Genomic DNA, 56,959 nt, shown 5'->3' on the forward strand with positions numbered 1-56,959 from the left:
GGCTGCGGGCCGGTGGGGAGCCGCTGACCGAGGCGCTGCGGCCGGTGTACGAGGTGCTGGCCGATCCGGATCCGGGTGCCGGGGAGCCCGGGAACGTGTGAGGGCCCGGCCGCTGTGATCACCACGGCCGGGCCCTCGTCCCGAACTGACGCGCCGCTCCCACCACGAAGCGACGTGACAGAAGTTAGCCGAGGCTTACCTACGGCGTCAAGAGACGAGCCTCATCCGGGCCGGCACCCGGTCCGCGTCGAGCCGGCCGGTCCGCACGACGTGCCGCTCGAACCAGATCGTGGTCAGCGGCGGGACACTCGCCAGCAGGCCGACGGCGGTCGTCCACAGGTCCCACCGGAACAGCCGCGCGGTCCACAGCGTGACCAGCACGTACACGACGAACAGCGCGCCGTGGACCGGGCCGAACACCTCCACCCCGAGCTCGCTGGTGCCCAGCACCCACTTGACGAACATCCCGGCGAGCAGCCCGGTCCAGGACAGCGCCTCGGCGATCGCGACGATCCGGAAGATCCGGGCGACGAGGGTCGGGTCGTTCATGCGGGCGGCCTCCGGGCGGATCGTCGGGACGGGCGGGCTCCACTGTGCCGCATCCGGGACACGATCTTCTACTCGGCGTCGAACCGCGCACGAGGGTGACCGGACAGTGGTCGGAGCGTAACGTGGAGTGAGTGGTCGCCTCCCCGCACGGCAAGGTACGGATCGGCATCGGGCTGCTCGGGGCACGCTCGCTCCCGGACCTCGGCACCGAGTTCGACGAGCTGCTCGACGCCCTCGACAAGTCCGCCGTGGACTCCCTCTGGCTCGCCGACCTGCCCTCCACCGGCGTTGTCGAGTCCACCGTCGGGAGCGCCTGGGCCGCCGCCCGCACCCGGCGGCTGAAGGTCGGCACCGGCGTCACCGTGCTGCCCGGGCGCAACCCGATGCTGCTCGCCGCGGAGCTCGCCTCGCTCGCGGTGCTCGCCCCGAAGCGGATCCTGCCGGTGTTCGGGATCCGCGCCGCGTCCCCGCACGACCGCCAGCTCTATCCGGTGCCGGGCCGGCTCGCCGCGGTGTTCGAGGAGTCGGTCACCGTGCTGCGCCGGCTGCTCACCGAGGACTCGGTCACCCACCACGGCGAGTTCTTCACCCTCGACGACGCCACGATCGTCCCGCGCCCGGCGCGCCCGCTGGACCTGTGGTTCGGCGGCCGGGCCGACGCCGGGCTGCGCCGCGCCGGGCGGCTCGCCGACGGCTGGCTGGCCAGCTTCCTCACCCCCGCGGAGACCGCCCGCGGCCGCGCCGTGATCGAGCAGGCCGCCCGGGACGCCGGCCGCACGATCGACGACGACCACTACGGCACCAACATCTGGCTGGCCGTGCCCGGCACCGACACCGACGCCGCGCTGGCCCGCGCCGCCCTGCAGCGCCCGGACGCCGATCCCCGCGAGCTGGTCGGGATCGGCTGGGACGGCACCGCCGAGCTGATCCGCCGCCACCTCGACGGCGGGATCACCAAGTTCGTGGTGCGGCCGTCCGCCCCGGTCGACGACTGGGCCGCCTACCTCGACGAGTTCACCGCCGAGCTCGGCCCGCTGGAGTCCGGCTGATCACCGGGTCACCGACAGCGCCTCGGTCGAGCCGGGCCGCAGGCTCCCGCAGCCCGAGCGGGGGCCGCGCTCGCGGCCGCCCGGCGCGGCTGGGTGACCCGCTCGGCGTAGGCGGTCGCCGCGACGAGCCGGGCCGGGTCGGTCACCAGGTCCCGGCGGACCAGGTAGCCCGAGTCGGGCGACACCATCAGCACCGGCAGGTAGCGCTGCGCGGTTCGCGGATCGGCGAGCAGCCCGGTACCGCGCGTCCAGTTCCCGTGCACCTCGATGAACTCCGGGCGAACCTCGTCGAGCAGGTGATCGCGCAGGCCCGCCATGTCGCCGTCGGCGTGGAACCGGGCCAGCGGCGCCGACACCAGACCGGCCAGGTCGACGACCTCGTACCGGCTGGTCAGCGCGGTCCCGCCGACGTCCGGGGTGGCGATCCGGCCGGACCGCACGCCGAGGATGTCGCCGAACGCGTTCGGCGCCGCCCCCAGCAGCGCGGCGACCGTGCGGCCCCGCCCGGTCAGCGCCCCGGCCATCCGCTCCGCGGCGAGCACCCCGGCCAGCCCGCCGAGCGCCCAGACCGGCGTCGCGAAGCGCTGCAGCCCCATCCAGTCCGGCTCCAGCACGGCGTAGGCCCCCAGCGCCAGTGCGAGGAGCACCAGGAGCACCGCGAGCAGCGGGCGGTGCCGGCCCGGCCGCAGGAACGCCGCCCCGAGCGCACCCACGGCGAGCGACACCGGCAGCCAGCCGACCACCGGCACCAGCTCCACCGGCCGGTCGAGCACCGACAGTCCGGGCAGCTCCTGCGCCTTCGCGACCGCGGTGTTCGGGACCCACAGCCCGAAGGTGGCCAGCCGCCAGGCCAGGTACGCCCCGTACGGCACCGCGAACGCGACCACCGACAGGGTGGCCGCGGCGGCCACCCCTCGCAGCGTGCCACGGCGCAGCAGGAGCAGCGCGACCAGCGGGTACGCCACGGCGTAGACCAGCCCGTCCGGCCGGGTCAGCGCCGCGGTGGCGGCGAGCAGCCCGGCCGTCACCGCGACCCCGGGCGCGGTGAGCCGGTCCCGCGCCACCGCCCGGACCAGCGTCGCCGCGAGTACCGACGTCACCAGGACCAGCAGCGGGTTCTCCAGTCCGGACGCCATCCACACCGCGTACGACGGGACGGCCGCCACCAGCGACCCGGCGACCGCCGACACCACCGCGGCCCGCCACCGCCCCGGGACGATCTCGCGCGCGATCAGGTGGAACGCGACCGCGACCCCGGCACCGCAGGCCAGCGCCGCCGCCTTCGGGAACAGCACCAGGTCGGACACCCCGGACCAGCTGCCGCTGTCGAACAGCCCGGCCGCCGAGGCGAGCACCAGCAGGGCCAGCCAGGACGGGTTCGACCAGCCCTCCACCGGGACCGCGCCGGGCTGCAGGACCGGACCGGCACCGGCCGCGATCGACCGGGCGTAGGCGAAGGTGATCCCGGCGTCGTCGACCAGCCACCGGCCGTAGAGCGCCATGTGGCAGGCGAGCACCACGGTGGGGATCCCGGCGGCGACCGCCCAGGCGGCCACCCGGGCGGCCAGGGCACGCCGGCCGGCAGGACGACCCGGTTCCGCCGCGTGGCAGGGTCGGGGCCATGACTGCGACCCGCGACCGCGACGAGCGTGGCCGTGCCCGCAACGCCCGCCCCCGGGACGCCGCCGGCCGGCCGCTCCGCCGCGGCGCCGCCGGCGTCGAGCGGGTGCCCGAGGACCTGCTGCTGGCACCGGACGAGGCGGTCGCCGAAGCACAGCGGCTGCTCGACGAGGGCCTGCCGTTCCAGGCGCACGAGGTGCTGGAGGGCACCTGGAAGGACTGCACCGACGACGACCGCGAGCTCTGGCGGGCGCTCGCCCAGCTCGCCGTCGGGCTGACCCACGCCCAGCGCGGCAACGCCCGCGGCGCGGTCGCGCTGCTGCGCCGCGGCGCCGAGGGCATCCGGGTCTGGCGGGTGCTCGGCCGGCCCGCCCCGGCCGGTCTGGACCTGGACGGCGTGACCGCGCACGCCGACACGCTCGCCGACGACATCGAGGCCGGCCGCGACGCGGGCCCGGACCGGCTGCGGCCCCGGCTGCGCGGTGGTGCCGTCCGCCACCCCGGCGACCGACGTCCGTGACGCGGGGGCGGTCGTCCGGGCACGATGTGGGGCATGCAGCTCCCCGGTGACCCCCGCTGACGGTGCCCGCCCGCTCCGCCCGCACGCCCTGGTTCCGCAGCCTGCTGCGCGAGGCCCGGTCGCTCCCGACCCTGCTGCTGCTCGCCCTGATCGCGGTCGTCGGCGTGCCGCTGGTGATCATGGCGACGCCGGAGAAGCAGGTCGAGGTGTTCGGCCAGGAGGTCGGCGTCGGCGCCCGGGTGCCGCCGCTGACGCTGTCCGGCCCGGCCCAGATCGTGCAGATCGGCAACGCCGAGTTCGATCTCAGCAGCGTCCAGGTCTACGGCCCGATCCGGCCACGGCTCTCGATCGGCCCGCTCAAGCGCCCCGAGGACAACGGGCCGGTGCTCGGCCCGCACACCGTCGACGGCGCCGGTGACGCGGTCCGCACGCTCACCGACGGCTTCGTCACCTGGTACCTGTGGGGTGCCGCCGGGATGGTCGTCACCGCGCTGCTCGCCAGCGGCCTGATGGGCTGCGCGCGGCTGCTGGTCGCGCTGCGCCGGGCCCGGCGCCACGACAGCGAACCCGTGCACTGGGACGACCACGCCGGCCCGATCGGCCGGATGACGACGATCGCGGTGGCCGCGTCGGTGCTGCTGTGGGGTGGTGCCGGCGTCGCCGCCCTGCACGGCACCACGTCCGGGCTGGCCTCGGTCACCTCGGTGACCGACCTGGTCGGCGCGTCGACGGTGACCCCGTCACCGGCCGGGCCGCCGGTCACCGGCGTCACCGGCGCGGTGATCGGCGACTCCCGGGCCGCCCGGATCGGCGGCCCGCCGGTCGAGCAGCCGGACGGCACCATCACCCCGGACGACGCCGCCTGCGCCCGCAGCGCCGACTCGACCGCCGCCGAGCTGTCGCTGCTGCGCGGCGAGGAGGTGCTGAACCTGGCCTGCGCCGGGGCCAGCGTCGCCGCCGGGCTGCGCGGGCCGCAGCTGCGCGACGGGGTCACCGTCGATCCGCAGGTCGGGCGGCTCAAGCAGGTGCAGGGACTGCAGTGGGTGGTCGTCGCGATCGGCCCGAACGACCTGGCCTGGTCGGACTTCCTGCTGTACTGCTACGGCTCCGAGACCTGCGACGACCGGCTCTCCGAGGGCGAGTTCGAGTCCCGGCTGGCCGTGTTCGCCCGGGACGTGGGCGCGCTGTTCAACGACCTGGACGCGCTGCCCGGCGATCCGCGGGTCGTCGTCACGCTGTCCTACGACCCGTTCCCGGCCACGTTCGACCCGGCGTGCACCGACATGCAGGGTCCGCCCGGCACCGCGGGCCTGGACCAGGACAAGATCGACCTGCTGGCCGAGCGGAACCGCAGGCTCAACGACGTCCTGGCCGACGGCGCCGCGCGGTTCGGCTTCACCACCGCGGCCCCGAACCTGACCCCGCTGTGCGCGCCGTCCGCCGACCGGATGGGCCCGGACCTGCAGGGCCTGGACCGGCCCGATCCGTTCCACCCGACGGCGGTCGGATCGCTGCGGATGGCCGCGTCGACGGCGGCGGCGCTGGCGATCCCCCGCGAGGAGCCGCGCGACGTGCCCTGACGCCCGACCGGGCGGAGCGGGAGCGCGGCCGGTCAGGCGCGGTCGGCCGCGCGCAGCACCCGCAGCGCATTGCGGCCGGCCAGCTTCGCCAGGTCGGCGCGGCTCCAGCCGCGGTCGGCGAGCGCGTCGAACAGCCGCGGATAGGCGGACACGTCGGCCAGGCCGTCCGGGAGCTCGGTGGTGCCGTCGAAGTCGCCGCCGATCCCGACGTGGTCGATGCCCGCGGCCTCCCGCAGGTGCTCGACGTGCGCGACCACGTCGTGCAGGTCGGCGCGCGGCTCCGGCGGTCCGTCGCCCGCGGCCAGGTCCGGCTCCGGCCCGCCGAGCTCGCGCAGCGCCCAGGGAAGGTCGTTGTGCCCGTCCAGCAGCAGCAGATCGTCCACGGGCCCGAGTATGCGTCGGGCCCCGGTCCAGTGGGACCGGGGCCCGGCGGGCGCTGGGCCGCTGGTGTCAGTAGCGGATGACGCCGCGGATGTTCTTGCCGGCGTGCATGTCCTCGTAGGCCGCGGCGACCTGGTCGAGGGTGTAGGTGGTGGTGACCAGCTCGTCGAGCTTCAGTGCACCGGCGCGGTAGAGCTCCAGCTGGCGCAGGATGTCCCAGTTCGGGTTGGACATGCCGAACATCGCGCCCTGGATCCGCTTCTGGAACAGCGTGACGTCGGCCAGCGAGACCGGCAGCGGCTCGGTCGAGTTGATGTCGCCCAGCGCCGTGACGACGACCGTGCCCGCCTTGCGGATCGAGGCCATCGCCTGCCCGACGTGGTCCGGCTTCAGCACGCCGACGGTGATGATCGCCTGGTCGGCGCCCTGCCCGTTGGTGAACTGCTTGGCCAGCTCGGTGGCCTCCTCCATGGTCTCCACGGCGTGCGTGGCACCGAGCTGCTGGGCGGACTCCCGCTTCAGCGCGACCGGGTCGACCGCGATGATGTTGGACGCCCCGGCGTGCGCGGCGCCCTGCACGGCGTTGATGCCGATGCCGCCGATGCCCATCACGATCGTGGTGTGGCCGGGCTGGACGCCGCCTGCGTTCACCGCGGAGCCCCAGCCGGTGCCGACGCCGCAGCCGACCAGGCAGGCGACCTCGAGCGGGACGTCGTCGGGCACCTTCACGCAGGAGTCCTCGGAGACCAGGGTGGTCTCGCAGAACGTGGAGATGCCGCACATCTGGCCGACCGGGGTGCCGTCCTCGGCCAGCCGCAGCCGGGTGGTGTTCTCCTCCCACCGGGTGCCGGCCAGCAGCCCGGCGCCCAGGTCGCAGAGGTTCTGCATGCCGCTGGCGCACCAGCGGCAGTGCCCGCACGAGGGCAGGAAGGAGAAGACGACGTGGTCGCCCTCCTTGAGGCCCTTCTTGTTCGCGCCGGCCCTGGTCACGATGCCGGAGCCCTCGTGGCCGCCGGCGAACGGGTAGGTCCCGACCGGGATGTCGCCGGTGGCGATGTGATCGTCGGAGTGACAGAGCCCCGACGCCACCATCTTCACCTCGATCTCGCCCGGGCGCGGGTCGTCGATCTCGAGATCCACGACCTCGAACTTGCCCGGTGCGCTCCGGACCACGGCCCCACGGGTGTGTGCCACTGTGCTCTCCTCCGACGTCGTCGTCACTTCGGTCTCTGGTCGATGCGCACGTGACGATATGACCCGGCTCACCCGAGTGGAAGTGCCACACACCGATCGCGGGACATCGATCGTCCGTGGAACATCAACAGGGCGACGCCGTCGGGGAGATCGTCAGCGGGGCATCCGGCGCCACACCGACCGCGGCAGCAGCCGCAGCACCGCGAACAGCAGCCGCAGCGTGCCGGGCACCCACACGTCGGCGTTGCCGCGCCCGCGGCGCAGGGCCGCGACGGTCGCGTCGGCGACCTGGTCGGGGGTCGACGACAGCGGGGCCGGGCTCATCCCCTCGGTCATCCGGCCGATCACGAAGCCGGGCCGGATCAGCACCAGCCGCACGCCGGAGCCGTGCAGCGCGTCGGCCAAGCCGGACGCGAAGCCGTCGAGGCCGGCCTTCGCGCTGCCGTAGACGAAGTTCGCCCGGCGCACCCGCACCCCGGCGACCGAGGAGTAGACGACGAGCGTGCCGCTCCCCTGCGCGCGCAGCACCTGCGCCAGCTCGGTCAACAGGTGCACCTGGGCGAGGTAGTCGGTGTGCACGATCGCGGCCGCGTGCGCCGCGTCGGTCTCGGCGCGGGCCTGGTCGCCGAGGATGCCGAAGGCCACCACCGCGACGTCGATCCGGCCGTGCCGGTCCCGCACCCGGTCGATCAGCGGGCGGTGCGCGGCGAGGTCGTCGGCGTCGAACTCGGCGGTCTCCACCCGGGCGCCGGCCGCCGCCACCCGGGCCGTCTCGGCGGCCAGCTCCCCCGCCCGGCGGGCGGCGAGCACCACCGTGTCCGCCTCCCGGCCGGCGAGCCGCTGCGCGACCGCCACCCCGATCTCGCTCCGACCGCCGAACACCAGCACCGTTCCGCCCACCCGGGCAGCCTCCCACCGCGGCCGGCCGGCCCGGTGCGGCGGGCTGGGTGCGCGCCCCGGCGGGACCCGGTGGCCCCGCCACCGGCCGGCCCGCTCACCCGGAGGCCGGCAGGTAGTCGGCCGGGCGCCGCCCGGTGACCCGACGGAACGCCCCGGCGAACGCGGCGGGCCTGCGGTACCCGACCGCGCGGGCGGTCACCGCGACCGGGGTGCCGCGGGCCAGCAGATCGAGCGCGGCCCGCACCCGCACCGCGGTCCGCCAGCGCGCGAAGGTGCTGCCGGTCTGCTCGGCGAACAGCCGGGACAGCGTGCGGACGCTGCTGTTCACCCGGGACGCCCAGGCCGGCAGGTCCCGCTGGTCGGACGGATCGGCCAGCAGCGCCTCGGCGACCGCCCCGGCCCGCGGGTCGGCCGGCACCGGCACGGCGAACGTCGTCGTCGGCACCGGCTCCAGCAGCCCGGTGAGCAGCGCCTCGGCGTGCCCGCGGACCGGCCCCGGCACGTCCCCCTCCCCCGCCAGGTGCACGATCAGCTCGCGCACCAGCGGGGTGACCAGCAGCGGCGTGACCCGCGCCCAGCCGCCGGCCGTCGCATCGAGCGCGACGCCGTAGCCGTGCCCCGGCCGGACCGTCGCCACCCCGTGCCACACCCCGGCGGGCATCCAGAGCGCGTGCGTGGGCGGCACCAGCCAGTCCCGGTCGTCGGTCCGCACGGTGGCGGTCGCGGTCGCCGACCAGAACACGAGATGCCGGTCGTCGTGCCGGTGCAGCTCCACCGTGGTGCCGGGGCCGATCTCCTGGCGCAGCACCGCGACCACGCCGGGCCGTGGACCGTCCATGTCTCCCCCTCGTGGCCGTTTCGCGGTCGTTGTTGGCCGCACACCGTCGTACAGACATCTTAGGGTGGCCTCATACGGTGGACGGAGGAGCACGGTGGGACTCGCGACACGGTTGGCCGATCTGGCCGGGGACGCGCTGCTGTCGGTGTCGGAGGTGGAGCACGTCGAACGGATCGCGCCCGATCTGGTGCGGGTCGGCCTGCGCTCCGAGGCGTTCCGCGGGGTGCGCTGGACCCCCGGCGCGAAGATCCAGATGCGGCCGCGCCGCGGTGCGCTGCAGCTGCGCACCTACACCCCGATCCGGTGGGACGCCGACGCCGGCGCCACCGAGCTGGTCGCCTTCACCCACGGCGACGGGCCGGCCTCGGCCTGGTTCGACCGGGTGCGCCCCGGCGATCCCTGCGAGCTGCTCGGGCCGCGCCGGTCGATCGACCTGCCCGCGCTGACCGGGCCGGTGGTGGCGGTCGGCGACGAGTCGTCGGTCGGGCTCGCCTGCGCGCTGCGCACGGTGCACCCGGACGCGGTGACCGTGTTCGAGGCCGGCGACCCGGACGCGCTGTCCGCGGCGCTGCCCGGGCTCGGGCTGGACGGCGCCGTCGTGGTGGCGCGCACCGCGGACCGGGCCGCGCTGATCGAGAGCGCCCGCGCCGCCGTCGCCGCCGCCCCCGGCGGGGACCTGCTGGTCACCGGGGACGCCGCGACCCTGCACACGCTGCGCCGCAACGCCCGGCAGTGGGCGGTCCCGCCCCGGCGGGTGACCGGCCGCGCCTACTGGGCAACCGGACGAACCGGGCTGGACTGAACCCGCGCCGGGCGGGCAGGGATACTCCGGGGGTGACCACCTCCGCCCCATCCGGGCGCCGCGCCGCGGTGCTCGGCTCGCCGATCGCGCACACGCTGTCCCCCGCCCTGCACAACGCGGCCTACGCCGCGCTCGGCCTGGCGGGCTGGCACTACGACCGGTTCGAGGTGGACGAGGCCGGCCTGGCCGGGTTCGTCGCGGGGCTGGGCCCGGAGTGGGTCGGGCTGTCGCTGACCATGCCGCTCAAGCGGGTCGTGCTCGACGTCGCCGACACCGTCTCCCCCGGTGCGGCCGCGATCGGGGCGGGCAACACGCTGGTGTTCACCGACGAGGGCAGCACCGTGCACAACACCGACGTCACCGGGATCGCCGAGTCGCTACGCGCCGCCGGGGCGGGCACCGGGCGCGCGGTGATCCTCGGCGCGGGCGGGACCGCGCAGGCCGCCCTCGCCGGGCTGCACGACCTGGAGGTCGACGGGATCGACGTGCTGGTCCGGGACGCGGGCCGCACCGGCGACCTGCAGGCCACCGCGGCCCGGCTCGGCTCCGAGGCCCGGGTGCACGCCGTGCTCGGGGACCCGGTGGCCGCCGCGACCGTGCTGGACGGCGCCGACGTCGTCGTGTCCACGCTGCCCGCGGGGGTCGCCGACGAGCTCGCCGGGGCCCGCTGGCGGCCGGGCACCGTGCTGCTCGACGCGGTGTACGCGCCGTGGCCGACGGTCGTCGCCGCCGGTGCCGCCGCGGCCGGCGCGACGATCGTCTCGGGGCTGGAGATGCTGCTGCAGCAGGCCGTCGCGCAGGTCGAGCTGATGACCGGGCGGCCGGGGCCGGAACCGGCGATGCGGGAGGCCCTGGAGGCCGCGGTGCTGGCCCGGAGCTGACCGTCGCCGGGCGCGCCGGGCGCGTCTGCCCGACGATGGCCGGGTGGAGGAGAAGAGCTGCGCGGTCTGCGGGCGGCGGATCGAGTGGCGCCGCAGGTGGGCGGACGACTGGGCCGAGATCCGGTACTGCTCCGCGGCGTGCCGCCGGCGCGGCGTCCGGCAGGTCGACCGCGACCTGGAGGCCGCGATCACCGAGCTGCTCGCCCGGCGCGCGGGCGGGGCGACGATCTGCCCGTCCGAGGCCGCCCGCCGGGTCGCCCCGGACGGATGGCGGGAGCTGATGGAACCGGCCCGGATGGCGGCCCGCCGGCTGGTCGTCGCCGGCCGGGTGGAGATCGTCGCGCGCGGCGCGGTCGTCGACCCGTCGACGGCGAAGGGGCCGATCCGGATCCGCCGCGCGCGGTGACGTCGGGCAGGGTGGCCGGTATGCCGCCGCACGACACCTACACCCACGGCCATCCCGAGATCGTCGTCCGCTCGCACGCCGCCCGCACCGCCGAGAGCTCCTGCGGGTACCTGCTGGACCACCTGGCACCCGGCACGTCGCTGCTCGACGTCGGCTGCGGCCCGGGCAGCATCACCGTCGACCTGGCGGCGCGGGTCGCGCCCGGCCGGGTCCGCGGCGTCGAGCTGGTCCCGGAGCCGCTGGAGCAGGCCAGGGCGGCCGCCGCCGAGCGCGGCGTCACCGTCGAGTTCGCGGTCGACGACGCCTACGCGCTGTCCGAGCCGGACGACAGCTGGGACGTCGTGCACGCCCACCAGGTGCTGCAGCACGTCTCCGATCCGGTCGCGGTGCTGCGCGAGATGCGCCGGGTCGCCCGCCCGGGCGGGCTGGTCGCGGTGCGGGACGCCGACTACGCCGGCTTCCACTGGTGGCCCGCCGATCCGCTGCTGGACCGCTGGCTGGAGCTCTACCGGGCGGTCGCCCGCGGCAACGACGCCGAACCCGACGCCGGACGACGGCTGCTCGGCTGGGCGCACGCCGCCGGTTTCACCGAGGTGGTCCCGTCGGCCGCGGTCTGGTGCTACGCCACCGCGGACGAGCGCGCCGCCTGGGGCGGGATGTGGGCGGACCGGATCCACACCGGCGTCGGGCGGATGGCCCTCGACCGCGGCCTCGCCGAGCCGGCCGAGCTGGCCGCGATCTCGGACGCCTGGCGGGCCTGGGCCGCGCACCCGGACGGCTGGTTCGTCGTCCCGCACGGCGAACTGCTCTGCCGGGCCTGAGCCTCAGCCGATCCGGGCGCCCAGCCAGAGCAGCAGCATCTCGACGTGGCTCTCGAAACGCTCGTCGGCGGGGCCGGCGGGACGTGCGCGAGCGAGCGCAGGTGCGGCAGCGCGTCGTCCATCGGGGTGGACGCGACGATCCGCAGCAGCACCGGATGCCGCCGGTACCAGGCCCGCAGCTCGCGGCAGAACCGGGCGAACCCGTCCGTCCAGCGGTCCGGGTCGTGCGGTCCGCGGACAGCCACTCCCGTCCGGCGACGGCGACGGCGGCGACGAGCGCGTCGTCCCGGTCCCGGACGGTCCTGTACAGCGCGCGCGGGGTCACCGCGAGACGGTCGGCGAGCGAGCGCATGGTCACCCGGTCGGCGCCCCGGTCGGCGGCCTCGTCGAGCACGGCCCGGCCGATCCGCTCCCGGGTCAGCGTCGGCTCGCCCTTCGGTGGCCTGCCGATCCGCCGGGCGATGCCCGGTGGCGGTCCGGACGTCGGGAGATCGGTCACCGGGTCACGGGTAACGGCGCACCGGGCGGCCCCGGCCAGTGCCACCGCCGGCCCGCCCGCGCCGTCCGGCGACCCGCCACCGGTGCCCGGCCCCGGCGGGCGCGCCGGCCCGGGCGGGCCAAACGTCAACCAGTGTGTACTTGGTTATGTCGACCGCCCCTGCCGACTCAAGAACCTTGTGGAACCGGCCCGGCCGCGCGGCCCGCCTGGTATGAACGCTTCGTCCGAACAGCAGCTGGGGGGCTCATGGATGTCGGCGATCTGCCGGTGGGCGCGGACTTCGGTGACTTCGAGATCCGCGGACGGCTCGGGGCCGGCGGAATGGGGGTCGTCTTCCGGGCCTACGACCGGCGGCACGGCGGCGAGGTCGCGCTGAAGGTGCTGCCCGCGCACCTGGCGACCGACCGGGTCACCGTCGAGCGGTTCCGGCGCGAGGCCCGGGCGGCCTTCGAGCTGCGCGACCCGCACGTCGTCCCGGTGCACGGCTACGGCGAGGTCGACGGCCGGCTGTACCTGTCGATGCGCCTGATCGACGGCGAGGACCTCGCCCGGCTGCTGTCCCGCAAGGCCCCGCTGCCCCCGGCGCGGGCGGCCGGGATCATGCGGCAGGCCGCGCACGCGCTGGACGCGGCGCACACCGCGGGCATGGTGCACCGCGACGTCAAACCGGCGAACCTGCTCGTCGTCGAGGCCCGGGACGACTTCACCTATCTCGTCGACTTCGGGATCGCCCGCGCCGTCGGACCGGACCCGGACACCGCGCTCACCGCCACCGGCGCCACCGTCGGGACGCTCGGCTATCTCGCCCCGGAACGCCTCTCCGACTCCCTCGGCCCGGTCGACGGCCGGGCCGACGTCTACTCACTGGCCTGCGTGCTCGTCGAAATGCTGACCGGGCGGCCGCCGTTCCCCGGGTCGGAGCCGGCGACCGTGCTCTCCGCGCACCTGATGACGCCGCCGCCGCGGGTCACCGCGCTGCGGCCCGAGCTCGATCCCGGGTGGGACGACATCGTCGCCCGCGGGATGGCGAAGGCGCCCGACGAGCGGTACCGGACCGCGGGGGCGCTCGCCGCCGCGGTGACCCGGCTGGCCGGGAGCGCACCGCGGACGACCCGGCCGCAGACCATGGGCGAGGCCCCCGCACCCCCGGCCGCCGGCGCACCCACGCCCGGCCGGCCCGCCGCCGATGCCCCCGCAGCGGGCCTCCCCGCGCCCGCGCACCCCGGCCCCGCCGCGGCCCGGCCCGACCCGACCTGGATCGTCCCCGACCACGACACCCCCGCCCCGGCACCACCGAACCGTCCCCGCGGCCTGGTCCTGGCGATCGGCGCCGCCCTGGTCGCCGCGGCCGTGCTGGTCGGCCTGGTCTGGGCGGTGCTGCCCGATCGCGGGCCCGGCGGCGACGGCGACCCCGCGATCGCGGTGCCGACCCTGGACCCGGATCCGGCGCCGTCCGGCACGCCCGGGCCGCTGCAGCCGGCCGGCTCGGGGACCACCACGGCACCGCCGGCCGCGACGATCGATCCGGCCGCGGGCGACGGCGACCTGGGGCTGGCCCGGCCCGTGACCCGGCTCGGCTGCACCGGCGCCGACGTGGTGATCGTCGGTGCCGGCGTCGATCCGCAGCGCTACCCGCAGGACGTGCAGGAGCACCTCGACCGCCATCCCGGCTCGAACTACCTGCGGGCGCTGGGCAGCTGCACCTCGTTCCGCCCGCGCACCCCGACCGGTGAGCTGATCTACGTCGTGTACCTCGGCCCGTTCACCGACCGCGGCCGGGCGTGCGAGGCGCTGGCCGGGGCCGGCGGGGACTCCTACATCCAGCCGCTCGGCGTCGCCCCGCTGCAGCCGGGCGGCCCCGGCTGCTGATCCGGCTCAGCGCAGCCGGTGCAGCGCGACGACGTAGTCGCCGCCCCGGTAGGGCGCCCGGTCCCAGGTGGCCCAGCGCTGCTCCGGCGCGAGGCCCGCCGCGGCGCACCAGGCGTCGTACTCGTCGACGGTGGGCCAGCCCGGCCGCAGGGTGAACCCGGCGAGCAGCAGACCACCGGAACGCAGGTGCCGGGCGCAGCCGCCGACGACGCCGGCCCGGTCGCCCGCGTAGGGGATCACGTTGCCCGCCAGCACCACCAGCCCGAACCGTTCGGGCAGGTCGAGATCCTCCAGGCCGACCGGCTCCCAGCGCAGGCCGGGCGCCTTGGCGCGGGCGGCGGCGATCATGTCCGGATCGGGATCGACGCCGGTCACCGGGATGCCGCGCCGGTCCAGCTCGATAGCGACCCGGCCGGTGCCGCAGCCGCCGTCGAGCACGGCACCGCCCTCCAGCAGGGCCTGCACCAGGCCCGCCTCGCCGTGCGGGTCCTGGCCGGCCTCGGCCATCGCCGCCCAGCGGGCGTCGTAGGTGTCCAGGTCGACCCGGTCCCGCCAGGACGACCAGTCGTCGGGAAGCTCGGTCGGCACGCCGGTAAGCCTAGTGCCACGCGGTGACCGGTGCCCCGAGCCTGCGGCGCAGCCATCCGGCCAGGCCGTGGCCGCGGAAGAGCGGGTGCACCAGGACGACCGGCTCCGGCGCGGGGCCGTCGGCGTCCAGCAGCGAGCCGGCCGCGACGAGGGTGCCGTCCGCGGTGCGCACCAGCAGGCAGATCCCGCCGGGCGGGGCCAGCACCGAGCGCAGATCGGCGGCGGTCCACTCGTCGACCGCCGGGCCGCCGTCCGGCAGCCCGGCCAGGCAGGTGCGCAGCAGGACGTCCAACTCGATCGTCTCGTCGCCGGCCGCGGGCAGTGCGGTCAGCTCCTCGCCGCCGGGCAGCAGGACGTCGTGCCCGGCCCGGACCGGCTGCGCGGTGGCGGCCCGCAGGAACGCCTCGGCCCGCGCCCGCTCGGTGACGGTGAACGGCGCCCATGCCCGGCGGGCGATCAGCCGGCCGCCGTGCGGGGACGGCAGCACCAGGACGTGCCCGTCGGCGGGCTCCGTCCCGTCGGGCCCGTCCGGCCCGGCCTCCACCTCGTCGGCGTGCAGCAGCTCGCCGAGCGCGCGGGTCACGTCACCGGCCGTGCGGCTGCGGGTGAGCAGGTCCAGCGCCCGGGTCGGCGGGTCGACCAGCTCGTGCGGGTCGGCGATGACGACCTGCACCGCGTCCGGCCCGGCCGAGCGCAGCCTGCGCCGGATCACCCGGGACAGCCGGGCCGCGCTCATCCGGCCGCCGACCAGCATCTCGTCGACGACCGAGCGGGAGTCCCTGCCGTGCACCGACAGCGCCAGGATGTTGCCGTCCACCTCGGCGACGGCGGCGGTCAGCCGGGCCAGCGCGCCGGACTCGTCGGGCAGCCGGACCCGCACCTTGTAGAGCGCCGGGATCCCGTCGTCGCCGGAGCCGCGGACCGGCGGCACCGCGGCCAGGTCGGTGGTCGCCTCGTGCACCACCCGCAGCACGGCCCGGTCCCCCGGCGCCCGGCACTCGACGAGCGCCTGGCCGGGCCCGACGGCCGAGCGGCCGACCGCACCCAGCGCCGCCCACATGGTGACCTGGTTCGCGGTCAGCACCGGCTTGCCGAGCTCGGCCTCCAGCCCGGCGATGACGTCGTAGGTGGGCAGGTTCGTGCAGGACACGAACACCGCCTCGGCGTCCGGGTGGTCGGCCGCGCGGACCGCGCACACCACCTGGTCCGGCCGCACGTCCCAGATCCGGCCGAGCAGGCCCAGGCCGTACCGGGCGACCGTGCCGATCCCGTGCGCGGCGAGGAACGCCTCCAGCTTGGCGGTGAGGTCGTCGACGTAGGGGGTGGCCAGCGCGAGCCGGTCGACGCCGAGCGCGGCGCAGGCGGCGACCAGCGCACCGGCGGTGGTGACCGCCCGCGGGGCGCCCGCGTCGCGGATGACCCCGCGCAGCGCCCGCTCGCCGTCGGCGCCCGCGACGAAGCTCCCCGACGTGCAGGAGTACGCGACGACGCCCGGTTCCGGGACCAGCACGTCGCGCACCGCCTGCCGGACGGTCTCGGGTGCCGAGATCAGCAGCGCCTGCCCGGCGTCGGCCGGGGTGGCCGCGTACGGGGTCCGGGTGACGTGCAGCGAGGTCGGCGCCGGGACCCACCGCCACATCTCGCGGTCCTGCGCGAAGTCGTAGGGCACGACGACGCCGATGCCCGCCTCCGGGAACTCACGATCACCCATCACGGCCTCCACACGCACACGATCGACGGCCGCCGTTTCCGCGGGGGGTCACGGCGGTTACACGGGGGTCAGGACGCCCGCCGGAGGCCGTGGGTTCCGTCTCCGCGCCGCGGATCCGTGCGCAGGAGAGGTGTGCTGCCCGTTCTCGATCGTCCTGCCGCCGAGTGTGCCATCCGCCGCGGGGCGGCGTCAGCCGGATCCGGCGTCGATGTGCGCCAGCACGGCGAGCACCCGGATGTGGTCGTCGTCGGACGCGGCCAGCCCGAGCTTGCCGATGATCGAACCGGTGTGCGTCTCCACGGTCCGCTCGGTCAGGTGCAGCCGCCGCGCGATGCCGCGGTTCGTCCGCCCCTCGGCCATCAGCGCCAGCACCTCCCGTTCCCGCGGGGTCAGCGCCCCCAGGCGGTCGCTGTCCCGGCGCCGCCCGATCAGCCGGGCGACGACCTCCGGGTCCAGCGCCGAGCCACCGGCGGCCACCCGGGCGAGCGCGTCGAGGAAATCGCCGACGTCGAGCACCCGGTCCCTGAGCAGGTAGCCGAACGCCCCGGTGCTCACCAGCTCCACCGAGTGCCGGGACTCCACGTGCCGGGACAGCAGCACGATCGGCTGGGTCGGCCGGGCGGCCCGGATCTCCCGGGCCGCCCGGGCGCCGTCGTCGGCGTGCTCACCCTGGCCGGGCTGGCGCTGTGGTGGTGGCGCGGCAGCCGGGCCGCACTGTGGACGGTGGTCGTGGTCAACGCGGTGACCGCGGTGCTGCCGGTGCTGGACCTGTCGAGCATGGCGGCCCCGCTCGCGACGGCCGTGGTGGTCGCGCTGGTCGTGACGGTGGTGGCGATCGCGCTGGTCGCGCCGGCCCTGCACGGGCCGCGATCGGCACGGGTCACCGGCGCCGCCTGACGCCGCGGTCCCGGCCGCCGGGCTCAGCCGCAGACCGCGCCGTCCGCCGCGGACGAGACGAGCTTCGCGTACTTGCCGAGGACACCGCGCCGGTTCGTCGGCTCCGGCCGCACCCATCCGGCCCGGCGGCGGTCCAGCTCGGCGGCGTCCACGCCGATGTCCAGGGTCCGGGCGGCCATGTCGAGGGTGATCGGGTCGCCGTCGCGGACCAGCGCGATCGGCCCGCCGTCCGCGGCCTCCGGCGCCACGTGCCCGACGCACAGCCCGGTGGTGGCGCCGGAGAACCGGCCGTCGGTCACCAGCAGCACGTCCTTCCCGAGGCCGGCGCCCTTGATCCGCCCGGTGACGGCCAGCATCTCGCGCATCCCGGGCCCGCCGCGCGGCCCCTCGTAGCGGATCAGCACGATGGTGCCCGGGCCGATCTCGCCGGCGTCGACGGCGTCCAGCGCGCCCTGCTCGCCGTCGAAGACCCGGGCGGTGCCGGTGAAGGTGGTGGCGTCGAACCCGGCGGACTTGACGACGGCGCCGCCGGGGGCCAGCGACCCGCGCAGGATCGTGATGCCGCCGGTCGGATGGATCGGGTCCGCCAGGTCGTGGATGACCGAGCCGTCCAGGCCGGGCGGGTCGATCTCGGCCAGGTTCTCGGCGACGGTCCGGCCGGTCACGGTGAGCGCGTCGCCGTGCAGGAGGCCGGCGTCGAGCAGCGCCTTCATCACCACCGGGATGCCGCCGACCCGGTCGACGGCGTACATCAGGTGCTGCCCGAACGGCTTGACGTCGGCCAGGTGCGGCACCCGGTCGCCGACCGTGTTGAAGTCGTCCAGGCCGAGATCGACCTCGGCCTCCCGGGCGATCGCGAGCAGGTGCAGCACCGCGTTCGTCGAGCCGCCGAACGCCATGACGACGGCGATCGCGTTCTCGAACGCCTCCCGGGTGAGCACGTCACGCGCGGTGATCCCGTTCTCGATCATCCCGACGACCGCCTCGCCGGACGCCCTGGCGACACCGTCCCGGCGCCGGTCGACGGCGGGCGGGCTGGCCGATCCGGGCAGCGCCATGCCGAGCGCCTCGGCGGCGGCGGCCATCGTGTTCGCGGTGTAGAAGCCGCCGCAGGCGCCCTCCCCCGGGCACATCGCGCGCTCCAGCACGTCGACCTCCTCGGGCGTGATCAGGCCGCGCGAGCAGGCGCCGATGGCCTCGAAGGCATCGCCGATGTTGACCTCGCGGTCGCCGACCCGGCCGGGCATGATCGATCCGGCGTAGACGAACACGCCGGCCAGGTCCAGCCGCGCCGCGGCCATCAGCATGCCGGGCAGCGACTTGTCGCAGCCGGCCAGCAGCACCGTGCCGTCGAGCCGCTCGGCCTGCACGACGGTCTCCACCGAGTCGGCGATGATCTCCCGGCTGACCAGCGAGTAGTGCATGCCGACGTGGCCCATCGAGATCGCGTCGGACACCGAGATGGTGCCGAACTCCAGCGGGTACCCGCCGCCGGCGTGCACGCCCTCCTTGGCGGCGGTCGCGAGCCGCTGCAGCGACAGGTTGCACGGGGTGATCTCGTTCCACGACGACGCGATCCCGATCTGCGGTTTGGCGAAGTCGTCGTCGCGCATGCCGACGGCGCGCAGCATGCTCCGGGCCGCGGTGGCGCCGATGCCGTCGGTGACCTGATGGCTGCGCGGCTTGCGGGTGGTGGTCATGCGCCTGCCTCCTGAGCTGATCGGCGTCCGGGACCGCCCGATCCTCCCCCAGATCGGTCCCGCGGGCCGTCCGCACGGCGCAGCCGGTAGCCCGATCGGACGTAACCGTTGCAGCACGTGATCGTTGATCACCGCAAGCACCCCGCAGCATCCCCGAGAGAGGACCCCCGCGACCGCCATGACGCACATCTCCCGCCGCCGCGCACTCACCGTGGCCGCCGCCGCACTCGCCGTCGGACTCGGCGCGGCGGGAACAGCGGTCGCGCTACCGGGCACGGACCTGGTGCCGGGCACGCCGTGCTCGGTCACCGCCCGGGCCTGCGTCGACCTGGCGACCGACCGGGCCTGGCTGATCGACGGCGGCGAGATCTCCTACGGCCCGGTCCCGGTCAGCCACGGCGGCGAGGGCACGGAGACGCCGACCGGCGACTTCGGCGTGCAGCGCAAGGCGCGCGACCACCGCTCGGTCGAGTTCGACGGCGCGAAGATGCCGTGGTCGGTGTTCTTCGCGCCGGGCGGCATCGCGTTCCACGAGGGCGACCAGGACACGTCGTCGGCCGGCTGCGTGCGGCTCGAACGGGCCGACGCGGTGAAGTTCTTCCACGAGCTGGACGTCTACGACCGGGTCGAGGTCCGCTGACCGCGGCCGCCCCCGCAACGCCGAAGGGCCCCGCGACCGGATCGGTCGCGGGGCCCTTCTCGTGGCCGGATCAGGCGCCGGCGCCGTCCCGGTCCCGGCGGACGTTCGCCTTGCGCCCCTTGAGGGTGGTCGCACCGCGCAGCGAGCGCAGCACGTCCTCGGCGGCGTGCTCGGGGACCTCGACCAGCGCGTGCCGCTCGTGGATCTGGATGGCGCCGATGTCGCGGCCGGAGAGCCGGGACTCGTTCGCCAGCGCGCCCACGATGTCCTGCGGTCGCACGCCGGAGGCGCGGCCCGCGGAGACGAACAGCCGGGTGGTGCCGGCCTTCGGCGGGCGGGCGCCCTGGCCGCGCGCGCCGCCGGGGCGGCCGTCCCGGCGCGGGCCGCGGGTGTCCGGACCACGCTCACGGCCGCCGCGCGAGCGGACCTCCGGGATCTCGATCTCGTCGTCGGGCACCGAGGTGTCGGCCCGGGCCAGCCGGATCGCCGCGGCGGCGATCGAGGCCAGGTCGTGGTCGCGGGCCAGGTCGAGGACCAGCTCGTCGACGCCGTCCACCGACGACTCGCCGGCGGGCCCGTCGGCACCGACCTGGTCACGCAGCGCCAGCGCGGTGCGGGCCAGCCGCACGGTGCGCAGGTCGTGCGGGGTCGGCACCTGGGCCGACGGCACCGGGGCGCCGATCAGCCGCTCGATGTTGCGCAGGTGCCGGACCGAGCCCGGGGTGACCAGGGTGATCGCGACGCCCTCGCGCCCGGCCCGGCCGACCCGGCCGATCCGGTGCACGTAGGACTCCGGCGAGGACGGCACGTCGTGGTTGACGACGTGGGTCAGCGAGTCGATGTCCAGGCCGCGGGCCGCGACGTCGGTCGCCACCAGCAGCTCGGTGCGACCGGCACGCAGCCGCTCGACGACCCGGGTGCGGTGCTCCTGGTCCATACCGCCGTGCAGCGCCTCGGCCCGCAGGCCGCGGGAGGTCAGCGTCTCGGTGACGGCGTCGACGTCGGCGCGGGTGCGGCAGAACACGATCGCCGCGGTCGGCTGCTCCATCTCGAGCACCCGGCCCAGCGCGACGGTGACGTGGCTGCGCGGCACGTGGTAGGCGGTCTGCCGGACCTTCGGGGCCTCCCCCTCGGGGGTGGCCTCCTTCTTGATCCGGATGTCGGCCGGGTCGCTCAGGTGGGTGCGGGCCAGGCTCTGGATCCGGCCGGGCATGGTCGCCGAGAAGAGCACGGTCTGCCGGCCACGGGGGGTGGCACCGAGGATCGTCTCGATGTCCTCGACGAAGCCCATGTCGAGCATCTCGTCGGCCTCGTCCAGGACGGCGACCTCGATCGCGTCCAGCGCCAGCGCACCGCGGTTGATCAGGTCGATCGCCCGGCCCGGGGTGGCGACGACGACGTCCACGCCGCGCCGCAGCCTGCCCAGCTGCGGGCCGATCGGGGCGCCGCCGTAGACGGTGGCGACGGTCGCGCCCAGCCCGGCGCCGTACTTCGCGATCGCCTCGCCGACCTGCATCGCGAGCTCGCGGGTCGGGGCGAGCACCAGGCCGAACGGCTTGGCGCCGCGGTCGCGGGACGCCCGGCCGTCGGCGAGGCGCTGCAGCATCGGCAGCGCGAACGCCGCGGTCTTGCCGGTGCCGGTGGCGGCCTGCCCGAGCAGGTCGCGGCCGGCGATCAGCGGGCCGATCGCCGCGGCCTGGATCGGGCTCGGGGTCTCGTAGCCCAGCCCGTCCAGTGCGGACACCAGCTGCGCCGCCAGGCCCAGCTCGGCGAACGTCGGCGTGGCGTCCGGCTCGGGGGCGTGCTCGGGGGTGTGCTCGGAAATGCCGTCGTCCATCGTGTTCTCGGTGGCGTCGACGTAGGGGTGCTGTTCCAGCAGGGTGTTCACTCGGTCCTCAAGGCTCGCGCATGGGGATGCGCACGTGTCGTCGGGCGGATCTCGCCCGCTCCCAGCCCGCCAGGCCCGCGCGCGACACTCGTTGTGCCGGTGAACCCAGACCTCCGGGGCTCGCGGCCACCGTCGTACCCGGCGACCGTCAGAGGTCCATTCTTCCACGTCCTGTCGGTTCCCGTACGGCGGGTCCGACGTGACCGAGGCCACCGATATCGCAGGTCACGCTCTCGTGCGGTTCCGGCCGGTGATCGACACCCCGGAACCCCCGGCCCCCTCCCCTGAATCGCAACGTTCTTGACACCCATCGGGCGGTGACCGAGGATCCAGTGATCCGGACATATGTCCGACAGGCGGACAACGACGTTCCGAGCGTGCAGGAGTTGCGATGGCCCAGCCCACCGTTCCCGACGACCGAGAGCCCGCGGCCGAGCCGCCCGCAGCACCGGCCCGCCTGTCCGGAGCGGCGGTGGTCGTCGGGTTCGCGGCGCTGTGCCTGTCGTACATGCTCAACGCGATGGACCGGCAGGTCTTCTACCCGCTGGTCCCGGAGATCCGGGCCGAGTACGGCTTCACCCTCGACCAGTCCGGCCTGCTCGCCACCGGCTTCACGCTCGGGCTCGCGCTGACCGGCATCCCGGCCGGCTACCTGCTGGACCGGGTGTCCCGCAAGACCGTGGTGATCATCAGCGTGCTGGTGTACTCGCTCGGGACGGTGGCCATCCCGTTCTCCGCCGGGTTCGTCGACATGGCCGCCTACCGGCTGCTCAGCGGGGTCGGCGAGGGCGTCCAGGCGACCGCGATCTACGCCATCCTGGGCGCCTTCTTCTTCCACCGGCGCGCGTTCGCGGCCGGGTTCGTCGGCCTGGCCTTCGGGATGGGCGTGTTCCTCGGGCCGGTGCTCGGCCAGTCCCTGGCGACCGCCGGTGACTCCTGGCGGATCCCGTTCTACGTCTTCGGCGGAGCCGGCATCCTGATGGCGGCGATCCTGGTCGTGGCCGTGCCGCGGTCGATGACCGAGGCGCTCGCCGGCCGCTCCGGCCGCGCCGGGGCCGCCGCCTACGACCACGTCCCCCCGACGCCGTGGAACCGCAACACCCTCGCGTTCAGCATCTGCTCGGCCGTCTCCGGCCTGGTGTTCTACGGCTTCCTGGGGCTCTACCCCACGTTCCTGCGCGAGCAGCTGGAGTTCAGCCCCGGCCAGGCCGCGCTGGCCGCGTCCCTGGTCGGCTTCGGCGCGATGACCGCGCTGCCCGTCGGCTACCTCGCCGACCGGGTCGACCAGCGGCTGCTCCTGCTGATCGGCTTCGCCGGCGCCGGGATCACCGGGCTGCTCGGTTACACCGTGGTGACCGGGACCGGCGCCCAGTACGTGCTGGCCTTCTTCATGGGCACCTTCGCCAGCGGGGTGCTGTTCACCAACTGCAGCACCGTGCTGCAGCGGGCGGTGCGCCCGGAGCACGTCGGCCGCGGCGCCGGGCTGTTCATCCTGACCTACTACGTGGCCGCGGCCGTGTCCGGTCTGGTCTTCGCCCGGCTGGTGGAGGCGTCCGGGTGGCAGGGCGCCGGGCTGGTGCAGCTGGCACTGCTGCCGCTGGTCGGCATCGCCGCGCTGGCGCTGGTCGACCCGCGCCGGATGCTGCTGCCCCCTGCGCTGCAGCGTCGCTGAACGGACACTTGTCCGCCCCCGCCGGCCGGCGGGGCCACCCGATGTAGATCGCCGGGATGGTGCACGGGTCCGCGGTATCCGCGGCCTGACGCACCACCCCGGCGATCACCGGGTTCTGCCCACCGGGTTCTGCTCAGCCCTTGCCGAAGCCGGCCCGGCGCAGCGCCTCGGCCATCGCGTCGTTCGACGGGCCGGACTGTTTGCGGTCGTCCCGGCGGTTCCCGCCGGCCGGCTTGCCGCCGCGGTTCCCGCCGCCGCCCTGCGCCCCGCCGCCCTGCCGGCCGCCGCGGTCCCCCGGACCACCACGGCCGCCGCCGGGCCGCCCGCCGCGCTCGCCGGCACCGGCCCCGCCGCCGCGGTTCCCGCCCGGCCGGCCGCCGCGCTCGCCGGACCCGCCACGGTTCCCGCCGCGCTGCCCGGCACCCGGCTCGTCGTCCAGGCGCAGCGTCAGCGAGATGCGCTTGCGGGCCTCGTCGACCTCCAGCACCTTCACCTTGACGACGTCGCCGGACTTCACCACGTCCCGCGGGTCGGACACGAAGTCCTTGCTCATCGCCGACACGTGCACCAGCCCGTCCTGGTGGACCCCGACGTCGACGAACGCGCCGAACGCGGCCACGTTCGTCACGACGCCCTCCAGCAGCATCCCCTCCCGCAGGTCGGAGATCCGGTGCACGCCGTCGGCGAAGGTGGCGGTGCGGAACGCCGGGCGCGGGTCGCGGCCGGGCTTCTCCAGCTCGGCGAGGATGTCGGTGACGGTCGGGATGCCGACCGTGTCGTCGACGTAGTCCTTCGGCTTGATCTGGTGCAGCCGCGCCGCGTTGCCCATCAGCGCGGACACGTCGAGCCGGGTCCGCTCCACCATCCGCCGGACGACCGGGTAGGACTCCGGGTGCACACCGGTCACGTCCAGCGGCTCGTCGCCGTCCCGGATCCGCAGGAAGCCCGCGGCCTGCTCGAACGCCTTCGGGCCGAGCCGGGGCACCTCGGTGAGCGCGGTGCGCGAGCGGAACGGCCCGTTCGCGTCCCGGTGCGCGACGATCGCCCCGGCCAGCGACTCGGAGATCCCCGACACCCGGCGCAGCAGCGGCGCCGACGCGGAGTTCAGGTCGACGCCGACCGCGTTCACGCAGTCCTCGACCACCGAGTCCAGCGACCGGGACAGCGCCGACTCGGGCAGGTCGTGCTGGTACTGGCCGACGCCGATCGACTTCGGGTCGATCTTGACGAGCTCGGCCAGCGGATCCTGCAGGCGACGGGCGATCGAGACCGCGCCGCGCAGCGAGACGTCCATGTCCGGCAGCTCCGCCGACGCGTACGCCGACGCCGAGTACACCGACGCGCCGGCCTCGGAGACCATCACCTTGGTCAGCTTCAGCCCGGGGTTGGCCTTGATCAGCTCCCCGGCGAGCGCGTCGGTCTCCCGGGACGCGGTGCCGTTGCCGATCGCGATCAGCTCGACCGAGTGCCTGGTGCACAGCGCGGTCAGCGTCTTCAGCGCGCCGGCCCGGTCGTTGCGCGGCTCGTGCGGGTGGATCACCGCGGTGTCGAGGACCTTGCCGGTCGCGTCGACCACCGCGACCTTCACCCCGGTGCGCAGACCCGGGTCCAGGCCGATCGTGGTTCGGGTGCCGGCCGGCGCGGCGAGCAGCAGGTCGCGCAGGTTCGTCGCGAAGACGCCGATCGCGCCCTCCTCGGCGACGGTGCGCAGCCGCACCCGGATGTCGATCCCGAGCGCGGTCTGCAGCCGGGTCCGCCAGGCCCACCGCACGACCCCCAGCAGCCAGGCGTCGGCCGCCCGGCCCCGGTCGGCGATCTCGTACTCGGCGGCGATCATCCGCTCGTAGGAGGTCGGCTCCTCGTCCTCGCCCGCGTCGAGGGTGACGTCGAGGGCGTCCTCGGTCTCCCCGCGGAACACGGCGAGGATCCGGTGCGACGGCAGCGTGGTGAACGCCTCGGAGAACTCGAAGTAGTCAGAGAACTTGGCCGCGGCCTGGTCGTTCTCCTTGCCCTCGCGGGCCCGGGTGACCAGCCTGCCGCGCGACCACATCCGCTCGCGCAGGCCGCCGACCAGGTCGGCGTTCTCGCCGATCCGCTCGACCAGGATCGCCCGGGCACCCTCCAGCGCGGCACCGGCGTCGGCGACCGCTGCGCCCTGGTCGTCGTCACCGCTGCCGGCGGTCACGAAGGCCGCGGCCTCGGTGTGCGGGTCGCGGGTGGGATCACCGAGCAGCAGATCGGCGAGCGGCTCCAGGCCCTGCTCGCGGGCGATCATCGCCTTGGTCCGCCGCTTGGGCTTGTAGGGCAGGTAGATGTCCTCGAGCCGGGCCTTGGACTCGGCGGCCTCGATCCGGCCCTGCAGGGCCTCGTCGAGCTTGCCCTGGGAGCGGATCGAGTCGAGGATCACCGCGCGCCGCTCCTCGAGCTCGCGCAGGTAGCGCAGGCGCTCCTCGAGGGTGCGCAGCTGCGCGTCGTCCAGCCCGCCGGTGGCCTCCTTCCGGTACCGGGCCACGAAGGGGACCGTCGCCCCCTCGTCGAGCAGGGCCACCGCCGACCCCACCTGGTCCGGCCGGGCGCCGAGCTCGTCGGCGATCCGCTGGTTGATCGAACGGTGCTGCTGGACGTCCGCGCGGGTGTCCGGGGGTGCCGTGCCTGTCACGGGTCCATCGTCGCGAACGGTGTCCGGGCCGCCACCGCCGGGTGGGTGGTCCGGGCTCAGCGTCCGGGCCGATCGGCGGCCGCCTGATCGGCGACGCCCTGCTCGGCGAGGCCCTGCCCGGTGCCGGCGTGCCCGGTGCCGACCTGCCCGGTGCCCGCCTGCTCGGCCAGCCCGCGGGACAGCGCGAGCACGGTGCGCGCATAGAGCCCCGGCGGGACCGATCCGGGATCGAGCCGGTGCTGGCGGCACAGTCCGTGGAACAGCGAGGTGAGCACGACGGCGAACTCGTCGTCGGGCACGCCGAGCTCGTGCCCGGTCGCCGCCCGGCCGCGCCGGACCAGTGCGGCCGCGGAGGACCGCACGCCGTTCTCGTGCTCGGCGAGCAGCGAGCGCAGCGCGGGGGTGCGCATGGCCGAGGCCCAGGTCTCGGCGTCGAGCAGGGTCTGCCGCCGCGAGGCCGCCGTCTCCTGCACCAGGTCGTCGAGGGCGCGCAGGCCGCCCGCCGGGCCGCCGGCGAAGCCGTCCCGCACCCGGGCCAGGTCGCGGTCCATGTACTCGGTCATCAGCGCCCGGAACAGGCCGCGCTTGCTGCCGAACCGGCTGTAGATCGAGCCGACGGACACCCCGGCCGTGCCGGCGATCTCGTCGACCGAGGCGCCGTCGTACCCGCGCTCAGCGAACACCTCGGCGGCCGCCTCCAGCAGGATCGCCCTGGTCCGCGCCACACCACGCGCCCGCCGGCGCCGCACCTCCGCCACGTCTCCCCCTCACCCGCACCCGGTAGCCGGCTCCGGGTTCCTACGGCCGGGAGCGGTCGTCCGCTCAAGCGGAGGCCAGGCGGGGCGGGTCCGAGAGTAGGTGCCGGGGGCGGCACCGTCGACGCGATCCCGGACACGCCCGGGCTCACCAGGTGACGGGCAGCGCCCGCACACCCCCGGTGACCTGGTCGGACCGGACGTCGAGCCGGTCCGGCGAGACGGCGAGGCGCAGCCCGGGCAGCCGGGCGAACAGCCGGGCGAACACCGTCGACAGCTCGGTGCGGGCCAGGCTGGCGCCGATGCAGAAGTGCCCGCCGTAGCCGAACGAGACGTGCGGATTGGGCCGGCGGGTCGGGTCGAACGCCTCGGGTTCGTCGAAGACGCCCGCGTCCCGGTTCGCCGAGTCCGTGGAGATCAGCACGGCGTCGCCGCGCCGGATCGTCGTCCCGCCGATCTCGACGTCGGTGTGCGCGTAGCGCAGCAGGCCCAGTCCGCTCGGCGCGGACAGCCGCAGCACCTCCTCGACGGTGCCGTGCAGCCGGCCGTCGATGTCGGCGACGAAGGCGTCCCGGCGCGCCGGGTCGGTCAGCAGCAGGAGCACGCCGAGATCGATCCGGCCGACCGTGGTCTCGTGCCCGGCGAACAGCAGGCCGGCGGCCAACCGGGTCAGCTCGGCCTCGCCGAAGGTCGGATCGGCCTCCTGGGCCCGCACCAGGTCGGTGACGACGTCCTCGCCCGGCTCCGCCCGCTTCCGGGCGGCGAGCCGGCCGGTGTAGGCGTGGAACTCGGCCATCGCCTCGGCGGCGTCGCCGCCGGAGCGGATCGCGGCGACCCGCTCGGACAGTCCGCTGAAGTACTCCCGGTCGGCGAACGGCACGCCGAGCAGCTCGCAGATGACCAGCACCGGGAGCGGGAACGACAGGTGCTCGTGCAGGTCGGCGGTGCCGTCGGCGTCGCGGGCCGCCACCAGGTCGTCGAGGCAGCCGTCGACCAGCTCGGCGACGTGGTCGCCGAGCAGCCGCATCCGCTTCGCCGAGAACGCCGGGACGAGCAGCCTGCGCATCCGGTCGTGCTCGTGCTGCTCGGTCTCGTAGCTGCCGCTCGGCCCGTTCATGACGGCCGCCTCGGTGACCATCGCCGCCGACTCCGGATCGGGGTGCGAGCGGCCGAGCCGCGGATCGGCGAACAGCTCGCGGGCCTCGGCGTGCCGGGTGACCAGCCAGGCCGGGTCGCCGACCGGGGTGCGCACCGGCACCACCGGTGCCTCCCGGCGCAGGACCGCGTACAGCGGCGCGACCTCGAGGATGTTCGGGCGGCCGAAGGGCAGCCGGGGTGCAGTGATCATCTACGTAACGATAGGTAGCTATCGTTTAGTCGGCAACCGGACCCTACCGGTCGCGCACCCGTTGTCCGGATCCGAGCGCCGGGAGGACGACGGCGTCGAGATAGCCGTGCAGGTGCCGCACGTCCACGGCGGCACCTGCCCCCTCCAGCAGCGCCGGCGCGAGCACCGCGCCGGTCAGCATGTGCTGCAGGTAGCGGGCGGCCGGCGGCTCGGCGGGCAGCTCGCCGCGGTCCACCGCCCGGACCACGATCGCGCGCAGCGCCTCGATCTCGGGCAGCAGCCGGGCCGACAGCGCGGCCAGCAGCGCCGGATCGCGCTGCCCGGCCCGCGCGATGCCGAGCACGATCGGCACGTTCACCGACGCCCGCTCGGCAAGCATGTCCGCGACCGCGCCGAGGTCCCCGGCGAGCGTGCCGGTGTCGATCCGGCCGATCGCGATCCCGCTGCCGATCGACACCGCCTCCACCACCAGCGACGCCTTGTCCCCCCACTGCCGGTAGAGCGTCGCCTTGCTGGTGCGGGTGGCGGCGGCGACCGCCTCCACGGTCGTGCCCTCGAAGCCGTGCTCGGCGACCAGCCGCCGGGCCGCGTCGAGCACCTCCCGGCGGCGCTCCGGCGGGAACCGGCTGCTCACTCGCGGCGCAGGAAGAAGACGAACGGCGCGTCGAGCCCGCGCAGGTCCATCGCGCCGAGCACGGTGTCCGTGTCGACCCGGCGGAACACGTCGTGGATCGGCAGGTCGTCGTAGCACATGGTGGCGCTGACGACGCCGCGGTACTCGGTGCACCGCAGCCGCGCCCTGGGCGCCCGGGTGCCGAGCGCCGGGCCCAGCAGGCGGGCGACCCGGCCCAGCGCGGGATGCCGGACCAGGCCGGGACGGCGGGCCAGCAGCGGCAGCAGCGCCGGCAGCGGGACCAGCCCGGGACGCAGGCTGAACTGCCCGCCGCCGGGCCGGTCCATGACCAGCGGATGGACGTCGTCGGCGGAGTCGAACCGCTTGCCGTGCCAGCCGAAGCGCTCCAGCAGGCCGTCCATCGGGTTGCCGGTCGGCACCTCGCCGCCGCGCCAGCTGCCGAACAGCTCGGGCACCTCGACCGCGGGCAGCCCGTCGAAGAACGCCAGCGCCTCCCCGACCGTGGCGCCGTGCGCGAGACGGCGGAGGGTCTCGGCCGGCTCGACCGTCGTCATGCTGGCTCCCATCGAAACGGCATCGTTTCGATCGAGGCTACCGGACCCCGTCGGTCACCTCGGCGGTCAGCCTGCGGCCGAACAGCTCCACCGACACCCGGGTGCCGGGATCGGCCCGCTCGGCGGGCAGCCAGGCGCGGGCCAGCGAGGTGCCCGTGGTGTAGCCGGTCGCGGCGACGGTGATCCGGCCGATCACCGGGCCCCGGGACAGGTCCGGTGCCCCGTCCAGCAGGACCGGATCGCGCGAGTACCGCCGCGGGGCAGGCAGGTCGTAGACCGGCTCCCCGCCGTGCAGCACCGACCCGGCGTCGTCGAGGACCAGGGTGACCAGACGCTGCGCCGGCCCGCCCGCCGCCCGGGACGCGTGCACGGCCGCCCGCCCGACGAACGGTCCTTTGCCCATCGCGACCGCGTCGCCGAGGCCCGCGGCGTCCGGGCCCTGCTCGGCGGAGGGGGCGGCCCGCAGGCCGGCCTCCATCCGCAGCGCGTCGAGGGCGTGCCCGCCCGCCGCGACCAGGCCGTGCGGGGCGCCGGCCGCGTAGAGGACGTCCCAGAGCCGCTCGGCGTCGGCGGCGGAGCAGATCAGCTCCCAGCCCTCCTCGCCGATCGCCGGGCTGCGCAGCCCGGTCACCGGGACCCCGCCGAGCCGGAACGCGGCGGCCCGCAGCGGGCCGAGCCGGGCGACCTCGCCGGGGACCAGCCCGTCCAGGATCGCCGGAACCCGGGGCCCCCAGAGCCCGATCGCCGCGGTCGCCTCGGTGACGTCGGTGACCGACACCCCGGCGCGCCCCCACCGGCGCAGCGCGGCGACCCCGCGCCGGTCCGGGACGACCGCCAGGAACCGCCGGTCGGCCAGCCGGGTCACGGTCAGCTCGGTGAGGACTCCCCCGGCGGCGTCCAGCACGAGGGTGGGCAGGACCTGCCCGACCGGACCGTCGACGTCGCCGGTGACGCTGCGCTGCAGCAGCTCCGCCGCCCCCGGGCCGGTGATCTCGACCCGGCGCAGCGGGGACAGGTCGAACATCCCCGCCGCCCGCCGGGTGACCAGCGCCTCGGCCCCGGCGATCGGCGACCAGTTGCGCGCGGCCCAGCCGCGGCGCGGGGTGAGCTCGCAGACCTCGGGCAGCCAGGCGTTCGCGCCGAACCACATCGGACGCTCGACCGAGCCGGACTCGGTGAACACCGCGCGCAGCTCGACCTGCCGCGAGTGCAGCGGGGTGGTGCGCATCGGCCGGGCGGCGTCCGGCGGGTCGAGCGGATGCCGCACGTCGTCGGCCTGCTCGAACGCCCGGACCGCCCGGGCCAGCACGACCGGCGGGGCGAGCTCGGCCGGGTCGAACCGGTCGACGTGCAGCCGGGACAGGTCGACCGGCTCGCCGCCGAGCATCGGGCGGCCGGTGGTCAGCCACTCGGCGAGCGCCTCGGCGATCCCGGCCGAGTGGGTCAGCCGGATCCCCTCGGCCGTCCAGAACCCGGCGAGGTCCGGGTGCTCGCCGAGCAACGGCAGCCCGTCCGGGGTGACCGGCAGGACGCCGTTGACGCCCTCCTCGACCTTGGCGTCGCCGAGCACCGGCAGCAGGGCGGCGGCGGCCGCCCAGGACGGCTCGAAGTCGTCCGGGGTGAAGCGGCGCTCCGCGGGCATGACCGCGCCCGGACCGGGATCGTCCAGCTCGCGGGGGGCCACCGGCATCGGGCGGTGACCGTGCGCGCCGATCCCGAGCCGGTGCCCGTGCGGCCGGACGTGCAGCGCCGCGTCCGGGTGGCGCAGGACCGGCAGCACCGGATCACGTCGCCCGGACGCCGACTCCAGGGCGTGGATCGTCTCCAGCGCGCGCAGCGGGTTCGTCCGCGCGTACTGGTGCACCATCGGGACCAGCGGGATCTCGACCCCGGCCAGCCTGCCGACCAGCGGCGCCCACATCCCGGTGCAGGAGAACACCACGTCGGCGGCGAACCGCTCGTCACCGCACCGGACGCCGGTGACCCGGTCGCCGCGCCGCTCGACCGCGGTCACCGTGCGGCCCTGCAGGAAGACCGCACCGCGGTGGATCGCCGCCCGGGCCTGCTCGCGGGCCGCGTCCACCGGGCGGGCGATGCCGTCGCCGGGGACGTGCAGCCCGCCGAGGATCCGCTCCTTGTCCAGCAGCGGATGCAGCGTCGCGCACTCCCCCGGCTCCAGCATCCGGGCCTCGACGCCGGCCGCCGCCGCCCAGCCGTTCCTGCGTTGCAGGTCGGCGAGCCGCTCCGGCGTCGTCGCCACCTCCAGGCCGCCGGCCCGGCGCAGGCAGGGCGAACCCTGCGCGCGCAGCGCCGCGTACTTGGCGACCGTCGCGGCCGCCAGCCGGGTGACGGCCCGGTCCGGCGCGACCTGGAACACCGTCCCGGGATCGTGCGAGGTGGATCCGCCGGTGCGGAACAGGCCGCCCTTGTCCAGGACCGTGACGTCCCGGTGGCCGCGGGCGGTCAGCTCGTCGGCGAGCGCGCAGCCGACGACACCGGCGCCGATGATCACGATGCGGGGGTTGGTGGTCGCCATGGCGGTTCTCCTGCGTGCGAATCCGTGTGCCCGTGCGGGCAGCTCGCGAATTCGTCGCTGCGCAGCGCGCAGCACCCCGCCCGGGCGGGGTGCCTACACACGGATTGAGCCGGCGGCCACCAGACGATCCGACAGCGTGTGTTGCCTGATACGCAACGTCGAGGTACTGACCGCAACACCGTGCAACCCGGAGAATCCCCTGTCAAGAGTGCCGTCGACCAGCGGATTCCCGGGCGCCCGGCGGTGATCCGCCGGTTTCCGGCCCGAAACACGTTGCGGCACGTAAGCGGCGGCCGATCACAAGTCGCCGACCAGCAGGTCACGGGCCGGACACGCGTCCCGGGGACGCCCCCGACACGCCGCCGACATCGACACGAGAACGCAACATCGCCCACCCCGGAGCAGAGCCTCGGCACAGGACCGACCCCCGCGTCTCGGGCAGGGTCAGGATCGCGCCGAACGCGATCGCCGCGCCGACCGCGACGTAGACGAAGAACAGGGTGGCCAGCCCGGCCTGCTGCAGCGACTGCACGACCAGCGGGGCCGTGCCGCCGAAGACGGCGAGGGTCAGGTTGTACCAGGCCCCGATGCCCAGCGCCCGGACCGAGGTCGGGAAGAGCTCGCTCATCACCGCAGGGGCGATCGAGGTCATCATCGTGTACAACCCGAGGCCGACCGTGAACACGCCGAGCATGTTCCAGAACCCGGGCCCGATCAGGAGCGACAACGGCACGATCAGCACCGCCGTGGACGCCGACCCGACCAGCAGCTGCGGCCGGCGCCCGTACCGGTCCGACGCCGCGCCCATCGGGTACTGGAGCAGCACGAAGATCGTGGTCGCGATCGACAGCGCCAGGAACACCTCGGTCGCGCCCGCGCCGCGCGAGGTCGTCGCGAACGGGGTGAGCGCGGAGAAGAAGGTGTAATAGCAGAGCGTGGACAGCAGGGTGAAGCCGACGAGCCGGGCGACCGCCCGCGGGTGCTCGCGCAGCGTCAGCAGCAGCAGGTTCCGGATCTTCGCCGCGGCCTCCTTGTTGTCCTCGAACTGCTCGGTCTCGGCCATCTGCCTGCGCATCCACATGCCGATCAGGCCGAGCAGCCCGCCGATCAGGAACGGGACCCGCCAGCCCCAGGAGGCGAGCTGCTCGTCGGTCAGCGTCGACGCGAGCAGGAAGCCCATCAGCGACGCGATCAGCACCGCGGTGCCGGTCGAGATGTAGAAGAACGACGAGTAGCGGCCGCGGCGCTCGGCCGGGGCGATCTTGGCCAGGTAGGCCGAGGCGTTCGACACCTCGCCGCCGAGCGACATGCCCTGCGCGATCCGGGCCAGCAGCAACAGCACCGGGGCCAGCCGGCCGACCATCGCGAAGGTCGGCAGCAGCCCGATCACCACCGATCCGCCGGCCATCATCAGGATCGTCACCAGCATCGCCGTCCGGCGGCCGTGCAGGTCGGCGAACCGGCCGAGCAGCATCCCGCCGAGCGGCCGGAAGAAGAGCGCGAGCGCGTAGGCGGCGAGGGTGGAGATCAGTGCGAGGGCGGCGTTCTCCGGTGGGAAGAGCTGGGTCGCGAAGTAGATCGAGAACGTCGCGTAGATCGTCCAGTCGTACCGGCGGTCGACGAACAGCAATCTTGATATTTGCGTTGCGGAAGGCAGCGTTGCGCGCTGCTCCGCTCGCCGCGGCGTGGCGGAGCTGGTACCCCCGGAGGTGGCGAACCGACCCCCGAGGAGCCCCGCGATGCCGCTGTCCGACCCGATCGACGACTTCCGTCTCGCCTACGACCGGCACGGCGAACCGGGCGCACCGCCGGTGCTGCTGCTGCACGGCTGGCCGGGCGACCGGACCGACATGACCGCCGTCGCCGAGCGGCTCGGCGCCGGGCACGACGTCGTCGTCCCGGACCTGCGCGGCTTCGGCGGGTCCGACCGGCACGACCGGGACCCGGCCGAGCACTACGGGGCCGCCGCGCAGGCGCGCAGCGTCGCCGGGCTGCTGACCGAGCTCGGCCTCACCGGCGTCGTGATCGGCGGGTACGACGTCGGCAGCCGGGTCGCCCAGCAGGTCGCCCGGGACCGGCCGGACCTGCTGCGGGCACTGGTCGTCACCCCGCCCGCGCCCGGCGTCGGACGGCGGATCCTCGGCGAGGGCCCGATGCGCGAGTTCTGGTACCAGTCGTTCCACCAGCTCGATCTCGCCCGCGAGCTGGTCGACGGCGAGATCGGCGCCACCCGCTCCTACCTGCGGCACTTCTGGACGCACTGGTCCGGCCCGGACTTCACGCCGGACGACGACCGGCTCGACCACCTGACCGCCGCCTACTCGTCGCCCGGGGCGTTCGTCGCCTCGATCGGCTGGTACCGCGCCGGCGGCGGCGTGGTCGCCCGCTCGCTCACCGAGACCGCCCCGGACCCGGCCGACCGGATCACCGTGCCCACCACCTTCCTGTGGCCCGAGCACGATCCGCTGTTCCCCCGGGACTGGTCGGACCGGGTGGGCGAGTTCTTCGCCGACGTGCGGGTGGACGGCGTCGACGGCGCGGGACACTTCGTGCCGGTCGAGGCGCCGCAGGTGTTCGCCGACGCGATCGCCGCGGCCGCCCGCTGATGGGCCTGCCGCAGGTCACCGACGACGGCCCGGTCCGGACGATCACCCTGGACCGCCCCGGGCAGGCCAACGCGCTGCTCCCGGCCGACATCGACACGATCGCCGCCGCCGTCCGCGACGCCGGGGAGCGGACCCGGGTGATCGTGCTGACCGGCACCGGCGAGCGCGCGTTCGGCGCCGGGATGCACCTCGACGTCTTCACCGGCGCCGCCCCGGGCGACGGCCGGGCGATCATCACCCGGCTCGCGGACTGCCTGGCGACGGTCCGCCGCTCGCCGGTCCCGACGATCGCCCGGCTCAACGGTGCCTGCGTCGGCGCCGCGTTCGAGCTGGCGCTGGCCTGCGACCTGCGGGTCGCGCACGAGGAGGTGCCGGTCGGGCTGCCGGAGGTGAAGCTGGGCATCCCGTCGGTGGTCGACGCGGCCCTGCTACCGCACTACCTCGGCGCGGCGCGGGCGCACGAGCTGATCCTGACCGGCGACCTGTACCCGGTCACCGCGCTGCCCGGGCTGGTCAACCGGCTGGTGCCGGCCGGCCCGGGCGCGCCGGCCGGGCTGGACGCCGCCGTCGCCGATCTCGCCGCTCGGGTCGGCGCGCCGACCCGCGAGGTCGTCGCGGCGCAGAAGGGCCTGTTCGAGACCTGGCGCAACCACCCGCTCGACGACGCCGTGGCGCTCAGCGTCGACGTGTTCGCCGAGGTCTTCGCGCTGCCGGCGACCCGCGACGCGATCGGCCGGTACCGGTCGTAGGGTCGCGCCATGGCCGTCACCACCAAGATCGCCGACCTGACCGGGCCCGGGCACACCGACCGCTTCGGGATCGGCGGGACCGATCTCGGGATCGTCGCGACCGCCCCGGACGGACGGCTGGTCGCCGTGTTCGGCGACACCTTCGAGCGGGCCGGGGTCGGCGGCCCCGGCTGGCGCTCGCCGGTGGTGCTGTTCGCCGACCCGGACGGCGTCCGCTCCGGCCTGCGCTGGACCGGCTCCGGCGGCGACGCCGCCGAGTACGCCTGCCGGCTCGTGAACAAGCCGGCCACGAACTGGTTCCGGCTGCACCGGCGGGTCACCACGATCCTGCCCGCCGACGTCATCACCGTCGGCGACACGATGTACCTGCACGTGATGGCGAACAAGGGCCTGGGCAACGTGCTGTGGAGCGAGATCCTCGCCTCCCGGGACAACGGGGTCAGCTGGGAGCGGACCGGCTGCGAGTGGCCCGGCCGGCACTGCGACGGCCTGTTCCAGCAGCTCACCTGGGAGCACGGCGGTGACGGCCACGTCTACGCCTACACGACCGGCTTCCAGCGCCGGGACGGCCTGCTGCTGCACCGGGTGCCCGCCGACCGGATCACCGACCGCGACGCCTGGGAGCCGTGGGGGTTCGCCGGCGAGCGCTGGGACTGGGGCAACCCGCCGACCCTGACCGTCCCGGGCGCGTTCGGCGAGCTGAACCTGCGCCGGGTGCCCGGCCCGGACGGCCGGGAGCACCTGCTGCTGACCTACTTCGACGCGGGCCGCTACCGGATCGACGCGATGCTGCTGGACCGGCCGAACGCCGACCTGCACGCCGCCCCGCGCACCACGCTGCTGCACGGCTGCGGCTGGGACGACGAGGACCACGCCCGCGGCCGGGTCGCGCAGCTCTACGGCGGCTACGTCGTCCCCGGGTCCACCCTGGACGACCTGCACCTGGTGGTGAGCCAGTGGAACACCACGACGAACTGGCCGTACCGGTCCATGCAGTTCCGCACCGACGCCACCGAGCTGCTCGGCTGAGCGCTACGCCAGGACGGTGTCCGGCCGGCGCGGGCGGCCGGGCAGCACCAGGTTGAGCAGCACGGCGACCACCGCCGCGACCACCACCCCGGACTCCAGCAGCGGCCGCCACTGCCCCGGCAGCAGAGCCAGCAGGTCCGGCACCCCGGCCAGGCCGCGGCCGAGGCCGACCGACAGGGCCACGATCACCAGCGCGCGCTGGTCGATCCCGTCGGTGACCAGCATCTGGATGCCGATCGCGCACACCATCCCGAACAGCAGCACGACGCCGCCGCCGAGCACCGCGGGCGGGGTCGCGCCGATCACCGCGGCGGCCTTCGGCAGCAGCGCCATCGCGACCAGCACGCCCGCCGCGATCGTCACGACGTGCCTGCTCATCTGCCGGGTCAGCGCGATCAGCCCGATGTTCTGGCTGAACATGGTGGTCGGCAGCGCCGAGAAGACCGCGCCGAGCGCGGCACTGCCGCCCTCGGCGAGGAACCCGCCGCGCAGCTCGCGGCGGGTCGCCGGGCGCTGCGCACCGGCCTGGGTGACGGCGTTGACGGTGCCCACCGAGTCGACCATGTTGACGACGCCGACCACCGCCATCGTGAGGATCGCGATCACGTCGAAGCTCAGCCCGAACGCGAACGGCGTCGGCACCGCCACCCAGCCGGCCGGGCCGACGCCGGCCAGGTCGACCATGCCGAACGCGAGCGCCAGCAGGTAGCCGGCGACCAGCGAGACCAGCACCGCGGCCGTCCCCAGCAGGCCGGGCCCCCAGCGGTTCAGCACGACGGCGAGCACCAGCACGAACGCGGCCAGCCCGAGATGGCCCGCGGCGCCGAAGTCGGGCGCGGTCGCCCCGCCGGCGGCCAGGGTGAAGGCCGAGGGCAGCAGGCCGAGCCCGATCACCAGGATGATCGTCCCGGTCACCAGCGGCGGGAACAGCCAGGCGATCCGGTGGATGTTCAGCGCGATCAGCACCTGCACCAGCGCGGTCACCAGCACCGCGCCCCAGACGGCGGCGAGCCCCCGCTCGGCCGCGAGCGGCACGGCCACCGAGATGAACACGAAGCCGGAGCCCATCATGATCGGGAGCCGGCCGCCGACCACCGAGAACCCGATCGTCTGCAGCAGGGTCGCGAGCCCGGCGCACAGCAGCGCGCCCTGCACCAGCAGGGTCCGCTGCTCCGGGGTCGCCTCGACCGCGGTGGCGAGCAGGAACGCCGGGGTCAGGTTGCTGGCGAACATCGCCAGCACGTGCTGCAGGCCGAGCGGCACCGCCTCGCGCAGCGGTGGGAACGCCTCGGTGTCGGTCTGTGGCGGCTTCGGTGCGGTGGCGGTCATGGGCTCCCCTCTCCGGAGCCGACGACGTTCCCTGCCTCCGATGACGACGGTGTGACGGCGCGGGATCCGGCCGGGACCGTGTCATCCCCTGCCAACCGGGGCGCCGCAACGTCGTCGCGGCGCCCCTTGACGAGCCCGGACGAGCCCGGACGAGCGCGGCAGGCGCGGACCGGCACGCCCGCCGTGGGATCAGGCGGTGACCAGCGCGCCGACCGGCGTGCCGGCCAGCGCGGCGGTGAGGTTCCCCGGCGTGGTGCCGTCGATCACCCGGAACGACCGGACGTGCTTGGTGCGCCGCAGCGTCTGCAGCGCCTCGACGTCGACCGGGGCCGCCCCGGCGGGACCGGCGAGCAGTTCGGCGGCGGTGCGGTCGGCGGCGGGCACGCCGTCGCCGTCGCGCAGGTAGGTCAGCGACGCCGCGCCCCAGGCGTCGGCGAGCAGCAGGGCGCCGGTGTCGGTGCGGTGCGGCGGGATCTTCCCGGTGCCCGCCGGGAACTCGTGCACCCCGAACGGCGGGTAGCCGTTGGTGACGGCGGCGTTGGACGCGGCCAGGTGCACCGGCAGCTGGTGGGCGACGGTGTCGTGACCGAGGTAGGCGACGCCCCGGTCGGCCAGCAGCGCGGCGACCAGGTGCCCGTTCTGCTCGGCCTCCCGCCCGGCGAGCTCGGCCAGCGCGCCGGTCGGCAGGCCCAGGTCGAGCCCGACGCCGAGCACGTGCCGGGCCCGGATCCCGGCGCCGGTGCAGATCAGCAGCGGATCGCCGTCGAGCGCGGCGCGGATCTCGTCGGCCAGCGGCAGCAGCACGTCCCGGCCGCGGTCGATGATCGACCGCCCGCCGAGGACGAGCACCCGCAGCGCGGGCAGCATCCGGATCACCGGCCGCTGCTGGTCCACCGGGCGGACCCGGTCGCGGTCGAGCAGGGTCTGGCGAGCCAGCGCGGACTCGACGTCCTTCGGGTACGTGCCGCTCATCGCGCACCTCCGGCGGTGATGATCGTGCCGACGTGCTCGCCGGCGAGGGCGCGGGTCAGGTTGCCGGGCACCAGCCCGTTGACGATCTGGATCGACCGGACGTGCCGGGCGCGGCGCAGCAGGTGCAGCACCGGGCGCTCGACGACCAGGTCCGGCAGGTCCCGCTCGATCAGCTCGTCGGCGGTGATCTCCGGGATCAGCGTCGCCGACGGGTCGGTCTTCGGGTTCGCCGTGTACAGCCCGTCCTCGTCCTTGACGAAGATCATGTTCTTGCAGCCGTAGGTCTCGGCGACCAGGTAGCAGCCCGCGTCGGTGCGGTAGGGCGGGATGACGCCCTCGTCCGGCAGCGGCTGCCACATGGCGTACGGCGGCATCCCGGCGAAGATCGCCGCGCGGGACTCCGAGAGGTACAGCGGCAGCGCCTCGAACCCGCCGCCGGAGACCACCGGCACGCCGTGCCGGGCCATCAGGTAGCCGAGCATGGTGGCGTTCTGCCCGGCGACGGCGTTGCCGACCGAGCTGAGCACGCCGGTCGGCAGGCCCAGCTCGGCGGCCAGCGCGTAGGCGTGCCGGGCCCGCGTCCCGCCGCCGGTGCCGATCAGCAGCCGGTGCTCGGCGCGGGCCTGCAGCAGCTCCTCCACCAGCGGGAACACCGCGGCGCGGCCGCGGTCGACGAAGCTCTGCCCGCCGACCTTCACCACCGACACGTCGGGCAGCACGGGGGTGTCGGCGGTCCGCTCGGTGGCCGCGGCGAGCTCCGGGTCGTCCAGCGACCGGGTCAGCAGCAGCGCCTCGAGATCGGCCGCGGTCGCGGCGTCGGGCATCGTGGATCTCCTCGGGATCGGGGGACGCTTTCACGACGAACCTAGGCCCGCCCGACCGCGGCCGCAGCGGCGGTCAGGCCCCGGCGCCGGAACGCAGCCGGAACGTGCCCGAGCCCGGATCGAAGACCAGCTCGTCGGTGTCGAAGGCGGCGCCGACCGCGCCGGAGGCGGCCAGCCCGCCCGGGGTGCCGGTGACGATCCCGCCCGCCCCGTCGAGCAGCCAGGCCCGGTCGGCCAGCCGCAGCGCCAGCTCCAGGTCGTGGGTGGACAGCAGCACGCACAGGTCCTGCTCGCGGGCCAGCCGGCGCAGCAGCCCGAGCAGGGCCACCCGGGCGGCCACGTCGAGGAAGGCGCTCGGCTCGTCGAGCAGCAGCAGCGTCGGCTGCTGGGCCAGCGCCCGCGCGACCATCATCCGCTGCCGCTCCCCGTCCGACAGCCGGGCCAGCGGGCGCCCGGCGAGCGGTCCGGCGCGGACGGCGTCGATCGCGGTGTCCACGGCGGCGTCGTCGGCCGGGCCCTGCACCCCGCCGCCGCCGGTGTGCGGCAGCCGCCCCAGCTCGACGACGTCCCGCCCGGTCAGCAGGCCGGGATCGGGCCGGTCGGTGAGCACCACCCCGACCCGGCGGGCCCGGGCCGGGGCGCGCAGCGCGAGCAGGTCGCCGCCGTCGAGGGCGACCGAGCCGCCCAGCGCGGGCTGCAGCCCGGCCAGCGTGCGCAGCAGGGTGGACTTGCCCGCGCCGTTCGGCCCGAGCAGCACGGTCAGCTCGCCGCGCCCGGCGACGGCGTCGATCCCGGACAGCACCGGCGTGCCGCGGCCGCGGCGCAGCGCCCGCTCGGCCCGGTACCCGACGGTCAGCCCGGTCAGCACCAGCCCGCTCACCAGACGCCCCCGCCCAGCCGCCGGGAGCGCAGCAGCACCGCGACCACCACCGGCGCCCCGACCAGCGAGGTCACCACGTTCAGCGGGATCACCGTGCCGAACCCGGGAGGGTGCGCGACGATCGCGCAGGCCAGCCCGACGACCGCCCCGGTCAGCGCGGTCGCGGGCACCAGCACCCGGTGCCGCGACGTGCCGACCGCCATCCGGGCCAGGTGCGGCACCGCGATCCCGAGGAAGCCGATCGGCCCGCAGAACGCGGTGACCGTCCCGGCCAGCACGGCCGCGACGACCAGCACGCCCAGCCGCACCCGGCCGACGTCGACGCCCGCGGTGCGCGCGTAGTCGTCGCCGAGCAGCAGGCCGTCCAGCGGTTTGGCGAGCAGCAGCACCCCGAGCAGCCCGGCACCGACGACCGCGGCGAGCACCGGCAGCTCCCCGCGGGCCACCCCGCTGACGCTGCCCAGGCCCCACATCAGGAACTGCTGGGCGGTGTCCGGGTCGGTCCACACCAGCAGCAGGCTGACCACGGCGGTGATCGCCGAGCCGATCATCACGCCGATCACCAGCAGCGCGGTCACCGACCGGGCGAACCGGGACAGCAGCAGCACCAGGCCGAGCACCAGCCCGGCGCCGACCGCGGCCGCGCCGACCATGCCGAGCCGGCCGCCGGGGACCGGCGCCGCGCCGAGCCCGCCGGTGGCGAACGCGGCGGCGCCGGCGGCCGCGCCGAGCGTGGTGATCAGCGCGACGCCGAGCGCGGCGCCGGCGCTGACGCCGAGCACGTAGGGCTCGGCGAGCGGGTTGCGGAACAGGGTCTGGGTGAGCAGCCCGGCCGTGCCGAGCGCCGCCCCGGCCAGCGCAGCGGTCACCGCGCGCGGCACCCGCAGGTCGGTGACCAGCAGGTCCAGCCGCGGATCCGGGGAGCCGACGCCGAGCAGCGCGGACAGCGTCCGGGCCGGGCCGATCACCACCGAGCCGGTCGACACGGCGAGTGCGAACAGCAGCAGCGCCCCGGCGGCGAGCAGGCCCAGCACCACCGCGGCGCGGCCGCCGGAGCGCTGCGCGGAGCGGTCCGGTTCGGGTACCGGGGACGGCGTGGCGCCGGCCACCGGGCGCCGGGGCGCGGCACCCGTCATCCGGTGGGCACCTGCCGGTAGTAGACGAACTCGTGACCGGGCAGCAGCTCCGGGTGCAGGATCGCGACCAGGTCGGCGAGGATCTCGTCGGGGTGCAGCACGCCCCGCTCGTAGATCTGGTTGCCGCCGGTCGGGCCGAGGAACCGGTCCCGGGTCCAGACCTGCCCGTCCGGGCCGGCGGCCGCGATCGAGGTCAGCCGGGGATCGGTGGCGGCGATGTCGGCGGTGGTCCGCCACGGGCCGTCGGCGAGCCAGATCCGGGCGTCGCCGTCCTCGGCGAGCACCGACTCCAGGGTCTGCGGCAGCCGCCCGGTGCTCTGCGCCCGCTCCCCCGACCAGGACGCGCCCGCGTCCCGGAACAGGATCCCGGCCGTCGAGTCGCCCGCGGCGACCGGCCAGCTGCCCTGGTAGGGCTGACCGGCGACGATCGGCGTCGGCTCGGTGCCGCGGACCCGGGCGGCGAGCTCGGTGTAGCGCTGCTCGATGCCGTCGAACGCGGCGGCGGCCTCGGCGTCCCGCCCGGTCAGCGCGCCCATCACCTTGATCCACTCGGCCTGCCCGAGCGGGCCGGTCTCCAGGTAGTCGGCCCAGCCGACGGCCGGGATGCCGGCCGCCGCGAGCGCGGGCAGGGCCGGGTCGTCCTCGCCGCCGGTGAGCAGCACCGGCGGGTCCTCGGCGACGACCCGCTCGGCGTCGATCGCGAAGTTCCGGCCGAACTCGACGGCGGCGCCGGACTCGACGTGCGCGCGCACCGCCGGGTCGCTGATCAGGTCGGGCGAGCCGACCCCGGTCAGCCGGTCCAGCACGTCCAGCTCGGTGATCATCGGCAGCTGGGTGGTGGAGTAGGCGAAGATGCCCGCGACCGGGGTGCGCAGCACCGGGGCGTCGGTCAGCTCGGCCGGGAGGACCGGGTCGTCCTGCTCGCAGCCGAGCAGCACCACCGACTGCAGGGCGCCACCCGGGTAGGGCTGCCGGACGGTCAGCACCCGGTAGCCGTCGCCGCCGGCGATCTCGACGTTGGTGGCGTAGGAGAACGGCACGCCGGTGGTGGGGGCGTCGCCCGCCCCGGGGACGCATCCGGCGGCCTGCTCCGGGGGGACGGTCGGTGCCGAGCACCCGGCGAGCAGCAACAGGGACAGCGACGCGGCGGCGAGCCACCGAAGGTGAATCACCTGAACAGTCTCACATACATCGGGTCAGGCCCCGACGAGCCCGGACAGGGCGTCGAGAAGCCGGTCCACATCGGAGTCGTCGGTGTAGCAGGCCAGCCCGATCCGCAGCGCCCCGGTGTCGCCGAGACCGAGCCGGCGCGAGCACTCCAGCGCGTAGAACGACGAGGCGGGGGCCGCGATCCGGCGCTCGGCCAGGTACCGGTACACCTGCTCCGGCGGGTGGCCGTCGACGGTGACCAGCAGGGTCGGCGTCCGGCACGCGGCCCGCGAGCGCACCGTCACGCCGGGCAGCCCGGCCAGGTGCGCCTCGATCCGCTCCCGCAGCGCCAGCTCGTGCGCGGCGACCGCGGTCATCGACGCCTGCAGCCGGGCCCGCCGGTCCCCGCGGGCGCCGGTGTCGAGGCCGGCCAGGAACTCGACCGCCGCGGTCGTCCCGGCCAGCAGTTCGTAGGGCAGGGTGCCCAGCTCGAACCGCTCCGGCACGGCGTCGGAGGAGGGCAGCAGCTTGGCCGGGTGCAGCGTCTCCAGCAGCGCCGGATCGGCGGCGAGCACCCCGCAGTGCGGGCCGAGGAACTTGTACGGCGAGCAGGCGTAGAGGTCGGCGCCGAGCGCGCGCACGTCCACCGGCTCGTGCGCGGTCAGGTGCACTCCGTCGACCATCAGCAGCGCCCCGGCGGCGTGCACGGCGGCGGCGATCGCCGGCACGTCCGGGCGGGTGCCGACCAGGTTCGACGCGCCGGTCACCGCGACCAGCCGGGTCCGGTCGGACAGCAGCGGGGCGACGTCGTCCAGCTCGGCGGTGTCCGGGTCGAGGTCCAGCCACCGGACGCTCACGCCCGCCGCCTCCGCCGCGATCACCCAGGGCCGGATGTTCGCGTCGTGGTCGAGCCGGGTCACGACGATCTCGTCCCCCGGCACCCAGGTCGCCGCCAGCGTGCGGGCCAGGTCGAAGGTCAGCGCGGTCATGCTGCGGCCGAACACCACGCCGCGCGGGTCGGTGCCGAGCAGGTCGCCGATCGCGGCCCGGGCGCCGTGCACGATCGCGTCCGCGGCGCGCTCGCCGACGGTGATCGTGCCCCGGTTGGCCAGCGGGGAGATGAGCGCGCCGGCCACCGCACCGGCGACCACGTCGGGCACCTGGGAGCCGCCGGGGCCGTCGAAGTGCGCGATCCCGGCCCGCAGTGCCGGGAACCGGCTGCGGATGGCGGCGACGTCGTAGCTCATGGCACCAGCCTCGCATCCGGTGATCGAACGGTGACGTGTCGGTGACCCCGTGTGGGTGACGCACGGGGGATCATCTCCCCATGTCCAGGTCCTGGGAGCGCTCGCGCGGCCGGCACACACCGCGCCGGCGGCGGTCGCTGCACCGCCGCAGCCTCGCCCTGCTCACCGCGGGGCTGCTGGTGCTGGTCGCCTCGGTCGCCGGCGCCACCGCGGCGGTCGCCGGCGGCGGGTTCGGCGAGTCGATCGCGCGCAACCTCGCCGGGGCGGCGGCGCCGGAGCCGCCGCAGCCGCAGGTCCCCGCGTTCGTCACGACCAGCCCCCGGCCGGGCCCGCCGGTCGCCCCGCGCGGTCAGGTGCGGGTCGCGGCGAGCACCGGGCACCTGGAGGGCGTCGCGCTGACCGGCGACGACGGCCCCGTCCCCGGCGTGCTGTCGCCGGACGGCCGCAGCTGGACCGCGTCCGCGCCGCTGGACTTCGGCAGCAGCTACCGCTGGTCGGGCACCTGGGTGCTCGACGACGGCACCCGGCGCCCGCTCGCCGAGGACGCGTTCAGCACGGTCGACCCGGACGACGAGATCGAGGCGCGGCTCAACATCCGCGACGGCGCCGAGGTCGGCATCGCCGCCCCGGTCGCGCTCAGCTTCCCGGCGGACCTGTCCGACGAGGCCAAGGCGGCCGTCACGAAGACCCTCTCGGTGGAGACGTCCACCCCGGTGGAGGGCGCCTGGCGCTGGATGCCCGACGACGCCGACGGCTCCCGCGTGCACTACCGGCCGAAGGAGTACTGGCCCCCGGGCACCCGGGTGCGGGTGCGGGCCGCGCTGCGCGGGCTCGACCTGGGCGACGCCGGCTGGGCCACCGCCGACGTCGACCGGTCGTTCACCATCGGCACCGGCCGGATCGTGAAGGCCGACACCCGCAGCCACCAGATCGCCGTCGTCGAGAACGGCCGCGAGATCGCCCGCTACGACGCCTCCTACGGCCTGGAGTCCGACCCGAACCGGGTCACCCGCTCCGGCGTGCACGTGGTGATGGCCAAGTCGGAGAAGGTCCTGATGACCAACGAGGCGTACGGCTACGTCGACCAGCCGCAGTACTGGGCCGTGCGGATCTCCAACAACGGCGAGTTCATCCACGCCAACCCGGCGTCGGCCTACGCGCAGGGCAACCGCAACGTCAGCCACGGCTGCATCAACCTGTCCACCGCGGACGCGAAAGAGTTCTTCGCGATGGCCACCTTCGGCGACCCGGTGGAGGTCACCGGCAGCTCCGAGCCGCTCACCGCACGGGACGGCCTCTACCACGACTGGACCATCCCGTGGGACGAGTGGCGGTCCGGCTCCTGAGCCCCGCCGCGGGTCAGGAGCCGATCCGGTGCTCCTGGCCGGCCCACGCCGCGTCCCGCAGCACGAACTTCTGGATCTTGCCGGTGGACGTCTTCGGCAGCTCGGTGAAGGTGACCCGCTTCGGCGCCTTGAACCGGGCCAACCGGCCGCGGACGTGCTCGACGATCTCCTCCTCGGTCGCCGTCGCGCCGTCCTGCAGGGTCACGTAGGCGGCCGGCACCTCGCCCCAGCGCTCGTCCGGGATCGCGATCACCGCGACCTCCAGCACCGCCGGATGGTCGGCGATGGCCTGCTCCACCTCCACGCTCGCGATGTTCTCGCCGCCGGAGATGATGACGTCCTTGGAGCGGTCCCGGAGCTCCACGTAGCCGTCCGGGTGCATCACGCCGATGTCACCGGTGCGGAACCAGCCGTCCGGCGCGGCGTCCCGGGTGGCCTGCTCGTCGTCCAGGTAGCCGAGCATGACGTTGTTGCCGCGCAGCGCGATCTGCCCGGTGGTGGTGCCGTCGGCCGGTGCGTCGCCGCCGTCGTCGGTGATCACCCGGACGGCCTGCGAGATCAGGTTCCCGACGCCCTGGCGGGCCTTGAGCCGGGCCTGCCGGTCGCCGTCGAGGTCGTTCCACTCCGGGCGCCAGTCGCACAGCATCGCCGGGCCGAACGTCTCGGTCAGGCCGTAGAGGTGGGTCACGTCGAAGCCGAGCTCGGCCATCCGGCGCAGGATCGCCGGGCTGGGCGGCGCGCCGCCGGTCGCCACCCGGACCGGGGTCGACACCGGCGCCGCCTCCGGCGCGTAGGCGATCATCGACAGCACCGTCGGCGCGCCGTTCAGGTGCGTGACGCCCTGCTCGCGGACCAGCTCCCAGATCCGCGCCGGCTCCACCTTCGGCAGGCAGACGTGCGTCGCGGCGGCCGCCGTCACCGCCCACGGGAAGCACCAGCCGTTGCAGTGGAACATGGGCAGCGTCCACAGGTGCACCGACGACGGCGTCAGCCCGGTGTGCCCGACCATCGCCAGTGCCTGCAGGTAGGCGCCCCGGTGGTGGTACATCACGCCCTTGGGGTGCCCGGTAGTCCCGGACGTGTAGTTGATCGACAGCAGCGACCGCTCGTCGTCCGGGGTGACGGCGGTGGGCTCGCCCCAGCTGATCAGCCGCTCGTAGTCGTCGCCGACCCGCACCACCTGCGGCGGCTCGTCGAGCCCGGCCAGCGCCTCGGCGACGAGCTCGTCGAACACCGGATCGTGCACCAGCACCGAGGCCCGCGAGTGGCGCAGGATGTAGCCGACCTCGCCCGCCGAGAGCCGGGTGTTGACCGCGACCAGCGGGGCGCCCGACCACGGCACGCCGTAGGTGGCCTCCAGCGCGACGTGCGTGTTCGGCGCCAGCACCGCCACCGGGCGGCCGCCGTGGATCGCGGCGAGCCCGCCGGCCAGCTTGCGGCACCGCTCGTGCAGCTCGGTGTAGCTGAACCGCAGGTCCCCGTCGACGACGGCGATCCGGTCGCCGTGCGCGGCCGCGGCCCGGTCCAGGAACGACGTCGGGGTGAGCGGTTCGAACGACAGCCCGGTGAGATCGGCAGGGACACCGGCGGGATGGGGGATGCTGACGGCGCTGTCGTTCATGCCAGCACCTTCTCCCGCGGATGACGGGGTGCGCAATCGGCCGGTCGTCGCGTCCCCGTGTCACGCACCGGGCGCCCGGGGATCAGCCGGAGCCGGTGCCCATCGCGGCCCGGTGCTCGCGGACCAGGTCGGTCATCGCGACCAGGAACCGGGCGACGGCGTCGAGCTCGGCGTCGTCGAAGTCGGCCAGCAGCGCGTCCATCCGGCTGCCCAGCGGGCCGAAGAACGCGGCGCCGATCCCGGCCGCGTCACCGGACTGCCGCAGGGTGATCCGGCGCCGGTCCGCCGACTCCCGCCCGCGCCGCACGTGACCGGCGCGTTCGAGCCGGTCGACGAGCGCGGTGGTGGCCCCGGTGGACAGGCCCAGCCGGGCGCTCAGCACCCCCGGCGTCAGCGGGTCGCCCGCCGAGTCGGCCCGCATGATCGCGAGCAGCGCGTGCAGGTCGGTGGGGTGCAGCCGGTGACGGCCGGCGAACACCTGGCCGAGCAGCCCGGACTCGCCCGCGTAGTCCTGCAGCAGTGCGACCAGCTCGTCGCGTCGGGCCCGGGCCGCCATGCGGGGGAGCCTATCCGGCGCCGGTCAGCGGCCGGTCCAGCGCGGCGGCCGCTTCTCCAGGAACGCGGCGATCCCCTCGGCCCGGTCCTCGGACCGTTCGATCGCGGCCGTCGCGACGTCGGTCGCCGACCAGCCGCGCGCGTCCGGCTCCGACACGACCCGCTCCAGTGCGCGCAGGGTCACCGACACGGCGAGCGGCGAGTTCTCGCAGACCTGCCCGGCCAGCTCCAGCGCCGCCGCCTCCGCCGTGCCCGGCTCGACCAGCTCGTTGACCAGGCCGAGATCGTGCGCCCGCCGCGCGTCGATCGGCCGCCCGGTGACCAGCAGCTGCTTGGCGACGTTCAGCGGGAGCGGGCGCGGCGTGCGGAACAGCGCCCCGCAGTTCGCGACCAGCCCGCGGGCGACCTCGGGCAGCCCGAAGCGGGCCCCGGTGCCGGCCACCACCATGTCGCAGGCCAGCACGATCTCGAACCCGCCGCCGTACGCGACGCCCTCGACGGCGGCGATCAGCGGCCGCCGCCGGTCCCGCCGGACGACGCCGTAGTTCCCGCCGCGCGGGGTCGGCCCGCCCGAGCCCGCGGCCAGGTCGGTCCCGGCGCAGAACGCCGTGGCGTCCCCGCTGAGCACCCCGCACCAGAGGTCCGGGTCGTCGTCGAGCTCGTTGAGCGCGTCGTCGAGCGCCGCCGTCATCGCCGCGTCCACCGCGTTGCGCTTGCCCGCCCGGGTCATCCGGACCAGCAGCACGTGCCCGTGCCGCTCCGTCCGCACCCGCGGTTCCGTCACGTCCGTCACGTCCGGCAGCGTAGGCGCGGGCGGGCCCCGGGCGTCGCGGCCGCGGTGTTCGTACTGTGGTGATCGTGTCCCGCAACTCCCACCACTCCCGCACCCCCACCGCCCGGGCGCTGACCACGGCGACCGCGCTGACCGCTCCCCTGCTGGCCCTGGCCGGGCTGGGCCTGCACGTGCGGCGGAACATGGGCGCCTCCCGCGCGCAGCTGCGCCGGGTCACCGGCCGATCGCCGAACGCGGTCGACGGGATCTTCGCCAACACCGAGCCGGGCCTGCCGCGGGCGAAGGCGTCGCTCCGGATGCTGCTCAACATGATGCGCAGCCGGACCACCGAGGGCGTGCCGCCGGGCCCGGTGCCGCTCTCCCCGCTGGAGCAGGTCGCCGAGCCGGCCGGGCTCGCGGTCACCTGGCTGGGGCACGCCTGCGTGCTGCTGGAGATCGACGGGGCGCGGGTGCTCGTCGATCCGGTGTGGTCGGAGTACGCCACCCCGGTCCCCCGGCTGGGCCCGCGCCGGATGCACCCACCGGTCGCCCCGCTCTCCGCGCTCGGCGAGCTCGACCTGGTGCTGCTCACCCACGACCACTACGACCACCTGGACCGGCCGACGGTGCTCCGGCTGGCCCGCGACACCCGGGCGGTGTTCGTCGGCCCGCTCGGCGTCGGCGCGCACCTGCGCGCCTGGGGGATCCCCGGGCACCGGGTCGTCGAGCGCGACTGGGACGACGTGGTGCAGGTCCGCGGCCTGACCCTGACCTGCCTGGAGACCCGGCACTTCTCCGGCCGCGGGATCCGCCGCAACACCACGCTGTGGGCGGCCTGGAAGGTGGCCGGCCCGGAGCACTCGGTCTATCTCGGCGGGGACACCGGGCCGAGCCGGGTGTACGCCCGCACCGGGGCCAGGCACGGCCCGTTCGATCTCACCGTGCTGCCGATCGGCGCCTACGCCGATCTGTGGCCGGACGTGCACGCCGATCCGGAGCAGGCCGTCGCCGCGCATCGCGACCTGCGCGGGCGGGTGCTGCTCCCGATCCACTGGGCGACCTTCAACCTGGGCTTCCACCCGTGGGACGAGCCCGCCGAGCGGGCCCGCAAGGCGGCCGCCGCGCAGGACGTGCTGCTGGCGCTGCCGCAGCCGGGGCGGCGGATCAACCTGTCCGGGCCGGCCGGTACGCTGCGCGACACGGTCCCGACCGAGCCGTGGTGGCCGACGCCGCGCTGATCGGGGCCGTCCGGGGCAGGCCTCCCGGACCCCTCCGGTACCCCCGGCGCCTGCACCTTTCCGCCGATTCCACCTCACCCGGACGCCGTATCCACACTTCGGCCGGTAACAACTCCGGTGCTCTTCCGCGAGGGGTTCGACAGGGCACATCGGCATCCCTTACTGTTCTGCTCGGAAAACGCTTCACCGCGGTTCCGGGGGTTCCCGGCGGGATACCGACTCGCACCAGCGGTGACGATTCATCCGCTCGGATGCCCGAGATTCCCCCGGAAGGAATGACGACGTGGCGCAGCAGACGACGATCACGCTGATCGACGACATCGACGGCTCCGAGGCCGACGAGCAGGTGGAGTTCGCCGTCGACGGCCGCGCCTACGAGATCGACCTGTCCGCCGCGAATGCGGAGCGACTGCGCGAATCGCTCGCGCCCTTCGTCGCCGCCGCGCGCCGCGCGGGCGGTCGCCGGAGCTCGGCGCCCGCGGCGTCGTCGTCGAACGGATCCAGTGCGTCCGAACGCGCCGCGAACCGGGCCGTGCGCGAATGGGCGATCGCCCAGGGGATGAAGATCTCGGAGCGCGGGCGTATCCCGTCGTCGGTTCTGCAGGCGTATCAGAACGCGCACTGACCGCTTCCGTGGGCCACCGGCCCGCGGCGCGGGAATCGGCGCGTGCCGGCCCGGGGGCGGCCGGATGGCAGGATCGGCGGCGGAGAGTCCGCGCGACACCGCGCGACCGACGACGAGAGGCCCCGATGTTCCCTGGCACGCACGCCGCGACCACTCCCGACAAGCCGGCCGTGATCATGGGTGGATCGGGCGCGACACTCACCTTCGCCGAGCTGGAGGAGGGTTCGGCCCGGCTCGCGAACTACTTCCGTGCGGCGGGCCTGCGGGAGGGCGACGTCGTCGCGCTGATCTCGGACAACACCCCGCGGCTGTACGAGGTCTACTGGGCCGCGCAGCGGTCCGGGCTCTACGTGACCGCGGTCAACCATCACCTGTCCGCCCCGGAGACCGCCTACATCGTGCGGGACTGCGGGGCGAAGGCGCTGATCGTGTCGGCCGGGGTGGCCGGTCTGGCCGCCGCGGTCGAGGACCACGTCGAGGTGCCGGTCCGGCTCGCGTTCGGCGGTGAGATCCCGGGCGCCACCGGTTACGCGGACTACGACGCCGAGCTGGCCGGGGTGTCCGCGGAGCCGCCGGCCGAGCAGCCGCGCGGCGCCGACATGCTGTACTCCTCCGGCACCACCGGGCGTCCGAAGGGGATCAAGCCCGCGCTGCCGGGCCGCCGGGTCGACGAGCCCGGCGACACCTACCAGGCGCTGTTCGGGCCGATGTACGGGTTCGACACCGACACCGTCTACCTCTCCCCCGCGCCGCTCTACCACGCCGCGCCGCTGCGGTTCTCGGCCACCGTGCAGGCGCTGGGCGGGACCGTCGTGGTGATGGAGCGCTTCGATCCGGAGCAGGCGCTGGCGCTGGTCGAGCGGCACTCGGTGACCCACTCGCAGTGGGTGCCGACGATGTTCGTGCGGATGCTGAAGCTGCCCGAGCAGGTCCGCTCGGCGTACGACCTGTCGTCGCTGCGGGTCGCGATCCACGCCGCCGCGCCGTGCCCGGTCGAGGTCAAGCAGGCGATGATCGACTGGTGGGGCCCGGTGCTGCACGAGTACTACGCCGCCACCGAGGCCATCGGGATCACCTTCATCGACTCGGCCCAGTGGCTGGACCGGCCCGGCTCGGTCGGCCGGGCCGGCCTGGGCACCATCCGGATCTGCGACGACGAGGGCACCGAGCTCGGGCCGGGCGAGGTCGGCACGGTCTACTTCGAGCGGGACGTCCGGCCGTTCGACTACCACAACGACCCGGGCCGGACGCTCGCCGCGCAGCATCCCGAGCACGAGAACTGGACGACGACCGGTGACCTGGGCTTCCTCGACGACGACGGGTTCCTGTTCCTCACCGACCGCAAGGCGTTCACGATCATCTCCGGCGGGGTGAACATCTACCCGCAGGAGGTCGAGGACGCCCTGGCGCTGCACCCGAAGGTGCTCGACGTCGCGGTCATCGGGGTGCCCGACGAGGAGATGGGCGAGCAGGTCAAGGCCGTCGTCCAGGCGTCCGACGGGATCGGGACCGGGCCGGAGCTGGAGCGCGAGCTGATCGAGTTCGTGCGCGGCCGGATCGCCCACTACAAGGCGCCGGCGTCGGTGGACTTCACCGACTTCCTGCCGCGCACGCCGACCGGCAAGCTGGTCAAGCGGGAGCTGCGCGATCGCTACGTCTGAGCGCCGGGCGGCCGGCGCCGCGGGTAGCGGCCGCGGGCCAGCGCCGCGACGATCCCCAGCGGCACCGACACCACCAGCGCGGCGAGGAACAGCGCGGGGAACCGGCCGGCGTCGGCGAGCGGGGCGCCCAGCGCGGTCCCGGCCGAGCTGCCCAGGAACAGGGCGGTGGCGAACAGCGCGACCGCGGTCGCCCGTGCCTGCGGGACGACGTCGGTCGCCCAGGTCTGCAGGGTGGAGTGCAGGAACGCCCAGCATCCGCCGAGCATCAGGCCGGCCACGGCGACCGTCACCGGGTGCACCAGGAGCATCGGGCCGATCCAGGCCGCCGCCAGGAAGCCGCCGCCGATCCCGGCGAGCGCGGGGGCCGGGACCCGGCCGACCAGCCGTCGCACCACCCGGGAGAACAGCAGGGCGCCGACGCCGTAGCCGCCCGCGGCGATCCCGGCGAGCGCGGCCGTGCTGCCGCCCGCCTGCAGGGCGGGCGCCAGGTACGTGAGCACGCCCAGGACGACGGCGCCCTCGACGAAGGCGAGCGCCAGCACGACCAGCGCCCACCGGTTGCCGAGCACCGTGCCGACCGGACGCAGGATCGTCCACCAGCGCCGGTCGCCCGGCTCACCGGTGCCCGCGCCGGCGGCCGGACCGGGCTCGGCCGGGACCGGTTCGGGCAGGGCGCGCAGCGCGACCAGCAGCACGGCGGCGGCGGTGGCGGTCGTCGCGAACACCGCGCGCCAGCCGGCGAGATCGGCGAGCAGCCCGGCGCCCGCGGTGGCCAGCGCCGTCCCGACCGCGGTCGCGGCGAGCAGGTCGGACAGCGGGCGCTGCCGGACGGCGGCCGGCCAGGAGTCGCCGACGTAGACCAGGGTGGCCGGGATCAGCGCCGCGGTGCACGCCCCGGTGAGCACCCGGGCGACGACCAGCACGGCCGGCGTCGGGGCCAGCACCGACGCGATCCCGCCGAGGACGGCGCCGACCAGCGCGATCCGCATCACCCGGACCCGCCCGATCCGGTCCGACAGCACCCCCCACACCACCTGCATGAGCCCGTAGGCGAGGAAGTAGCCGCCCGCCGCTCCGGCGGCCGCGGCGAGCGGGATGCCGAACGACACCGCGATCGGCACCAGCAGCGGCGCGATCGCGAACCGGTCGCAGGTGCTGGTCAGGGCGGCGAGCTGCAGCAGCCGCAACCGCCGGGGACCGTCGGCGACCGCGTCGGCGGATGGGGTGCTCACCTCTGCACCCTGCCCCGCGCCCCCGCCGCCCGCCGCACCGGGCCCGCGGCATCCACCACTAAATGAATGTCGTTATCATTAGAGCCATGGCCGATCCGCGCGTCCCCGTCACGATCCTGTCCGGCTTCCTGGGCGCCGGGAAGACGACCCTGCTCGACCGGCTGCTGGCCGGCCGGGACGGGCGCCGGATCGCCGTCGTCGTCAACGACATGAGCGAGGTCAACATCGACGCGGCGCTGGTGGCCGGCCAGGGCACGCTGCACCGCACCGAGGAGCGGCTGGTCGAGCTCACCAACGGCTGCATCTGCTGCACGCTGCGCGAGGACCTGCTGACCACGGTCGGCGAGCTGGCCGCCGAGCAGCGCTACGACCACATCGTCGTCGAGTCGACCGGGATCTCCGAGCCGATGCCGGTCGCCGCGACCTTCGAGTGGGAGTTCGACGACGGCACCGCGCTGTCCGACGTCGCCCGGCTCGACACGATGGTCACCGTCGTCGACGCCGCCACCTTCGAGACCCATCTGACCAGCGAGGACTCGCTGCTCGACCGCGGCCTGCAGGCGGCCGAGGGCGACGAGCGGACGCTGTCGGACCTGCTCGCCGACCAGGTCGAGTTCGCCGACCTGCTGGTGCTCAACAAGACCGACCTGGTGCCGCCGCACCGGCTGGGCCGGATCGAGTCGCTGCTGCGCCGGATGAACCCGGGCGCCCGGGTCGTGCGGGCCGTGCGCGGCGCGGTGCCCGTCGCCGAGCTGCTCGACACCCGCCGCTACGACCCGGGTGCCGCCGCCCGCACACCGGGCTGGGCCCAGGAGCTCGCCGGCCCGCACACCCCGGAGGCCCGTGAGACCCCTGAGTACGGCATCGCCTCGGTGACCTGGCGGTCCGGCAGGCCGTTCCACCCGGCCCGGCTGCTGGACGCGCTCGGCGACTGGCCCGGCCTGCTGCGCAGCAAGGGCTTCTGCTGGATCGCGACCCGGCCGGACGTCGCCGGGCTGTGGTCGCAGGCCGGGCCGAACATGGCACTCGATCCGTCCGCCCCCTGGTCGTCGTTCGACGGGCCGCGCGGGCAGGAGCTCGTGTTCATCGGTCTCGGCCTGTCCCGCGCCGACGTCACCGGACGGCTCGATCCGGCCCTGCTCACCGACGACGAGCTGCTCGCCGGCCCGCGGGCCTGGCGGGAGATGCCCGATCCGCTGCCCGAATGGGACCTCACGGCGCTGCACGTGCACCCCGGGTAGCGTCCCGCTGCGTGCCCGACCTGACCCCGGACGAGTTCCGCGCCCTCGGCCACCTGTTCGTCGACGCGGTCGCCGACTCCCGGGCCGGGATCGAGCGGCATCCGGTGCGCGACGTCGTGGCCCCCGGCACGGTCCGGGCCCGCTTCCCGCGCGAGGCCGCCGAGTCGCCCGCCCCGCTGACCGGGTTCCCCTCGCTGGTCGAGTCCGTCACCGGCGACGCCGACACCCGCTGGCAGCATCCCGGGTTCCACGCCTACTTCCCGGCGAACGCCTCGCTGACCTCGCTGCTCGGCGACCTGCTCAGCGGCGGCGCGGGGGTGCAGGGCATGCTCTGGTCGACCTCGCCCGCCTGCACCGAGGTGGAGCAGGCGATCACCGACCAGCTCGCCAGGGCGCTCGGGCTGCCGGAGACCTTCACTCACGACGGCGGGGGCGGCGGCTCGATCCAGGACTCGGCGTCGTCCGCCGCGCTGGTCGCGCTCACCGCCGCCCTGCACCGCGCCGCACCCGATCCGGAGACGGGCTGGCGGGCCCGTGGGGTGACCGGCCGGGAACGCGTCTACGTCTCCCCCGAGACGCACTCCTCGCTGGCGAAGGCGGTCCGGGTGGCCGGCCTCGGCGCGACCGGGCTGCGTACCGTGCCCTGCGCGCCCGGCACCGGCGCGCTGGACCCGGCCGCGCTGGCCGCGACGATCCGCGCCGACGTCGACGAGGGCCTGGTCCCGGTACTGGTCTGCGCCACCGTCGGGACCACCTCGACCGGATCGAGCGACCCGGTCGGCGAGGTCGTCGCCGTCGCCGCCGCACACGGCGCCTGGGTGCACGTGGACGCAGCCTGGGCCGGCGTCGCGGCGCTGTGCCCCGAGCACCGCTGGGTGCTCGACGGCGTGGCCGGCGCCGACTCGTTCTGCACCGACGCGCACAAGTGGCTGCTCACCGCGTTCGACGCGTCGCTGCTCTGGGTGCGCGACGCCGGTGCCCTGCCCGCCGCGCTCTCGATCACCCCGGCCTACCTGCGGGACTCCGCGTCGGACTCCGGCGCGGTGGTCGACTTCCGGGACTGGCAGGTCCCGCTGGGGCGCCGGTTCCGCGCCCTGAAGCTGTGGGCGGTGCTCCACGGCCAGGGGCTGTCCGGGCTGCGCGAGCACCTGCGCGGGCACGTCGCGCTGGCCGCGGAGCTCGCCCGCCGGGTCCGCGGGCACGACGACCTGGAGCTGGCCTGCGAGCCGGTGCTGTCGCTGGTCTGCCTGCGGGTCGCCGGCGACCGGGACGGCTCGGCGACCGCGGCGCTGCTCGGCCGGGTCAACGCCGACGGCCGGGTGTTCCTCTCCGGCACCGAGCTCGACGGCCGGCAGGTGATCCGGGTGGCGTTCGGCGCCGTCGGCACCACCTCGGTGCATCTCGACGTGCTCTGGGAGATCCTCACCGGGAGTACCTGACCGCCCGGTAACCAGGTGGTTGCGAAGGTAAGGTTACCCTCTCCGGGTGATCGGGTCGGCGCAACAGTCCCCGCTCGGAGCGGTCTCCGGGAAGGACGTCCTCCGCGGGTCGCTGCGGGCGTTCCGGGGCCGGATCAGCGTGGCCGCGGCGCTGTTCTGCAGCCATCAGGCCGGCGAGGCGCTCGTGCCGCTGCTGGTCGGGGTGATCATCGACCGGGCGGTCGCGACCGGTGATCCGGTGGCCCTGGCCGGCTGGCTCGCCGTGCTGGCACTGGACTTCCTGCTGCTCTCCTTCTCCTACCGGCTCGGCGCGCGGCAGGCCTGGCACGCCGACGCCTGGGCGGACGCCCGGTTGCGCAGGCTGGTCGCCGGCCGGCTGCTCCATCCCCGCGGCGGCGGCGAGTCCGGCCGGCTGCCCGGGGAGCTGACCGGGATCGCGGTGTCGGACAGCAAGCGGGTCGCCGAGCTGAACACGGCGCTGCCGCTCGGGCTCGCCGCGATCGCCGCGGTGACCGTCGCCGCGGTCGCGCTGCTCACCATCGACCTCTCCCTCGGGCTGCTGATCCTGCTCGGCACGCCGCCGCTGCTCTGGCTGGTGCAGCTGGTCGTCCGGCCGCTGGAGCGGCGCTCCGGCCCGGAACAGGAGCGGGCCGCCCGGGCCGCCGGCACCGCCGCCGACCTGGTGTCCGGGCTGCGGGTGCTGACCGGGATCGGCGCCCGCCCGGCCGCCGTGCGGCGCTACCGCGGCTCCTCCCGCGACGCGCTCGCCGCGACCCTGCGGGCGACCCGCGCCGAGGCCGGCTTCCTGGGCGCCGTCCAGCTCACCAACGGGCTGTTCCTCGCGGTGATCGCCCTGGTCGGCGGGCTGGCCGCGCTGAACGGCTCGATCACCGTCGGCCAGCTCGTCTCCGCCGTCGGGCTGGCCCAGTTCCTGGTCGGCCCGCTGCAGATGTTCGGCTTCGTCAGCGCCCGGTGGGCCCAGGCCAGGGCGTCCGCCGCCCGGATCGCCGCGGTGCTGTCCGCGCCCGCCGCGGTCGGCGACGCTGCCGCCGGGCTCCCCGATGCGAACCCGGACGCCGGGCCCGGCGTGCTCTCGCTGCGCGGGGTCCGGCTCGACGACCCGGCCCAGGGAAGCAACACCGACACCGGCAGTACCGCGGGGATCGACCTGGACGTCGGTCCGGGCGCCCCGGCGGCGCTGGTCGCGGCCGATCCGGAGGACGCGGCGCGGCTGCTCGGCTGCCTGGCCCGCGAGGCCGAGCCCGCGGCGGGCCGGATCACCCTGGACGGCGTCCCGCTCGACGCCTGGCCGGCCGAGGTCGCCCGGGGCGCGGTGCTGGTCGCGGCGCACGACGCGCACCTGTTCGCCGGATCGCTGCACGAGAACGTGGTGGCCGGCGCACCGGCGGGCACCGATCCGCGGCGGGCGATGACCGCGGCCGCCGCCGACCAGGTCGCCGCCACCCTGCCCGCCGGTGCGGACACCGACGTCGCCGCCCGCGGCCGCTCGCTGTCCGGCGGGCAGCGGCAGCGGATCGCGCTCGCCCGCGCGCTCGCCGCGGACGCCCCGGTGCTGGTCCTGCACGACCCGACGACGGCGGTGGACGCCGTCACCGAGTCCCGGGTCGCCGAGGGCCTCGCCGCGCACCGCGCCGGACGCAGCACGCTGCTGGTCACCACCAGCCCGGCGCTGCTGGCCCGGGCGGGCACCGTCACCTTCCTGATGCACGGCCGGGTGCGGGCCCGCGGCACGCACGCCGAGCTGATGGCCGATCCGGACTACCGCGCGGTGGTGACGGCATGAGCCAGGTGCTGCT

At 75.4% G+C, this 56,959-nt stretch carries 49 protein-coding genes and 3 pseudogenes (2 of these 52 only partly in view); 23 read left to right on the top strand and 29 right to left on the bottom strand.

The features are described from left to right. Positions 1-101: the final stretch of an SWIM zinc finger family protein gene (locus ACVJO7_RS03620; RefSeq protein WP_491671706.1), read on the top strand. 754 nt of this gene lie to the left of the window's left edge; the window shows 101 of its 855 coding nt (coding positions 755-855); the start codon falls outside the window, past its left edge; it ends in the stop codon at positions 99-101. Positions 102-207: 106 nt separating this feature from the next. Here the strand turns inward: ACVJO7_RS03620 and ACVJO7_RS03625 are convergent, their stop codons facing one another. After that, a complete protein-coding gene (locus ACVJO7_RS03625; protein ID WP_491671707.1) occupies positions 208-549 on the bottom strand; it encodes a DUF3817 domain-containing protein in 342 nt (113 codons plus the stop codon). Positions 550-680: 131 nt separating this feature from the next. On the opposite strand from ACVJO7_RS03625, the gene ACVJO7_RS03630 reads away from it, so the two are divergent. Continuing rightward, complete coding sequence (locus tag ACVJO7_RS03630) at positions 681-1,598, top strand: TIGR03854 family LLM class F420-dependent oxidoreductase (RefSeq protein WP_344026051.1); 918 nt, start codon at positions 681-683, stop codon at positions 1,596-1,598. A gap of 8 nt (positions 1,599-1,606) precedes the next feature. Here the strand turns inward: ACVJO7_RS03630 and ACVJO7_RS03635 are convergent, their stop codons facing one another. Beyond that, a complete protein-coding gene (locus tag ACVJO7_RS03635) occupies positions 1,607-3,154 on the bottom strand; it encodes a hypothetical protein (protein WP_491671708.1) in 1,548 nt (515 codons plus the stop codon). A gap of 65 nt (positions 3,155-3,219) precedes the next feature. Here ACVJO7_RS03635 and ACVJO7_RS03640 point away from each other — a divergent pair, with 65 nt between their 5' ends. Together ACVJO7_RS03640 and ACVJO7_RS03645 are read left to right on the top strand one after the other, a co-directional pair. Then, on the top strand, positions 3,220-3,738 hold the full coding sequence (locus tag ACVJO7_RS03640; protein ID WP_491671709.1) for a DUF309 domain-containing protein: 519 nt from the start codon (positions 3,220-3,222) through the stop codon (positions 3,736-3,738). Between the two features lie 62 nt (positions 3,739-3,800). Beyond that, complete coding sequence (locus ACVJO7_RS03645; protein ID WP_491671710.1) at positions 3,801-5,318, top strand: GDSL-type esterase/lipase family protein; 1,518 nt, start codon at positions 3,801-3,803, stop codon at positions 5,316-5,318. Between the two features lie 32 nt (positions 5,319-5,350). Here ACVJO7_RS03645 and ACVJO7_RS03650 read toward each other — a convergent pair. The 4 genes and pseudogenes from ACVJO7_RS03650 to ACVJO7_RS03665 all read right to left on the bottom strand — a co-directional run. After that, positions 5,351-5,611, bottom strand: a pseudogene (locus ACVJO7_RS03650) (membrane dipeptidase); the annotation flags it as partial. Positions 5,612-5,768: 157 nt separating this feature from the next. Next, positions 5,769-6,893, bottom strand: coding sequence for an NDMA-dependent alcohol dehydrogenase (locus ACVJO7_RS03655; RefSeq protein WP_344026061.1), 1,125 nt, complete (start codon positions 6,891-6,893; stop codon positions 5,769-5,771). 153 nt (positions 6,894-7,046) lie between these two features. After that, entirely contained in the window at positions 7,047-7,793 is a 747-nt protein-coding gene (dprE2, locus tag ACVJO7_RS03660; protein WP_491671711.1) for a decaprenylphospho-beta-D-erythro-pentofuranosid-2-ulose 2-reductase, read from the bottom strand. A gap of 94 nt (positions 7,794-7,887) precedes the next feature. Then, a complete protein-coding gene (locus ACVJO7_RS03665; RefSeq protein WP_491671712.1) occupies positions 7,888-8,631 on the bottom strand; it encodes a helix-turn-helix domain-containing protein in 744 nt (247 codons plus the stop codon). A gap of 94 nt (positions 8,632-8,725) precedes the next feature. Here ACVJO7_RS03665 and ACVJO7_RS03670 point away from each other — a divergent pair, with 94 nt between their 5' ends. The 5 genes from ACVJO7_RS03670 to ACVJO7_RS03690 all read left to right on the top strand — a co-directional run bounded on the left by ACVJO7_RS03670 (position 8,726) and on the right by ACVJO7_RS03690 (position 13,909). Further along, positions 8,726-9,433 (top strand): siderophore-interacting protein, encoded by a 708-nt coding sequence (locus ACVJO7_RS03670; protein ID WP_344026067.1) that lies wholly within the window; start codon positions 8,726-8,728, stop codon positions 9,431-9,433. A 32-nt stretch (positions 9,434-9,465) separates the two neighbouring features. Beyond that, on the top strand, positions 9,466-10,314 hold the full coding sequence (locus ACVJO7_RS03675; protein ID WP_344026069.1) for a shikimate dehydrogenase: 849 nt from the start codon (positions 9,466-9,468) through the stop codon (positions 10,312-10,314). Between the two features lie 43 nt (positions 10,315-10,357). Then, entirely contained in the window at positions 10,358-10,720 is a 363-nt protein-coding gene (locus ACVJO7_RS03680) for a DUF3253 domain-containing protein (protein ID WP_491671713.1), read from the top strand. 20 nt (positions 10,721-10,740) lie between these two features. Next, entirely contained in the window at positions 10,741-11,541 is an 801-nt protein-coding gene (locus ACVJO7_RS03685) for a methyltransferase domain-containing protein (RefSeq protein WP_491671714.1), read from the top strand. A 745-nt stretch (positions 11,542-12,286) separates the two neighbouring features. Further along, positions 12,287-13,909 carry a serine/threonine-protein kinase gene (locus ACVJO7_RS03690; protein WP_491671715.1) on the top strand — a complete coding sequence of 541 codons (1,623 nt, stop codon included), beginning with the start codon at positions 12,287-12,289 and terminating at the stop codon, positions 13,907-13,909. A gap of 6 nt (positions 13,910-13,915) precedes the next feature. Here the strand turns inward: ACVJO7_RS03690 and ACVJO7_RS03695 are convergent, their stop codons facing one another. The 3 genes and pseudogenes from ACVJO7_RS03695 to ACVJO7_RS03705 form a co-directional block, all read right to left on the bottom strand. Then, on the bottom strand, positions 13,916-14,497 hold the full coding sequence (locus ACVJO7_RS03695) for a class I SAM-dependent methyltransferase (RefSeq protein ID WP_491671716.1): 582 nt from the start codon (positions 14,495-14,497) through the stop codon (positions 13,916-13,918). Between the two features lie 997 nt (positions 14,498-15,494). Continuing rightward, a pseudogene (locus ACVJO7_RS03700) lies at positions 15,495-16,208 on the bottom strand (maleate cis-trans isomerase family protein); the annotation flags it as partial. A 189-nt stretch (positions 16,209-16,397) separates the two neighbouring features. Continuing rightward, a complete protein-coding gene (locus ACVJO7_RS03705) occupies positions 16,398-16,808 on the bottom strand; it encodes a LuxR C-terminal-related transcriptional regulator (RefSeq protein WP_491671717.1) in 411 nt (136 codons plus the stop codon). Here ACVJO7_RS03705 and ACVJO7_RS03710 point away from each other — a divergent pair. Next, positions 16,791-17,105 carry a hypothetical protein gene (locus tag ACVJO7_RS03710; RefSeq protein ID WP_491671718.1) on the top strand — a complete coding sequence of 105 codons (315 nt, stop codon included), beginning with the start codon at positions 16,791-16,793 and terminating at the stop codon, positions 17,103-17,105. The two genes, ACVJO7_RS03705 and ACVJO7_RS03710, sit on opposite strands and share 18 nt — an antisense overlap. 23 nt (positions 17,106-17,128) lie before the next feature. On the opposite strand, the gene ilvD is transcribed toward ACVJO7_RS03710, so the two are convergent. Continuing rightward, entirely contained in the window at positions 17,129-18,805 is a 1,677-nt protein-coding gene (gene ilvD / locus ACVJO7_RS03715) for a dihydroxy-acid dehydratase (protein WP_344026091.1), read from the bottom strand. A gap of 178 nt (positions 18,806-18,983) precedes the next feature. Here ilvD and ACVJO7_RS03720 point away from each other — a divergent pair, with 178 nt between their 5' ends. Continuing rightward, positions 18,984-19,445 (top strand): L,D-transpeptidase, encoded by a 462-nt coding sequence (locus tag ACVJO7_RS03720; protein ID WP_491671719.1) that lies wholly within the window; start codon positions 18,984-18,986, stop codon positions 19,443-19,445. Between the two features lie 70 nt (positions 19,446-19,515). Here ACVJO7_RS03720 and ACVJO7_RS03725 read toward each other — a convergent pair whose 3' ends face one another. After that, on the bottom strand, positions 19,516-21,333 hold the full coding sequence (locus ACVJO7_RS03725) for a DEAD/DEAH box helicase (RefSeq protein WP_491671720.1): 1,818 nt from the start codon (positions 21,331-21,333) through the stop codon (positions 19,516-19,518). 391 nt (positions 21,334-21,724) lie between these two features. Between ACVJO7_RS03725 and ACVJO7_RS03730 the strand changes: the two genes are divergently transcribed. Next, positions 21,725-23,005 carry an MFS transporter gene (locus ACVJO7_RS03730; RefSeq protein ID WP_491671721.1) on the top strand — a complete coding sequence of 427 codons (1,281 nt, stop codon included), beginning with the start codon at positions 21,725-21,727 and terminating at the stop codon, positions 23,003-23,005. A 133-nt stretch (positions 23,006-23,138) separates the two neighbouring features. On the opposite strand, the gene ACVJO7_RS03735 is transcribed toward ACVJO7_RS03730, so the two are convergent. The 7 genes from ACVJO7_RS03735 to ACVJO7_RS03765 all read right to left on the bottom strand — a co-directional run bounded on the left by ACVJO7_RS03735 (position 23,139) and on the right by ACVJO7_RS03765 (position 33,121). After that, on the bottom strand, positions 23,139-25,664 hold the full coding sequence (locus ACVJO7_RS03735) for a Tex family protein (protein WP_491671722.1): 2,526 nt from the start codon (positions 25,662-25,664) through the stop codon (positions 23,139-23,141). Positions 25,665-25,720: 56 nt separating this feature from the next. Beyond that, complete coding sequence (locus ACVJO7_RS03740) at positions 25,721-26,422, bottom strand: TetR/AcrR family transcriptional regulator (RefSeq protein WP_491671723.1); 702 nt, start codon at positions 26,420-26,422, stop codon at positions 25,721-25,723. A 145-nt stretch (positions 26,423-26,567) separates the two neighbouring features. Next, positions 26,568-27,767, bottom strand: a complete 1,200-nt coding sequence (locus ACVJO7_RS03745; protein WP_491671724.1) for a cytochrome P450 — start codon at positions 27,765-27,767, stop codon at positions 26,568-26,570. A 43-nt stretch (positions 27,768-27,810) separates the two neighbouring features. Next, on the bottom strand, positions 27,811-28,401 hold the full coding sequence (locus ACVJO7_RS03750) for a TetR/AcrR family transcriptional regulator (protein ID WP_491671725.1): 591 nt from the start codon (positions 28,399-28,401) through the stop codon (positions 27,811-27,813). Then, positions 28,398-28,955: a DUF4334 domain-containing protein gene (locus ACVJO7_RS03755; RefSeq protein WP_491671726.1), complete on the bottom strand. Its 558-nt coding sequence runs from the start codon at positions 28,953-28,955 to the stop codon at positions 28,398-28,400. The genes ACVJO7_RS03750 and ACVJO7_RS03755 overlap by 4 nt, the downstream gene beginning before the upstream one ends. Positions 28,956-28,992: 37 nt before the next feature. Continuing rightward, the gene (locus ACVJO7_RS03760; RefSeq protein WP_491671727.1) at positions 28,993-31,491 is read right to left on the bottom strand and encodes an FAD-dependent oxidoreductase; all 2,499 of its coding nucleotides are present in this window, start codon (positions 31,489-31,491) and stop codon (positions 28,993-28,995) included. Between the two features lie 319 nt (positions 31,492-31,810). Beyond that, positions 31,811-33,121 (bottom strand): MFS transporter, encoded by a 1,311-nt coding sequence (locus ACVJO7_RS03765; protein WP_491671728.1) that lies wholly within the window; start codon positions 33,119-33,121, stop codon positions 31,811-31,813. Positions 33,122-33,230: 109 nt separating this feature from the next. Between ACVJO7_RS03765 and ACVJO7_RS03770 the strand changes: the two genes are divergently transcribed. From ACVJO7_RS03770 to ACVJO7_RS03780, 3 genes are read left to right on the top strand one after another with little or no spacing between them, the layout of a single operon-like run. After that, positions 33,231-34,097, top strand: coding sequence for an alpha/beta fold hydrolase (locus tag ACVJO7_RS03770; protein ID WP_491671729.1), 867 nt, complete (start codon positions 33,231-33,233; stop codon positions 34,095-34,097). Then, the gene (locus ACVJO7_RS03775; RefSeq protein ID WP_491671730.1) at positions 34,097-34,846 is read left to right on the top strand and encodes an enoyl-CoA hydratase/isomerase family protein; all 750 of its coding nucleotides are present in this window, start codon (positions 34,097-34,099) and stop codon (positions 34,844-34,846) included. Before ACVJO7_RS03770 ends, ACVJO7_RS03775 begins: the two co-directional genes overlap by 1 nt. Before the next feature lie 9 nt (positions 34,847-34,855). Beyond that, complete coding sequence (locus tag ACVJO7_RS03780; RefSeq protein ID WP_491671731.1) at positions 34,856-35,875, top strand: glycoside hydrolase family 183 protein; 1,020 nt, start codon at positions 34,856-34,858, stop codon at positions 35,873-35,875. 3 nt (positions 35,876-35,878) lie between these two features. On the opposite strand, the gene ACVJO7_RS03785 is transcribed toward ACVJO7_RS03780, so the two are convergent. The 7 genes and pseudogenes from ACVJO7_RS03785 to ACVJO7_RS03815 all read right to left on the bottom strand — a co-directional run bounded on the left by ACVJO7_RS03785 (position 35,879) and on the right by ACVJO7_RS03815 (position 43,412). Further along, entirely contained in the window at positions 35,879-37,204 is a 1,326-nt protein-coding gene (locus ACVJO7_RS03785) for a uracil-xanthine permease family protein (RefSeq protein ID WP_491671732.1), read from the bottom strand. Between the two features lie 189 nt (positions 37,205-37,393). After that, on the bottom strand, positions 37,394-38,176 hold the full coding sequence (locus ACVJO7_RS03790; protein ID WP_491671733.1) for an amino acid kinase family protein: 783 nt from the start codon (positions 38,174-38,176) through the stop codon (positions 37,394-37,396). After that, a complete protein-coding gene (locus tag ACVJO7_RS03795; RefSeq protein ID WP_344026124.1) occupies positions 38,173-39,000 on the bottom strand; it encodes an amino acid kinase family protein in 828 nt (275 codons plus the stop codon). Before ACVJO7_RS03795 ends, ACVJO7_RS03790 begins: the two co-directional genes overlap by 4 nt. Before the next feature lie 73 nt (positions 39,001-39,073). After that, positions 39,074-39,769: pseudogene (locus ACVJO7_RS03800) on the bottom strand (ABC transporter ATP-binding protein); the annotation flags it as partial. A gap of 107 nt (positions 39,770-39,876) precedes the next feature. Continuing rightward, positions 39,877-41,016, bottom strand: a complete 1,140-nt coding sequence (locus tag ACVJO7_RS03805; protein WP_491671734.1) for a FecCD family ABC transporter permease — start codon at positions 41,014-41,016, stop codon at positions 39,877-39,879. Next, the gene (locus ACVJO7_RS03810) at positions 41,013-42,188 is read right to left on the bottom strand and encodes an ABC transporter substrate-binding protein (RefSeq protein WP_491671735.1); all 1,176 of its coding nucleotides are present in this window, start codon (positions 42,186-42,188) and stop codon (positions 41,013-41,015) included. Before ACVJO7_RS03810 ends, ACVJO7_RS03805 begins: the two co-directional genes overlap by 4 nt. 24 nt (positions 42,189-42,212) lie before the next feature. Next, complete coding sequence (locus ACVJO7_RS03815; RefSeq protein ID WP_491671736.1) at positions 42,213-43,412, bottom strand: cysteine desulfurase-like protein; 1,200 nt, start codon at positions 43,410-43,412, stop codon at positions 42,213-42,215. Between the two features lie 80 nt (positions 43,413-43,492). On the opposite strand from ACVJO7_RS03815, the gene ACVJO7_RS03820 reads away from it, so the two are divergent. Beyond that, on the top strand, positions 43,493-44,758 hold the full coding sequence (locus ACVJO7_RS03820) for a L,D-transpeptidase (protein WP_491671737.1): 1,266 nt from the start codon (positions 43,493-43,495) through the stop codon (positions 44,756-44,758). A gap of 13 nt (positions 44,759-44,771) precedes the next feature. On the opposite strand, the gene ACVJO7_RS03825 is transcribed toward ACVJO7_RS03820, so the two are convergent. The 3 genes from ACVJO7_RS03825 to ACVJO7_RS03835 all read right to left on the bottom strand — a co-directional run bounded on the left by ACVJO7_RS03825 (position 44,772) and on the right by ACVJO7_RS03835 (position 47,727). Next, positions 44,772-46,379 (bottom strand): AMP-binding protein, encoded by a 1,608-nt coding sequence (locus ACVJO7_RS03825; protein ID WP_491671738.1) that lies wholly within the window; start codon positions 46,377-46,379, stop codon positions 44,772-44,774. Positions 46,380-46,461: 82 nt separating this feature from the next. Continuing rightward, entirely contained in the window at positions 46,462-46,935 is a 474-nt protein-coding gene (locus ACVJO7_RS03830) for a MarR family winged helix-turn-helix transcriptional regulator (RefSeq protein ID WP_491671739.1), read from the bottom strand. A 24-nt stretch (positions 46,936-46,959) separates the two neighbouring features. Further along, positions 46,960-47,727 carry an enoyl-CoA hydratase-related protein gene (locus ACVJO7_RS03835; protein ID WP_344026139.1) on the bottom strand — a complete coding sequence of 256 codons (768 nt, stop codon included), beginning with the start codon at positions 47,725-47,727 and terminating at the stop codon, positions 46,960-46,962. A gap of 65 nt (positions 47,728-47,792) precedes the next feature. Here ACVJO7_RS03835 and ACVJO7_RS03840 point away from each other — a divergent pair, with 65 nt between their 5' ends. From ACVJO7_RS03840 to ACVJO7_RS03850, 3 genes are all read left to right on the top strand, one after another. Then, positions 47,793-48,944 (top strand): MBL fold metallo-hydrolase, encoded by a 1,152-nt coding sequence (locus tag ACVJO7_RS03840; protein WP_491671740.1) that lies wholly within the window; start codon positions 47,793-47,795, stop codon positions 48,942-48,944. Positions 48,945-49,227: 283 nt separating this feature from the next. After that, complete coding sequence (locus tag ACVJO7_RS03845) at positions 49,228-49,569, top strand: histone-like nucleoid-structuring protein Lsr2 (RefSeq protein WP_344026143.1); 342 nt, start codon at positions 49,228-49,230, stop codon at positions 49,567-49,569. A gap of 125 nt (positions 49,570-49,694) precedes the next feature. After that, positions 49,695-51,230 carry an acyl-CoA synthetase gene (locus ACVJO7_RS03850; RefSeq protein WP_491671741.1) on the top strand — a complete coding sequence of 512 codons (1,536 nt, stop codon included), beginning with the start codon at positions 49,695-49,697 and terminating at the stop codon, positions 51,228-51,230. On the opposite strand, the gene ACVJO7_RS03855 is transcribed toward ACVJO7_RS03850, so the two are convergent. Next, a complete protein-coding gene (locus ACVJO7_RS03855; protein WP_344026147.1) occupies positions 51,221-52,462 on the bottom strand; it encodes an MFS transporter in 1,242 nt (413 codons plus the stop codon). The genes ACVJO7_RS03850 and ACVJO7_RS03855 overlap by 10 nt on opposite strands. 86 nt (positions 52,463-52,548) lie before the next feature. On the opposite strand from ACVJO7_RS03855, the gene ACVJO7_RS03860 reads away from it, so the two are divergent. The 4 genes in view from ACVJO7_RS03860 to ACVJO7_RS03875 are tightly spaced (at most 46 nt apart) and all read left to right on the top strand, a layout consistent with a single transcriptional unit that may run on beyond the window. Continuing rightward, the gene (locus ACVJO7_RS03860) at positions 52,549-53,703 is read left to right on the top strand and encodes a GTP-binding protein (RefSeq protein WP_491671742.1); all 1,155 of its coding nucleotides are present in this window, start codon (positions 52,549-52,551) and stop codon (positions 53,701-53,703) included. A gap of 20 nt (positions 53,704-53,723) precedes the next feature. Then, a complete protein-coding gene (locus tag ACVJO7_RS03865; protein WP_491671932.1) occupies positions 53,724-55,142 on the top strand; it encodes a pyridoxal-dependent decarboxylase in 1,419 nt (472 codons plus the stop codon). Between the two features lie 46 nt (positions 55,143-55,188). Beyond that, entirely contained in the window at positions 55,189-56,946 is a 1,758-nt protein-coding gene (locus tag ACVJO7_RS03870; protein WP_491671743.1) for an ABC transporter transmembrane domain-containing protein, read from the top strand. Further along, positions 56,943-56,959: the 5' portion of an ABC transporter ATP-binding protein gene (locus tag ACVJO7_RS03875; RefSeq protein WP_491671744.1), read on the top strand. The gene runs 1,780 nt beyond the window's last position; only the first 17 of its 1,797 coding nucleotides appear in the window; it begins with the start codon at positions 56,943-56,945; the stop codon falls past the right edge of the window. The genes ACVJO7_RS03870 and ACVJO7_RS03875 overlap by 4 nt, the downstream gene beginning before the upstream one ends.

Source organism: Pseudonocardia sp. DxW, assembly GCF_058448985.1.

Coding starts and splice junctions, on each gene's coding strand:
- ACVJO7_RS03795 (WP_344026124.1), bottom strand. CDS start 39,000: ATGCCCGACGCCGCGACCGCGGCCGATCTCGAGGCGCTGCTGCTGACC.
- ACVJO7_RS03815 (WP_491671736.1), bottom strand. CDS start 43,412: ATGAGCTACGACGTCGCCGCCATCCGCAGCCGGTTCCCGGCACTGCGG.
- ACVJO7_RS03820 (WP_491671737.1), top strand. CDS start 43,493: ATGTCCAGGTCCTGGGAGCGCTCGCGCGGCCGGCACACACCGCGCCGG.
- ACVJO7_RS03805 (WP_491671734.1), bottom strand. CDS start 41,016: ATGACGGGTGCCGCGCCCCGGCGCCCGGTGGCCGGCGCCACGCCGTCC.
- ACVJO7_RS03780 (WP_491671731.1), top strand. CDS start 34,856: ATGGCCGTCACCACCAAGATCGCCGACCTGACCGGGCCCGGGCACACC.
- ACVJO7_RS03860 (WP_491671742.1), top strand. CDS start 52,549: ATGGCCGATCCGCGCGTCCCCGTCACGATCCTGTCCGGCTTCCTGGGC.
- ACVJO7_RS03790 (WP_491671733.1), bottom strand. CDS start 38,176: ATGAGCGGCACGTACCCGAAGGACGTCGAGTCCGCGCTGGCTCGCCAG.
- ilvD (WP_344026091.1), bottom strand. CDS start 18,805: ATGACCACCACCCGCAAGCCGCGCAGCCATCAGGTCACCGACGGCATC.
- ACVJO7_RS03755 (WP_491671726.1), bottom strand. CDS start 28,955: ATGACGACGGTCGAGCCGGCCGAGACCCTCCGCCGTCTCGCGCACGGC.
- ACVJO7_RS03830 (WP_491671739.1), bottom strand. CDS start 46,935: ATGGCGGCCCGGGCCCGACGCGACGAGCTGGTCGCACTGCTGCAGGAC.
- ACVJO7_RS03720 (WP_491671719.1), top strand. CDS start 18,984: ATGACGCACATCTCCCGCCGCCGCGCACTCACCGTGGCCGCCGCCGCA.
- ACVJO7_RS03825 (WP_491671738.1), bottom strand. CDS start 46,379: ATGAACGACAGCGCCGTCAGCATCCCCCATCCCGCCGGTGTCCCTGCC.
- ACVJO7_RS03760 (WP_491671727.1), bottom strand. CDS start 31,491: ATGGCGACCACCAACCCCCGCATCGTGATCATCGGCGCCGGTGTCGTC.
- ACVJO7_RS03730 (WP_491671721.1), top strand. CDS start 21,725: ATGGCCCAGCCCACCGTTCCCGACGACCGAGAGCCCGCGGCCGAGCCG.
- ACVJO7_RS03685 (WP_491671714.1), top strand. CDS start 10,741: ATGCCGCCGCACGACACCTACACCCACGGCCATCCCGAGATCGTCGTC.
- ACVJO7_RS03625 (WP_491671707.1), bottom strand. CDS start 549: ATGAACGACCCGACCCTCGTCGCCCGGATCTTCCGGATCGTCGCGATC.
- ACVJO7_RS03665 (WP_491671712.1), bottom strand. CDS start 8,631: ATGGACGGTCCACGGCCCGGCGTGGTCGCGGTGCTGCGCCAGGAGATC.
- ACVJO7_RS03775 (WP_491671730.1), top strand. CDS start 34,097: ATGGGCCTGCCGCAGGTCACCGACGACGGCCCGGTCCGGACGATCACC.
- ACVJO7_RS03770 (WP_491671729.1), top strand. CDS start 33,231: ATGCCGCTGTCCGACCCGATCGACGACTTCCGTCTCGCCTACGACCGG.
- ACVJO7_RS03785 (WP_491671732.1), bottom strand. CDS start 37,204: ATGACCGCCACCGCACCGAAGCCGCCACAGACCGACACCGAGGCGTTC.
- ACVJO7_RS03690 (WP_491671715.1), top strand. CDS start 12,287: ATGGATGTCGGCGATCTGCCGGTGGGCGCGGACTTCGGTGACTTCGAG.
- ACVJO7_RS03745 (WP_491671724.1), bottom strand. CDS start 27,767: ATGATCACTGCACCCCGGCTGCCCTTCGGCCGCCCGAACATCCTCGAG.
- ACVJO7_RS03850 (WP_491671741.1), top strand. CDS start 49,695: ATGTTCCCTGGCACGCACGCCGCGACCACTCCCGACAAGCCGGCCGTG.
- ACVJO7_RS03640 (WP_491671709.1), top strand. CDS start 3,220: ATGACTGCGACCCGCGACCGCGACGAGCGTGGCCGTGCCCGCAACGCC.